At 71.9% G+C, this 56,752-nt stretch carries 51 protein-coding genes (1 of these 51 cut by a window edge); 39 read left to right on the top strand and 12 right to left on the bottom strand.

The genetic code is table 11. The features are described 5' to 3' along the window. Nucleotides 1–643, bottom strand: the beginning of a protein-coding gene (locus ACQFYA_RS00255; RefSeq protein ID WP_499120413.1) for a carboxypeptidase regulatory-like domain-containing protein. 3,476 nt of this gene lie to the left of the window's left edge; 643 of the gene's 4,119 nt are visible here — the first part of the coding sequence; the start codon lies at nucleotides 641–643; its stop codon lies beyond the left edge, outside the window. Nucleotides 644–901: 258 nt separating this feature from the next. On the opposite strand from ACQFYA_RS00255, the gene ACQFYA_RS00250 reads away from it, so the two are divergent. Next, a complete protein-coding gene (locus ACQFYA_RS00250) occupies nucleotides 902–1,582 on the top strand; it encodes a winged helix-turn-helix domain-containing protein (RefSeq protein ID WP_499120411.1) in 681 nt (226 codons plus the stop codon). A 42-nt stretch (nucleotides 1,583–1,624) separates the two neighbouring features. On the opposite strand, the gene ACQFYA_RS00245 is transcribed toward ACQFYA_RS00250, so the two are convergent. Beyond that, nucleotides 1,625–2,929: an MATE family efflux transporter gene (locus ACQFYA_RS00245; protein WP_499127378.1), complete on the bottom strand. Its 1,305-nt coding sequence runs from the start codon at nucleotides 2,927–2,929 to the stop codon at nucleotides 1,625–1,627. A 460-nt stretch (nucleotides 2,930–3,389) separates the two neighbouring features. Here ACQFYA_RS00245 and ACQFYA_RS00240 point away from each other — a divergent pair, with 460 nt between their 5' ends. From ACQFYA_RS00240 to ACQFYA_RS00225, 4 genes are all read left to right on the top strand, one after another. Next, entirely contained in the window at nucleotides 3,390–6,461 is a 3,072-nt protein-coding gene (locus ACQFYA_RS00240; protein ID WP_499127377.1) for a replicative DNA helicase, read from the top strand. Nucleotides 6,462–6,859: 398 nt separating this feature from the next. After that, on the top strand, nucleotides 6,860–8,536 hold the full coding sequence (locus ACQFYA_RS00235) for an HsdM family class I SAM-dependent methyltransferase (protein ID WP_499120409.1): 1,677 nt from the start codon (nucleotides 6,860–6,862) through the stop codon (nucleotides 8,534–8,536). After that, the gene (locus ACQFYA_RS00230) at nucleotides 8,526–9,560 is read left to right on the top strand and encodes a hypothetical protein (RefSeq protein ID WP_499120407.1); all 1,035 of its coding nucleotides are present in this window, start codon (nucleotides 8,526–8,528) and stop codon (nucleotides 9,558–9,560) included. Before ACQFYA_RS00235 ends, ACQFYA_RS00230 begins: the two co-directional genes overlap by 11 nt. Before the next feature lie 99 nt (nucleotides 9,561–9,659). Then, nucleotides 9,660–11,096 carry a Shedu anti-phage system protein SduA domain-containing protein gene (locus ACQFYA_RS00225; protein WP_499120406.1) on the top strand — a complete coding sequence of 479 codons (1,437 nt, stop codon included), beginning with the start codon at nucleotides 9,660–9,662 and terminating at the stop codon, nucleotides 11,094–11,096. A gap of 31 nt (nucleotides 11,097–11,127) precedes the next feature. On the opposite strand, the gene ACQFYA_RS00220 is transcribed toward ACQFYA_RS00225, so the two are convergent. Then, the gene (locus ACQFYA_RS00220) at nucleotides 11,128–11,709 is read right to left on the bottom strand and encodes a hypothetical protein (RefSeq protein ID WP_499120404.1); all 582 of its coding nucleotides are present in this window, start codon (nucleotides 11,707–11,709) and stop codon (nucleotides 11,128–11,130) included. 68 nt (nucleotides 11,710–11,777) lie between these two features. On the opposite strand from ACQFYA_RS00220, the gene ACQFYA_RS00215 reads away from it, so the two are divergent. Continuing rightward, the gene (locus tag ACQFYA_RS00215) at nucleotides 11,778–13,025 is read left to right on the top strand and encodes a BaiN/RdsA family NAD(P)/FAD-dependent oxidoreductase (RefSeq protein ID WP_499120402.1); all 1,248 of its coding nucleotides are present in this window, start codon (nucleotides 11,778–11,780) and stop codon (nucleotides 13,023–13,025) included. Then, entirely contained in the window at nucleotides 13,022–13,849 is an 828-nt protein-coding gene (locus tag ACQFYA_RS00210) for an alpha/beta fold hydrolase (protein ID WP_499120400.1), read from the top strand. Before ACQFYA_RS00215 ends, ACQFYA_RS00210 begins: the two co-directional genes overlap by 4 nt. Here the strand turns inward: ACQFYA_RS00210 and ACQFYA_RS00205 are convergent, their stop codons facing one another. Then, complete coding sequence (locus tag ACQFYA_RS00205) at nucleotides 13,850–14,521, bottom strand: esterase/lipase family protein (protein WP_499120398.1); 672 nt, start codon at nucleotides 14,519–14,521, stop codon at nucleotides 13,850–13,852. Between the two features lie 424 nt (nucleotides 14,522–14,945). Here ACQFYA_RS00205 and ACQFYA_RS00200 point away from each other — a divergent pair, with 424 nt between their 5' ends. Genes ACQFYA_RS00200 through ACQFYA_RS00185 form a run of 4 tightly spaced genes read left to right on the top strand, consistent with a single transcriptional unit; the run spans nucleotide 14,946 to nucleotide 18,212 of the window. Then, nucleotides 14,946–15,863, top strand: coding sequence for an ABC transporter ATP-binding protein (locus ACQFYA_RS00200; protein WP_499120396.1), 918 nt, complete (start codon nucleotides 14,946–14,948; stop codon nucleotides 15,861–15,863). Further along, complete coding sequence (locus ACQFYA_RS00195) at nucleotides 15,860–16,678, top strand: ABC transporter permease (protein WP_499120394.1); 819 nt, start codon at nucleotides 15,860–15,862, stop codon at nucleotides 16,676–16,678. The genes ACQFYA_RS00200 and ACQFYA_RS00195 overlap by 4 nt, the downstream gene beginning before the upstream one ends. A gap of 26 nt (nucleotides 16,679–16,704) precedes the next feature. Continuing rightward, nucleotides 16,705–17,430, top strand: coding sequence for an AAA family ATPase (locus tag ACQFYA_RS00190; protein ID WP_499120392.1), 726 nt, complete (start codon nucleotides 16,705–16,707; stop codon nucleotides 17,428–17,430). Nucleotides 17,431–17,486: 56 nt separating this feature from the next. Further along, complete coding sequence (locus ACQFYA_RS00185) at nucleotides 17,487–18,212, top strand: hypothetical protein (protein WP_499120391.1); 726 nt, start codon at nucleotides 17,487–17,489, stop codon at nucleotides 18,210–18,212. Nucleotides 18,213–18,323: 111 nt separating this feature from the next. On the opposite strand, the gene ACQFYA_RS00180 is transcribed toward ACQFYA_RS00185, so the two are convergent. Further along, nucleotides 18,324–18,674 carry a hypothetical protein gene (locus ACQFYA_RS00180; protein ID WP_499120390.1) on the bottom strand — a complete coding sequence of 117 codons (351 nt, stop codon included), beginning with the start codon at nucleotides 18,672–18,674 and terminating at the stop codon, nucleotides 18,324–18,326. Nucleotides 18,675–18,921: 247 nt separating this feature from the next. Between ACQFYA_RS00180 and ACQFYA_RS00175 the strand changes: the two genes are divergently transcribed. Both ACQFYA_RS00175 and ACQFYA_RS00170 read left to right on the top strand, forming a co-directional pair. Beyond that, nucleotides 18,922–19,659 (top strand): dienelactone hydrolase family protein, encoded by a 738-nt coding sequence (locus ACQFYA_RS00175; RefSeq protein WP_499120388.1) that lies wholly within the window; start codon nucleotides 18,922–18,924, stop codon nucleotides 19,657–19,659. Between the two features lie 63 nt (nucleotides 19,660–19,722). After that, nucleotides 19,723–20,469 (top strand): sulfite exporter TauE/SafE family protein, encoded by a 747-nt coding sequence (locus ACQFYA_RS00170; RefSeq protein ID WP_499120387.1) that lies wholly within the window; start codon nucleotides 19,723–19,725, stop codon nucleotides 20,467–20,469. Between the two features lie 30 nt (nucleotides 20,470–20,499). On the opposite strand, the gene ACQFYA_RS00165 is transcribed toward ACQFYA_RS00170, so the two are convergent. After that, a complete protein-coding gene (locus tag ACQFYA_RS00165) occupies nucleotides 20,500–21,846 on the bottom strand; it encodes a threonine/serine exporter family protein (protein ID WP_499120385.1) in 1,347 nt (448 codons plus the stop codon). Nucleotides 21,847–22,015: 169 nt separating this feature from the next. On the opposite strand from ACQFYA_RS00165, the gene ACQFYA_RS00160 reads away from it, so the two are divergent. Genes ACQFYA_RS00160 through ACQFYA_RS00145 form a run of 4 tightly spaced genes read left to right on the top strand, consistent with a single transcriptional unit; the run spans nucleotide 22,016 to nucleotide 27,597 of the window. After that, nucleotides 22,016–23,314: an ABC transporter substrate-binding protein gene (locus tag ACQFYA_RS00160; RefSeq protein ID WP_499120383.1), complete on the top strand. Its 1,299-nt coding sequence runs from the start codon at nucleotides 22,016–22,018 to the stop codon at nucleotides 23,312–23,314. Beyond that, complete coding sequence (locus ACQFYA_RS00155) at nucleotides 23,311–24,240, top strand: carbohydrate ABC transporter permease (RefSeq protein ID WP_499120381.1); 930 nt, start codon at nucleotides 23,311–23,313, stop codon at nucleotides 24,238–24,240. The genes ACQFYA_RS00160 and ACQFYA_RS00155 overlap by 4 nt, the downstream gene beginning before the upstream one ends. Further along, complete coding sequence (locus ACQFYA_RS00150) at nucleotides 24,237–25,136, top strand: carbohydrate ABC transporter permease (protein WP_499120379.1); 900 nt, start codon at nucleotides 24,237–24,239, stop codon at nucleotides 25,134–25,136. The genes ACQFYA_RS00155 and ACQFYA_RS00150 overlap by 4 nt, the downstream gene beginning before the upstream one ends. A gap of 58 nt (nucleotides 25,137–25,194) precedes the next feature. Continuing rightward, the gene (locus ACQFYA_RS00145) at nucleotides 25,195–27,597 is read left to right on the top strand and encodes a glycoside hydrolase family 31 protein (protein ID WP_499120378.1); all 2,403 of its coding nucleotides are present in this window, start codon (nucleotides 25,195–25,197) and stop codon (nucleotides 27,595–27,597) included. Nucleotides 27,598–27,644: 47 nt separating this feature from the next. Here ACQFYA_RS00145 and ACQFYA_RS00140 read toward each other — a convergent pair whose 3' ends face one another. Further along, a complete protein-coding gene (locus tag ACQFYA_RS00140) occupies nucleotides 27,645–28,673 on the bottom strand; it encodes a LacI family DNA-binding transcriptional regulator (protein WP_499120376.1) in 1,029 nt (342 codons plus the stop codon). A 54-nt stretch (nucleotides 28,674–28,727) separates the two neighbouring features. Between ACQFYA_RS00140 and ACQFYA_RS00135 the strand changes: the two genes are divergently transcribed. The 3 genes from ACQFYA_RS00135 (at nucleotide 28,728) to ACQFYA_RS00125 (ending at nucleotide 32,703) form a co-directional block, all read left to right on the top strand. Then, on the top strand, nucleotides 28,728–30,623 hold the full coding sequence (locus ACQFYA_RS00135; protein WP_499120374.1) for a glycoside hydrolase family 2 protein: 1,896 nt from the start codon (nucleotides 28,728–28,730) through the stop codon (nucleotides 30,621–30,623). Beyond that, nucleotides 30,623–31,789, top strand: coding sequence for a trans-sulfuration enzyme family protein (locus ACQFYA_RS00130; protein ID WP_499120372.1), 1,167 nt, complete (start codon nucleotides 30,623–30,625; stop codon nucleotides 31,787–31,789). Before ACQFYA_RS00135 ends, ACQFYA_RS00130 begins: the two co-directional genes overlap by 1 nt. A gap of 134 nt (nucleotides 31,790–31,923) precedes the next feature. Beyond that, a complete protein-coding gene (locus ACQFYA_RS00125) occupies nucleotides 31,924–32,703 on the top strand; it encodes a hypothetical protein (RefSeq protein ID WP_499120371.1) in 780 nt (259 codons plus the stop codon). An 85-nt stretch (nucleotides 32,704–32,788) separates the two neighbouring features. Here the strand turns inward: ACQFYA_RS00125 and ACQFYA_RS00120 are convergent, their stop codons facing one another. Together ACQFYA_RS00120 and ACQFYA_RS00115 are read right to left on the bottom strand one after the other, a co-directional pair. Continuing rightward, complete coding sequence (locus ACQFYA_RS00120) at nucleotides 32,789–33,529, bottom strand: M15 family metallopeptidase (RefSeq protein WP_499120369.1); 741 nt, start codon at nucleotides 33,527–33,529, stop codon at nucleotides 32,789–32,791. Next, the gene (locus ACQFYA_RS00115; RefSeq protein WP_499120367.1) at nucleotides 33,520–33,774 is read right to left on the bottom strand and encodes a hypothetical protein; all 255 of its coding nucleotides are present in this window, start codon (nucleotides 33,772–33,774) and stop codon (nucleotides 33,520–33,522) included. The genes ACQFYA_RS00120 and ACQFYA_RS00115 overlap by 10 nt, the downstream gene beginning before the upstream one ends. A gap of 228 nt (nucleotides 33,775–34,002) precedes the next feature. On the opposite strand from ACQFYA_RS00115, the gene ACQFYA_RS00110 reads away from it, so the two are divergent. After that, entirely contained in the window at nucleotides 34,003–34,320 is a 318-nt protein-coding gene (locus tag ACQFYA_RS00110; protein WP_499120365.1) for a DUF4235 domain-containing protein, read from the top strand. 33 nt (nucleotides 34,321–34,353) lie between these two features. Further along, nucleotides 34,354–35,277, top strand: coding sequence for a hypothetical protein (locus ACQFYA_RS00105; protein ID WP_499120363.1), 924 nt, complete (start codon nucleotides 34,354–34,356; stop codon nucleotides 35,275–35,277). A gap of 28 nt (nucleotides 35,278–35,305) precedes the next feature. On the opposite strand, the gene ACQFYA_RS00100 is transcribed toward ACQFYA_RS00105, so the two are convergent. Both ACQFYA_RS00100 and ACQFYA_RS00095 read right to left on the bottom strand, forming a co-directional pair. Beyond that, nucleotides 35,306–35,599, bottom strand: coding sequence for a DUF4287 domain-containing protein (locus tag ACQFYA_RS00100; RefSeq protein WP_499120362.1), 294 nt, complete (start codon nucleotides 35,597–35,599; stop codon nucleotides 35,306–35,308). Then, on the bottom strand, nucleotides 35,599–35,982 hold the full coding sequence (locus tag ACQFYA_RS00095; RefSeq protein ID WP_499120360.1) for a cupin domain-containing protein: 384 nt from the start codon (nucleotides 35,980–35,982) through the stop codon (nucleotides 35,599–35,601). Before ACQFYA_RS00095 ends, ACQFYA_RS00100 begins: the two co-directional genes overlap by 1 nt. A 166-nt stretch (nucleotides 35,983–36,148) precedes the next feature. Between ACQFYA_RS00095 and ACQFYA_RS00090 the strand changes: the two genes are divergently transcribed. The 6 genes from ACQFYA_RS00090 to ACQFYA_RS00065 all read left to right on the top strand — a co-directional run bounded on the left by ACQFYA_RS00090 (nucleotide 36,149) and on the right by ACQFYA_RS00065 (nucleotide 42,984). Continuing rightward, on the top strand, nucleotides 36,149–37,324 hold the full coding sequence (locus ACQFYA_RS00090) for an ROK family protein (protein ID WP_499120359.1): 1,176 nt from the start codon (nucleotides 36,149–36,151) through the stop codon (nucleotides 37,322–37,324). Then, nucleotides 37,321–38,628 (top strand): Gfo/Idh/MocA family protein, encoded by a 1,308-nt coding sequence (locus tag ACQFYA_RS00085; RefSeq protein WP_499120357.1) that lies wholly within the window; start codon nucleotides 37,321–37,323, stop codon nucleotides 38,626–38,628. Before ACQFYA_RS00090 ends, ACQFYA_RS00085 begins: the two co-directional genes overlap by 4 nt. 78 nt (nucleotides 38,629–38,706) lie before the next feature. After that, complete coding sequence (locus tag ACQFYA_RS00080) at nucleotides 38,707–39,612, top strand: carbohydrate ABC transporter permease (protein WP_499120355.1); 906 nt, start codon at nucleotides 38,707–38,709, stop codon at nucleotides 39,610–39,612. Between the two features lie 11 nt (nucleotides 39,613–39,623). After that, complete coding sequence (locus ACQFYA_RS00075; RefSeq protein ID WP_499120353.1) at nucleotides 39,624–40,601, top strand: carbohydrate ABC transporter permease; 978 nt, start codon at nucleotides 39,624–39,626, stop codon at nucleotides 40,599–40,601. 11 nt (nucleotides 40,602–40,612) lie between these two features. Then, a complete protein-coding gene (locus ACQFYA_RS00070; protein WP_499120351.1) occupies nucleotides 40,613–41,962 on the top strand; it encodes an ABC transporter substrate-binding protein in 1,350 nt (449 codons plus the stop codon). A 29-nt stretch (nucleotides 41,963–41,991) separates the two neighbouring features. Beyond that, nucleotides 41,992–42,984 (top strand): DUF5937 family protein, encoded by a 993-nt coding sequence (locus ACQFYA_RS00065; protein WP_499120349.1) that lies wholly within the window; start codon nucleotides 41,992–41,994, stop codon nucleotides 42,982–42,984. A gap of 6 nt (nucleotides 42,985–42,990) precedes the next feature. On the opposite strand, the gene ACQFYA_RS00060 is transcribed toward ACQFYA_RS00065, so the two are convergent. Then, nucleotides 42,991–44,049 carry a LacI family DNA-binding transcriptional regulator gene (locus ACQFYA_RS00060; protein ID WP_499120347.1) on the bottom strand — a complete coding sequence of 353 codons (1,059 nt, stop codon included), beginning with the start codon at nucleotides 44,047–44,049 and terminating at the stop codon, nucleotides 42,991–42,993. 232 nt (nucleotides 44,050–44,281) lie between these two features. Between ACQFYA_RS00060 and ACQFYA_RS00055 the strand changes: the two genes are divergently transcribed. The 11 genes from ACQFYA_RS00055 to ACQFYA_RS00005 all read left to right on the top strand — a co-directional run bounded on the left by ACQFYA_RS00055 (nucleotide 44,282) and on the right by ACQFYA_RS00005 (nucleotide 56,476). Next, a complete protein-coding gene (locus tag ACQFYA_RS00055; protein WP_499127375.1) occupies nucleotides 44,282–45,121 on the top strand; it encodes a carbohydrate ABC transporter permease in 840 nt (279 codons plus the stop codon). 3 nt (nucleotides 45,122–45,124) lie between these two features. Then, nucleotides 45,125–46,048 (top strand): carbohydrate ABC transporter permease, encoded by a 924-nt coding sequence (locus ACQFYA_RS00050; RefSeq protein WP_499120345.1) that lies wholly within the window; start codon nucleotides 45,125–45,127, stop codon nucleotides 46,046–46,048. A 95-nt stretch (nucleotides 46,049–46,143) separates the two neighbouring features. Then, on the top strand, nucleotides 46,144–47,490 hold the full coding sequence (locus ACQFYA_RS00045) for an ABC transporter substrate-binding protein (protein WP_499120343.1): 1,347 nt from the start codon (nucleotides 46,144–46,146) through the stop codon (nucleotides 47,488–47,490). Nucleotides 47,491–47,596: 106 nt separating this feature from the next. Further along, nucleotides 47,597–49,375, top strand: a complete 1,779-nt coding sequence (locus ACQFYA_RS00040) for a glycoside hydrolase family 35 protein (RefSeq protein ID WP_499120342.1) — start codon at nucleotides 47,597–47,599, stop codon at nucleotides 49,373–49,375. Nucleotides 49,376–49,476: 101 nt separating this feature from the next. Continuing rightward, nucleotides 49,477–50,673, top strand: coding sequence for an MFS transporter (locus ACQFYA_RS00035; protein ID WP_499120340.1), 1,197 nt, complete (start codon nucleotides 49,477–49,479; stop codon nucleotides 50,671–50,673). Nucleotides 50,674–50,739: 66 nt separating this feature from the next. Next, nucleotides 50,740–51,108, top strand: coding sequence for a DUF5808 domain-containing protein (locus ACQFYA_RS00030; protein ID WP_499120338.1), 369 nt, complete (start codon nucleotides 50,740–50,742; stop codon nucleotides 51,106–51,108). 59 nt (nucleotides 51,109–51,167) lie between these two features. Continuing rightward, on the top strand, nucleotides 51,168–52,088 hold the full coding sequence (locus tag ACQFYA_RS00025) for a MurR/RpiR family transcriptional regulator (RefSeq protein WP_499120336.1): 921 nt from the start codon (nucleotides 51,168–51,170) through the stop codon (nucleotides 52,086–52,088). Nucleotides 52,089–52,191: 103 nt separating this feature from the next. Next, nucleotides 52,192–53,340 (top strand): ABC transporter ATP-binding protein, encoded by a 1,149-nt coding sequence (locus ACQFYA_RS00020; RefSeq protein WP_499120335.1) that lies wholly within the window; start codon nucleotides 52,192–52,194, stop codon nucleotides 53,338–53,340. A gap of 34 nt (nucleotides 53,341–53,374) precedes the next feature. Beyond that, nucleotides 53,375–54,736 (top strand): extracellular solute-binding protein, encoded by a 1,362-nt coding sequence (locus ACQFYA_RS00015; protein WP_499120333.1) that lies wholly within the window; start codon nucleotides 53,375–53,377, stop codon nucleotides 54,734–54,736. An 8-nt stretch (nucleotides 54,737–54,744) separates the two neighbouring features. Then, nucleotides 54,745–55,512 carry a tyrosine-protein phosphatase gene (locus tag ACQFYA_RS00010; RefSeq protein ID WP_499120332.1) on the top strand — a complete coding sequence of 256 codons (768 nt, stop codon included), beginning with the start codon at nucleotides 54,745–54,747 and terminating at the stop codon, nucleotides 55,510–55,512. Nucleotides 55,513–55,561: 49 nt separating this feature from the next. Continuing rightward, a complete protein-coding gene (locus ACQFYA_RS00005; protein WP_499120330.1) occupies nucleotides 55,562–56,476 on the top strand; it encodes a phosphodiesterase in 915 nt (304 codons plus the stop codon). Nucleotides 56,477–56,752: the final 276 nt, after the last annotated feature.

Here is a 56,752-nt window from a genome sequence, read left to right as displayed (position 1 = left end):
CGCCCTGCACGCCCGAGTCGATGTTGGCCACCGTGACGCCCTGGCCGGTGTAGCCGAGGCCCCAGGCGTCGTCGGCGTTGATCGCCTGCAGGCCCCACTCGACCGCCTGCGTGCCGCGGGCGCCGGACTTGTCGCGCTCGACCGGCTCGACGAGGTCGTAGCGGGTGGGTGCGCTGATGCGCGTGACCTCGGGGGACGCGGCGAGGGAGGTCGCGAGGGCGTCGGTGCCCGAGCGGACCAGGATGCGGTTGGAGATCCAGAACGTCTCGTAGTCGGCGCCGGCGGCGGAGAGCTCCTTGACGAGGCCGGACTGCGACGCGTCGGCGACGGCGGTGAGGGTGTCGTAGACGTACTGGCCGCGGTCGTCCCAGTCGGCGATGTCCTTCGCCGCGTCGAGGTCGGCGGCGTCGGTGAGCTCGAGCCAGAAGTCCGCAGGGCCGGCGGCGAGGTCCTTCTCGACGGCGGCGCTCAGCTTGTCCTCGGGGTCGGGCACGTCGCCGGACGGGGCGAGCGGGGGACCGGCGGTGGCGGCGAACGCCGGCGCCACCCCGGCCGCGGACGTGGCGAGGAGGGCGACGGCCGCGCTCGTCGCGACCCACCCCCTCCTCGTCCGGGTCGAACTCGTGCGGATCGGTGAGTGCACGCTTCCTCCTGGTGAGGGTGTCCCCCGAGGGTTTGCGGGGGCGTCGTGACGGGCGCCCGGTCGGGGCCCGCCCCTCAGCCCATCCGGCGGGCCGACGGCGGACAAGGGCGGTACGGGGCCAGTTCCCGGTCAACCCGAGGGCAGGTCGGGGACGCCGGGGACGTCCCGTCGGCGGGCGGTGCCGTCTGAACTCTGATAGGCACCTGGGTAAACGATGTCCGCGGCCTACATCGAGCGCGTTTCGGACGGAGAACGGCGATGCCCCACGAGGATCTGGTCGAGCCGGTCGGCGGTTACGTGCTGTGCATCGGCCTGCCGCTGCAACGGGTGGGCGAGGTGGCCCGCCTGCTGCGCGGGAGGGCGGCCGTGATCGCGACGGCCGACACCGACGGCGCGCGGACCCTGCTCGGCCCGCCCGCCGCGCCGGTGGCGTCCGACCCGGGCCCCGCGCTGGAGGTGCACGCCCGCGCCGTCCCGTCGGCGGAGGAGCGCATCGCGCCCCACGTCGTCGCCGTCGCGCCGCAGCCCGCGGCCGACGACGTGGTGGCCGGCGTCCTCCCGGCCGAGGACGCCCCCGCGACCGACGTCGCGCCTCCCGAGGCGCCGGCCGCCGACGCGGCCCGGGTGCGCCGGATCGTGCTGGGGGTGCTCGAGGTCGACCTGGCGGCGCGGGAGGTCACGGTGTGCGGCACCCCCGTGCACCTGTCGATGCGCGAGTTCGACCTGCTGGTGACGCTGGCGTCCGCGCCCGAGCGGGTGTGGTCGTTCGCGGAGCTCACCCGCACGGTGTGGCGCACCGGCTACCTGGGCGACCCCGACCCCGTGACCTCCGCCGTCAAGCGCCTGCGCAAGCGCCTGCGCGTGGTGCCGGAGCTGCGCGTCGCGTCCGTGCGCGGCATCGGCTACCGGCTGCGGGTGCCGGTGCGAGACCCGGCGTGACCGCGCGCCGTCACACGCCGTTCACCGGGCGGCCCGTCGGCGTCACGCGCCCGTGACCATCCACCGGTCGCCGCGGGCGCGCAGGCCGGTCGTGAGGGCGCGGGCGAGCATGAACACGCCGGCGAACGCGCCCCACAGCCACGCGAGCCCGATCGCGCCGTCGGGCGCCCACGCGCGCACCGCGAGGGCGAAGGGCACGTAGACGACGAGGGTGAGCATGCCCGCCCACGCGAGGTACCGGCCGTCGCCGGCGCCGATGAGGACGCCGTCGAGCACGAACACCCAGCCCGCCATCGGCATGAGCACGCCCGCGACCACGAGGCCGGCCGTGATCGCGGCGCGCACCTCCGGGTCCGCGGTGAACAGGGGCGCGATCCACCATCCCGACACTGCGAAGACGACCCCGATCACGACGCCCGCGCCCACGCCCCACTGCAGGGAGCGGCGCAGCACCGCGCGGACCCGGCCGACGTCGCCCGCGCCGAGGCCGAAGCCCACCAGCGCCTGGCCGGCGATGGCGAGGGCGTCGAGCGCGAACGCCGCGAGGCCCCACAGGCTGTTCACCACCTGGTAGCCGGCGAGGGCGGTGGCGCCGAGGCTCGTCGCCACCGCGACCGTCAGCAGGATCGCCAGCCGCAGCGACGCCGTCCGCACGAACAGGGGCGCGCCCGCGCGGGCGTTCGCCCAGATGCCCGCGTGGTGCGGGCGCAGCGACGCGTGGTGGCGGCGGGCCCCGCGCACCACCACGACGGTGAGGACGGCGGCCATGCCGAGCTGCGTCGCGGCCGTGCCGATCGCCGACCCCGCGATGCCGAGGCCCGCGCCGTACACCAGCACCACCGACAGGACCGCGTTGACCACCGCTCCCGTCGACGCCACCCACAGCGGGGTGCGCGTGTCCTGCAGGCCGCGCAGCACACCCGTCGACGCGAGAACCACGAGCATCCCCGGCAGGCCGATCACCGACCAGCGCAGGTAGGTCGCCGCGTACCCCGCGACGCCCGGGTCGGCGCCCATCGCGCCGACGGCCCACGGGGCGCTCGCGGCCAGCACGGCGGCGAGGAGGACGCCGAGGCCGAGGGCGAGCCACATGCCGTCGATGCCGGACTGCAGCGCGTCGCGGGTGCGGCCGGCGCCCACGAGCCGGGCGACGGCCGCCGTGGTCGCGTAGGCGAGGAACACGCACAGCCCGACGAGTGTGACGAGCAGCGTCGAGGCGACGGACAGGCCGGCGAGCTGCGCGGTGCCCAGGTGCCCGACGACGGCGCTGTCGACGAGCACGAACAGCGGCTCGGCGACGAGGGCGCCCAGCGCGGGCAGCGCGAGGGCGAGGATGTCGCGGTCGATGCGGCGTCGGTCGCCCCGGCCGTCCCTGCTGGCATTGTCGCCCCTGTGGACAACCCTGTGGTCGGTCCCGTCGGGCGCGTGACCGTCCGGCGGCGTCGGTGAAGGAGGGGTGGCGTCGGGATGTCCGTCGCCTGGATCCGGGGTGCGGTGCACCTCACCCAACTTTCTTCTCCTCCACAGCCTGAGGGTAACGTCGTCGCAGGTCACAAGCCTGCAGGAAGTTGTACACAGCCAATATCCCCAGTTGTGCACATGCCTGTCCACCGCCCGTGCACAGCCTGAGGCGCATATCCACAGGCTCGTCCACATCTGTGTCCACACCGTCGATTGCGCACGGTCGCAGGCGCGCCTAGCGTCGTCCGCGGTGTCAGTGGCCCACGGTAGAACGTGGACCTGACAGCGGGGAGTCGGAGTCCGGTGACGGACCGGACGCCGGCGACGGCGGGGGAGCGGGGTGAGCATGTCGATCGAGGAGCTCGAAGCGGGCTATCAGGGGGCGCAGGGCGCCACCTTCGACCGCACACCTCCTCAGGACGTCGCTGCCGAGATGAGCGTGCTCGGCGGCATGCTGCTCTCCAAGGACGCCATCGCCGACGTCGTCGAGCAGATCCGCGGCAACGACTTCTACCGCCCCGCGCACGAGGCGATCTACGACGCCATCATCGACCTGTACGGCCGCGGCGAGCCCGCCGACGCCATCACCGTGGTCGCCGAGCTCACCAAGCGCGGCGAGCTCGTCCGCGTCGGCGGCGCCCCGTACATCCACGACCTCATGGCGGGCGTCCCGACCGCCGCGAACGCCGGCTACTACGCGCGCATCGTGCAGGAGCGCGCCGTGCTGCGCCGCCTCGTCGAGGCCGGCACCAAGATCGTGCAGCTCGGGTACGCCACCGACGGCGGCGACGTCGAGGGCATCGTCAACACCGCGCAGGCCGAGATCTACGCCGTCACCGAGCGCAAGACCTCCGAGGACTACCTGCCGCTCGCCGAGATCATCGGCGGCACCATGGACGAGATCGAGGCCGCCGGGAACCGTGGCGAGGGCATGGTGGGCGTGCCCACCGGGTTCGCCGACCTCGACCGCCTCACCAACGGTCTGCACCCCGGGCAGATGATCGTCATCGCCGCCCGACCTGCCATGGGCAAGGCCCTGGCGCTCGATACGCCGCTGCCCACGCCGACCGGGTGGACCACGATGGGCGACGTCGCCGTCGGGGACGAGCTGATCGCCGTCGACGGCACGCCGACCCGTGTCGTGCGCGCCACCGAGGTCATGGCGGGCCGGCCCTGCTACGAGGTCGTCTTCGACGACGGCACGACGATCGTCGCGGACGCCCAGCACGAGTGGTCGACCAGCACGTCGGGAGACCCGGCCGATGCGGCGATCCGTACGACAGAGGCCATCGTCGCCTCGATGCGTGACGGCGCTGCGCACTCGGTGTCCCGGGCGGGAGCGGCCTGGAAGATCGTCGATGTGCGCGGTATGAAGTCCGTGCCGGTGCGTTGTGTCGAGATCGAGCACCCGTCGCACCTGTACCTGGCGAGCCGGGCGAGGATCCCGACGCACAACTCGACGCTGGCTATTGATATCGCCCGGGCTGCGTCCGTCCGGAACCAGCAGACCTCCGTCGTCTTCTCCCTGGAGATGAGCCGCAACGAGATCACGATGCGTCTGCTCTCCGCCGAGGCGCGCGTGCACCTGCAGAAGTTGCGCAACGGCTCCATGGGCGAGGACGACTGGCAGAAGCTCGCCAAGGTGATGGGCAAGATCTCCGAGGCGCCGCTGTTCATCGACGACTCGCCGAACATGTCGCTCACCGAGATCCGCGCCAAGTGCCGGCGGCTCAAGCAGAAGCACGACCTCAAGCTCGTCGTCATCGACTACCTGCAGCTCATGACCTCCGGCAAGAAGGTCGAGTCCCGCCAGCAGGAGGTCTCCGAGTTCTCCCGAGCCCTCAAGCTCCTGGCGAAGGAGATCGGCGTCCCCGTCATCGCGCTTTCGCAGCTGAACCGAGGTCCCGAGCAGCGGCAGGACAAGAAGCCGGCGATGTCGGATCTTCGCGAGTCGGGTTGCCTCACCGAGGACACGCGCATCCTGCGCGCCGACACGGGTGCCGAGACGACGATGGGCGAGCTGTTCGCGCTCAACGCCAAGGACGTCCCCGTGTGGGCGCTGAACGACCGGCTCCAGTACGTGCGCCGCCACCTGACGCACGTGTTCCCCACCGGTGTGAAGCCGGTGTACCGCCTGCGGCTGTCGTCGGGCAAGGAGATCGAGGCGACGGCGAACCACCCGTTCCTCACGTACGAGGGGTGGACGCCGCTCGACAAGCTTGAGGTCGGATCGCGCGTCGGCGTGTCACGCCACGTCCCCGGACCGGAGCAGAACGCGGAGTGGGACGACCGCAAGGTCGTGATGCTGGCGCATCTCCTCGGCGACGGCTCCTTCGTGAAGCGCCAGCCGATCCGGTACGCATCGATCGACGAGCACAATCTCACCGCCGTGACGGACGCAGCAGGAGCCTTCGGTATCACGCCGGTTCGCGACGAGTACGCGGCGGCGCGGGTCACCTCGCTACGGCTGCCTGCGCCGTACCGCCTGGCTCGTGGCAAGCGGAACCCGATCGCTGAGTGGCTTGACGACATGGGACTCTTCGGCGCGCGCAGCCACGAGAAGTTCGTCCCGACGAGCGTCTTCCACCTGCCCAAGCAACAGATCGCGCTCTTCGTCCGACACATCTGGGCGACCGACGGGTCCGTGACGGTCAACAAGAACGGGCGGGGCGGTCGGATCTACTACGCGTCCACCTCGCGCCCGCTCGTCGACGGCCTGTCCCGCCTGCTGCTCCGGTTCGGCATCTCGACGCGGGTGCGGCGGGCGACCCCGAAGGGCAACTACCGACCGGGCTACACCCTCGACGTGTCCGGCGTCGACGACCAGCGTCGCTTCCTCCAGGAGATCGGGGTCCATGGGGACCGCGGTGAGAACGCGGAGCGGCTGCTGCAGATCATCCGCGACACCCAGGCGAACACGAACGTCGACACCGTCCCACGCCAGGTCTGGGACGACGTGCGCGACCTTCTCGTGGAGCGGGGCATGACCCACCGCCAGTTCGCGGAGGCGATCGGCACGCAGTTCTGCGGTAGCACCTTGTGGAAGCACAGCCCGTCCCGCCAGCGGCTCGGCAAGATCGCCCAGGTCCTCGAGAGCGAAGCGCTCGAGATCATGGCCGTCAACGACCTGCTCTGGGACGAGGTCGTCGCGATCGAGCCGGTGGGGGAGAAGCAGGTGTTCGACGCGACCGTGCTCGACACTCACAACTTCATCGCCAACGGCATCGCCGTCCACAACAGCATCGAGCAGGATGCCGACATGGTGATCCTTCTGCATCGCGAAGACGCTTACGAGAAGGAATCGCCCCGTGCAGGCGAGGCGGACCTGATCGTCGCCAAGCACCGAAACGGTCCCACTGACACCATCACCGTCGCGTTCCAGGGGCACTACTCGCGGTTTGTCGATATGCAGTCCTGATGAGATTTGTTGTCGACGTGCGGCATACATGGCATCGCCGGTGTGACTGACCGCACGATGACCAGCAGGTGGTCGAAGCCGGGTGGCCGACGCCCTGTGTGGATGATGCGCAACGTCTTCTCAGGCTTGGCTGCGGGTGTTGCGGACCGTCGCCTCGGCATCAGGGGCTCAACGTCGCCTTGGCCTGCAGGGTAGGCGCCAATCCGCGGCTGAACGAGGATCTCCCGCTGCGGTACATCGTCGACGAGCGCGCCGATAAGGTACTCGGTGCTGCGGTTGCCTTCGTCAAAGACATCAGGTGCCGTGAGTCTCTCGACAGGACCTGAAGCCATCTCCGTTTCCCCCTCATCCTGCGGGTCGTTCGGGGTCCGTCGGTCCCATGCGCCATGATGGCGTCCGTGGTGTCCCCTCCGCTCGCCCAGGCTTTGGCTCCTGATGACACGCCCGTCTTGCGCAAGGCGCGAGGGGCGTTCTTTACACCGGACGAGATCACCTCGTTCATCGCCGAGTGGGCGATCAGTTCGGCCGACGATCGAGTGTTGGAGCCGTCCGCCGGAGACGCCGCGTTCCTCACGGCAGCGGTCGAGCGGCTGCGCAAGCTCTCGTCAGACCCGGACGCCGTGCCCGAGGTCGACGGCGTCGAGATCCACGACTACTCGGCGCGCGTTGGCCGTGAGCGCGTACGCGACGCAGGTGGTCGAGCACACGTTCGCGTACGTGACTTCTTCGACGTCGTCCCGAAGCCCACCTACGCTGCCGTGATCGGCAACCCGCCGTACGTGCGGTACCAGGGCTGGACTGGAGAGGCCCGTACGAAATCACGGGAAGCCGCACTGCGGGCCGGCGTTGCGCTGACCGGCCTGGCGTCGTCGTGGGCCGCGTTCACCGTGCATAGCGCACAGTTCTTAAAGGACGGCGGCCGGCTGGGTCTGGTTCTTCCCGCGGAGCTGCTCAGCGTGAACTACGCGGCCCCCGTGCGCAGCTTCCTGTTCGAGCACTTCGCCACGGTGGAGCTCGTCCTCTTCGACGAGCAGGTCTTCCCCGAGGCCGAGGCCGACGTCGTGCTCCTCCTCGCGTCAGGCTACCGACAAGGACCGACCGATCACGCCGTGATCCGACGGGCCCGCAACGGCGCGGACCTGTCGAATCTCGCCGCGGGACAGCCGTGGGCCCCGCTGGACCCGGCCGGGAAGTGGACCGGCTCGCTGGTCGCCCCCGAGGCCACCGCGCCGCTGCGTGCGCTACTCAACTCGGGTGCGTTCACGAACCTGCAGACCTGGGGCGAGACGACCCTAGGTATCGTGACGGGCGGCAACCACTACTTCACGCTCTCCCCTGCAAGGGTCGCCGAGCTCGGTCTGTCCCGCAAGGAGCTGCTGCGGCTCTCGCCGCCTGGCAGTTCTCACCTGCGTGGACTCGTGCTGTCGTCGCAGATGCTCACGAGCCTCGGTAGTCAGGGCAAGGCGACGTACCTGTTCTACCCAGGCGAGCACCCCTCGCCGGAGGCTCTGGCGTACATCCAGGCCGGTGAGAAGACTGGGGTCAACGAGGCATACAAGTGTCGGGTCCGAAAGCCATGGCACAAGGTGCCGCTGGTGAAGCCCGCCGACCTGCTGTTGACGTGCATGAACGCTGACACTCCGCGTCTGACGACCAACCAAGCGCACGCGTACCACCTGAACTCAGTTCATGGCGTCTACTTCGCGGACGAGCACCGCGAGCTAGGGCGGGAACTGCTTCCGCTCGCGAGCTTGAACTCCCTCACGCTGCTCAACGCAGAGATGGTCGGCCGGGCGTACGGCGGCGGCATCCTCAAGATCGAGCCGCGAGAGGCTGACGTGTGGGCGATGCCCTCGCCCGCGCTGGTAGCTGCGCGCGCTGACTCACTGCGCGCGGTGCGCGACCAGGTAGCTCGGAAACTGCAGGCAGGCCGACTGCTCGAAGCCGTTGCCGTGGTCGACGAAGCGCTTCTTGTTGACCCTGGCCGGGTGAACCTCGAACAGCTTGCCGACGCACGCGACGCACGGGCCGAGATGGCTCGCAGACGAATGGTTAGATCCCAGAGTGGCCGTTGAGAAGAAGCCCAAGAAGCCGTCGGCCAAGGCACTCGCGTGGCCTCTGTTCGACCGGATCGTCGCCGACGGTCTGAGCGAGTGGAACACGTACTCCAATCCCTGGGTACGTGAGAGCGACAGGACTCTGCGGTACCGGCCCGACTACGCGACGCTGCAGCGGCTCCTCGGCGTCCCCTTGCACCTCAAGGCAGAGACGACGACGGGTGTGCCCGCGCTGGCGCTGGATGTTTGGCTTGCGTACGAGCTGCGCCGCGCCGGTTTCGAGCCTGACTCGGTCTGGCCTCGCGCCACGCACCCGCGGATCATGCCCGCCACGATCACCGCGCTGCTCGACGCTCTGCCCAAGAGGCAGGCCGCTGAACTTCGTGAGCGGCTGGCCAAGGACGGCAACGTTCGAGGCGTCACGCAGTCTAGCGCCAGCATCCTCGGCAAGAACTACAGCAAGCAGGTCGACGTCATCATGGCCGACTGGTCAACCGGACCCGAGCTGATGATCTCAACCAAGCGCATGGACTCCTCCTACGGGAAGAACGCACCGAACCGCATCGAGGAGTCGTACGGCGACGCGAAGAACCTGCGCCTGCGGCACCCGCTCTCCGCACTGGGGTTCGCGTTCGGCCTGCGCAATGATGTGTTCGACAAGGAACCGCTCACAGCCGAGTGGCTACTTGACCTCCTCGGCAAGCTCGGTCGCGAGGACGACGCGTACCACGCGACCTGCGTCATCCTCATGGAGTACGGCAAGGACGTCCTCCCGCTGCCCGACGATGGCGGCGACGACGAGGACCGCTCGGCCGCTGCTGGCCTTGAGACTGCTCCGCTCGACGAGGATGAGCCCGTCGAGCTGACAGAGTCGGAGATCGACCGCACGCTGGCGCAACTTCCATGGGTTCGCATCGACCACACTCGGACACCAGCCCACCTCTCGCCTGCGACGTTCCTAGCGACAATGGTGAACCACGTCCTCGAGACGACGCCGGTCAACATGCATGTCGAGTCAAGACGGCTACGCCACGACGCGTAGCAGGCCCGGAGGTGGAAAGAGGATTGCGCGTCGCGGCTCTCGGGCCGCTTGGACTCGGGATCGATACAGCGGGGTTTGATCGGGTCAACGGAGGCGCGAGTGAGCATCTGGGACTTCAACGACGATGGGGCCCTTGACGAAGACAAAGTGGGAGATTTCGACGTCGAAGACCGGCTCGGTGCGATCGAGCCGCGCATCGACGGAGACGAGTTAATTCTTACGAGGAAGTCGCTGGGTAGCATACGCGCTGCGAGAGAGATGCTTCGCTTCGTCCGTAGTCAAAGGCTCTTGCGGATATTCCCTACGATGCTAAGAGGGGGCGACTGGACGGATCAGTTCGATCGGATCCGGGAGCTTCAGATTGAGAGTCCCTCGTGGGATGTAGCTGACCACTCGTTCGAGGGCGAGCGCTATGGATTGCTCTGCGTGAAAGGGCTGCCGAAGGGGTTCGGCGCCACCTATGAGTACGGGCTGGGAATAAAGCGCGACTATCGCGGACTGGTTGACGAAATCGAGACCCGCACCGCCTGCACAACGGTCAGGTTTGTGCTGTCAGGCGACGAAGGAGTCAGCGACGATGGCGTGGCATTCCGCGTCTCTCTCGATCGCTTCGACAAGTTCCGTGCAGCCGTGGACCGTAATCGGTCACGAGCCCAAACCGCAGTGAGGAGAGTAAATGACGCTGAGCGCCATAATGCAGTCGCGGACCTGTTCGGCAAAGGGCGGATCGAGCCGCGATACGGGAGAAACGAGGTCATCCGCGCGATCACCGAGGAAGCGTTCACGGGTCACGTCGTGGACGCTGGCGACCGGGCTGCGCTGGTCGAGCACGCCACGCGAGCAGCGCCGGCCGCAGCGCACGAGAACCCAGAACGCTTCGGCCGCTTGCGAGAGAGTGTCGAACTGGTATCGCTGGAGGTCCTCATCGAGCAGTTCGAGCAGGGCATGAAGGGGCGGGACTCGGGAAATGAGTCCCACTGGCAGGGCTTCTTCGGCACGAACCAGTTCGCCCTACAGCAGATCCTCTCGATGCCGATCGTTGTCGCACGCGACCAGGCATATGTGAAGTCGCCGGACGTCGACGGTCGAGGGGCGCGGATCGCCGACTTCTTGTGCGTCAACACGGTGACCCGCACCGTGTTTGTTGTAGAGATCAAGACGCCGAAGACCGAACTGATGGACATTCGTGAGTATCGCGGCAAGGGCACGGCGGCGGTCTACGCGCCACATCGAGACCTGAGCGGCGCAGTCAGCCAACTGCAGTCCCAGTTAGCGTCCGTGCCGAGGGACCTCGCCGGGCGACTCGGGGAGACGCCAGGCCTCGATCTGGACCCATGGAATGAGGTCCGCGGAGCAGTGATTGTCGGCCAGGTTTCGCGGCTCTCGCCTGAGAAGCGCGAGTCGTTCCTGCGCTACCGGGCGGGCCTGTCGTCCGTCAGCATTCTGGGCTACGACGAGGTCCTGGCGCGTCTTCGGACGCTGCGAGACGTGCTAAAAGCGCCATCGTCCGATCCGCCAAGATTGGCAGAGCATTGAGCATTATTGACGAACACCTGTTCACGGCGATTCAATCGTGGACCCTCGCATATCGCATCCAGTCGTAGGTTACGGCCACCTTGCCGTACTGAGTCATCCACCGGTGTGATTTGCGCAGGCTTCGCTCACTGCCGAGGAACGCTCGGAGCCCGGCAAGGTCAGTCGTGACGGCCGGCAAATGCCAAGGATTGTCAAGTAGCCAGTCTCTGCCCTTGGCGCCCACCAAATCGACGACCGTTCGGTCGGAGTCGAGGGTCTTGGACGCCAGGAAGCCATTGATCTTGTCGACACGCCTGCGGATCTGGTCAGGGATCTCGGAGCTTTCGCAGAGGGTGCCGTCGGCATTCATGGCTCCGATCGCGCGGAGATATTTGAAGCAGGGCACATACCACGCTAGCTGAAACACGTCGGGGATCACGGTCGCGACCATCTGATCGGCCGGCAGCGCGCGGTCGGGCGTGCCAAGGATGCCATCCACGACGTCCCAGCGCGAGAGGCCAACCAGCCCGCGACCCCGTCCAGCGACGGCCTCAGGATGCTCGGCAGCTGGGCCGTCACGGTCGCGAACCGGGACGCGGCCGGGCCCGTCGGGAAGAGCCTCGATCAGTGCCACGGCGGCCCGGCTGCCTGATACGTTCGTCCGATGCTGAGGTGGGCCGTCACGCCCCGGGACCGCGCCCGATGAGTACGGTGACGGTCGTCGGAGGCGGTCCGGCAGGGCTGATCGCGGCCGAGGTGCTCGCCCGGGAGGGCGTGACCGTGACGGTGTACGACCGGATGCCCTCTGTCCCGCGCAAGTTCCTCCTGGCCGGCCACGGCGGTATGAACATCACGCACAGCGAGGACCGCGCCCGGCTCCTGAGCCGGTACGGCCGCTCGGCGGACGTGCTGGCGCCGATGCTCGACGTGTTCGGCCCGGCAGACCTGCGCGCTTGGTGCGAAGGGCTGGGCGAGCCGACGTTCGTCGGGAGCAGCGGGCGGGTGTTCCCGCGGTCGTTCCGCGCGAACCCGCTGGTCCGGGCCTGGCTGGCGCGGTTGAGCGAGCTCGGCGTGCGGCTCGAGCGGCGGCATCGTTGGACGGGCTGGGCGCCGGACGGGGGGCTGCGTCTCGTCGACGCCGACGGCGCAGAGAGCACCGCGACCGCCGACGCCGTCGTCTTCGCGCTCGGGGGAGTCTCGTGGCGGCACCTCGGCTCGGACGGCGGCTGGGTGGCCCCGTTCGCCGAACGCGGTGTCACGGTGGAGCCGATGCAGGCGGCGAACGTCGGCGTCCGCGTGGGGTGGACCGAGATCTTCACGGAGCGGTTCGCCGGCGCACCCCTGAAGAACGTCGGGCTGACCGTCCGCGGGGCGGCCGTGGCGGCGGCCCGCGGTGACCTGATGGTGACTCGGACGGGGCTCGAGGGCGGCCCGGTGTACGCGGTCGGCGCGGCGATCAGGGACGCGCTCGCAGGCGGCCGGTGCGTCGTCGAGATCGACCTGCGGCCCGCGCTGAGCGTCGACCAGCTCATCGAGCGGCTGCGGCGCCGGCGGCCGAAGGACTCGGTCTCCAGCTGGCTGCGACACTCGGTCGGGCTGGACCCGGTCGCGATCGCGCTGCTGCGCGAGGTGGGCGCCCCGCCGGGCGAGCCCGGGCCGATGGCCGAGCTCGTCAAGGCGGTGCCCGTCCTGGTCGACGCGACCATGCCCGTCGATCGGGCGATCTCCACCGCGGGGGGCGTCGCGTGGTCGGAGGTCGACGAGACGCTCATGCTCCGCCGGCTCCCCGGCACCTTCCTCGCGGGCGAGATGCTCGACTGGGAGGCGCCGACGGGCGGCTACCTGCTGCAGGCGTCGTTCAGCACGGGCGTCGTCGCGGCGAAGGGTGTGCTGACCTGGCTGGATCCCTTGTCGCGTCACGACCGCAGCTCTGTCACGATCGGCGGGTGAGGAGCCTCGAGCCAGGCTGGACCGAGTCGTACCTGACGCTCGGTGGGCGCTCGGTGTTCTACCGGCACACCCCTGACGTCGGGGGAGCGGTCCCGATCGTGCACGTGCACGGGTTCGGGATCTCGGGGACGTACCTCATGCCGACGGCACGGCTGTTGACGGGACGCGCCGCGAACGTCGTCCCGGACCTGCCCGGGTACGGGCGCAGCGCGGACCCTCCGCGGACCCTGGGCATCCCGGCGCTGGCGCACACGCTCGTCGAGGTGCTCGACGCGTTGGAGCTGGAGAAGGCGATCCTGGTCGGCAACTCGATGGGCTGCCCGATCAGCCTCGAGGTCGCGCGCATCGTGCCGGAGCGCGTCGCCGGGGTGGTGCTCGTCTCGCCCGCGGGCGGGATCGCCAACCAGCCCATGGCTCGAGCGCTCAAGCAGATGGCCGTCGACGCGGTGCGCGAGAGCCCGTGGATGGCTCGCATCGCGGTCCCCGACTATGTGCGGTTCGGGCTCGTCAACAGCCTGAACCTGCTGGGCGAGCTGACCCGGTTCCCGTCGCTCGACCGGCTCGTGTCGGTGCCCGTCCCGGCCCTCGCCGTGATCGGCTCGAGGGACCCGCTCATGCCACCGCCGCGGCGTGTGCGGGAGGTGAGCCAGAGCGCGCCGGACGGCGTGACGGTCGTGCTGATCGAGGGCGCGGCGCACGCGATCAACTTCAGCCATCCGGGGGAGCTGGCCCACGTCATCACGTCGTGGCTGGACGGCGTCGAGATCATCGACAACCCGGATCACCCGGGCCTGACGCGTGTCCTCCAGCTCCCGCGGGGCTGATCAGCGCGCCAGCCGTTCCAGCAGGAGCGCCTGCAGCCTGGGGTCGGCCAGCGGACGGAAGTGCCCGGGCGTCGGGAGGACGACCTCCTCGGCTCCGTCGAGGGAGCTGCCGGCAGGGATGTGCGGGTCCCAGAAGGAGTGCACCGACGTGATCCGCGAGTTCACCTCGACCTCGGCGGTGAGCGCGACGAGCGTCGCGTCGGAGGGGACGAAGGCACGGAGGGAGCGAACGGGCAACCAGCGCGCGTAGACCGACCCGGAGAAGGGTGTGTTGACGGCGATCATCGACGCGATCCGGCCCTCGGGGTCGTGTTGCAGCATCGCGAGCTTGCCGATCAGGCCGCCCTTGCTGTGTGCGACCAGGACGACGTCGCGCAGGTCGCGCTCGACGAGGATCCTGCCGAGGGTCCGCGCACCCTCCACGACGGGACCGCTGTTGTACCCGAGCTCCGGGACCGTGTGCACGGCGACGCCATGGGCGAGCAGGAGCTCGGCGAGCGGCCGCAGGAACGACCACGGCTCCCACACGCCGGGAACGAGGACGACGGTCGTCCCGACGGGTTCGGGCGGTCGCTCGTAGGACCGGTGTCGCGTGGGCAGGGCTGCCTGCCGCCGTACGGCCGTCGCGTAGTCGCGGACGCGCCACCAGAGGCGTCGACCGAGCCGGCTCACGACCCGACCGCGGCGACGATGTGGTGCAGGGCGGCCTCGGGGATCGCGGCCTCGACGTCGGCGTGCTCGCCCGCCAGGATCTGCGCGACCACGCGGTCCGTCATAGGTCCACCGAGTCGTGCAGCTCGCGGAACAGGTCCGCGACGCTGGCCACGGCCACGGCTTCGTGGATCGTCATGAGCCGACGCTACCTCCCGAACCCGTGGCGAACGTGTGCGCGTGCACGAGAGCGGCTGCGTCGAGTAGAGGCTCAAAGACGCCTTCTTCACCAGGCTGCAGGTCTCGATGGACCGTGCGGTCCCCGGCCGGCCTGGTGGCGGGGCCGTGCGCATGCGGACCTCTCGCGTGCGTGTCGCGCGTGGTGAGCCGTCGGAGGATGCTTGAGTCGCCTCATGCCGAACACGCCGAGCGGCGAGCGCCTCCGATGATCGAGGTCGAGCGCCTCACCAAGACGTACGGGGACACCCTGGCCGTCGACGATCTGAGCTTCGTCGTGCGCACGGGGCGCGTCACCGGCCTCCTGGGTCCGAACGGCGCGGGCAAGTCGACGACGATGCGCATGATCCTCGGCCTGCACCGTCCGACGAGCGGGACCGTGCGGATCGACGGGAAGCCGTTCGTCGACGATCCCGCGCCGCTCACGGCCGTCGGCGCCATGCTCGACGCCCACGCGGTGCACCCCGGCCGCACGGCGCGGACCCACCTCCGGTCGGTCGCGCTGACTCACCGGCTGCCCGCTGCCCGCGTGGACGAGGTGCTGGAGTCGACGGGCCTCGCCGCGGTGGCGGGGCGTCGCATCGGCACGTACTCGCTCGGCATGGGGCAGCGCCTCGGCATCGCCGCCGCACTGCTGGGGCGCCCGCGCACCCTCGTGCTCGACGAGCCGGTCAACGGGCTCGACCCGGACGGCGTGCACTGGGTCCGTGAGCTGGTGCGCGGCCTCGCCGCGCAGGGCACGACCGTGCTCGTGTCGAGCCACCTGATGAGCGAGATGTCGATGACGGCGGACGACGTCGTCGTCCTGGGACGGGGACGGCTCGTCGCCAGCGGGACCGTCGAGGAGATCGTCGCCGCCGCGACGGGCGGCAGCGTCCGGGTCCGGACCACGGAGGCGGCCGACGCGCTGGCCGCCGAGGTCCGTGCGTCCGGCGGCGCCGTCGCGTCCACGGAGGAGCGGGTGCTCACGGTGACCGGGCTGTCGAGCGACGAGGTCGGCGCGCTCGCGATGCGGACCGGCACGACGCTCGCGGAGCTCGTCCCGCAGCACGTCTCCTTGGAGGACGCGTTCTTCGAGCTGACGAAGGACGCCGTGGAGTACTCGACGGACGGGGCCTCACGATGACCGCACCAGCAGCCCGGGCGGCCACAGCGCCGGTGTCCGACCGAGCCCCACGGCTGGCGTTCGGGGGCCTGGTCGCGTCGGAGTCGCTCAAGGCGCGGGGCCTGCGGTCGACGTGGTGGCTCCTCTCGCTCGCCCTGCTCGTGCCGATCGTCGTCGCGCTCGTCACCGCGCTCACCCGGCGCGACGGCGCGGCCGGCGCCGACGCCGCGCTCGCCGAGGCGGTCGGCGCGGTCACGGACACGAGCTACCTCCCGCTCCTGCTCGTCGTCGTCCTCGGGACGCTCGTCGGGACCGCCGAGTACGAGCGCGGTGCCGTTCTCGCCACGTTCGCCGTCGTGCCGCGCCGGGTCCCGGTCGTCCTCGCGAAGGTGGTCGTGGTGGCGGTGGCGGTGGCCGTCGTCTCCCTCGTGTCGGCCGTGGTGTCCTTCCTCGGCGCGGCCACCGTGCTCGGCCAGGGGGCGGTCGGCGGGATCACCGACCCGGTCGTGCTGCGGGTGCTCGCCGGCACGGCCTTCTACCAAGCCGCCGTCGCGGTGATCGCCCTGGCCTTCGGACTCGTCATCCGGTCGAGCGCCGGAGGCATCGCCTCGACGCTCGGCTTCCTCTACGTCGTGCCCGCGCTGCTGCAGGCGATCCCGGTCGACGCCGTCGACCGTTTCGCCCGCACGCTCCCGGGCCCGGAGGGCACGGTGCTCGAGCTCCCGGACGGACCCGCCGGCGGTGCGACCCTCGCGTGGAGCGTCCTCGCGGTCCTGGTCTGGACGGCGGTCATGGTGGCGGTGGCCTGCGCGGTCGTCCGTCGCCGGGACGTCTGACCGGGTGTCCGGGGGATGATGCCCATGTGGAGTTCTCGCAGCCGCCCGTGGTCCGGGTCGCGCCGGACGCGGAGCGACCGCTGCCCGCAGGTGTGTGGCCGCGCACCATCCCCGCCGTCGAGCAGGTACTGAGCGACGGGCTCGAGCTCGCGCCAGGCGTCACGTTCCTGGTCGGGGAGAACGGCAGCGGCAAGTCGACGCTCGTGGAGGCCGTGGCGGTGGCCTACGGCCTGTCGCCCGAGGGCGGCACCGCGCACGGGCGGCACACGACGCGCGACACCGAGTCCCCGCTGCACCGCGCCGTCCGGCTGCAGCGCGGCGTCGGGTCGGGGCGGTGGGGCTTCTTCCTGCGCGCCGAGACGATGCACGGCTGGTACACGTTCCTCGAGGAGCACCCCGGACCGAGGGACCCGGTGTTCCACGAGATGAGCCACGGCGAGTCCTTCCTCGCCGTCCTCGAGTCCCGGTTCGACGGGTCCGGCCTGTACTGCCTCGACGAGCCCGAGGCGGCGCTGAGCTTCTCCTCGACCCTGAGCCTCATGAGCGTGCTCGCGGACCTGGCCGGCCGCGGCGGGCAGGTGCTGTGCGCCACGCACTCGCCGGTGCTGGCGGCACTGCCGGGCGCGACGATCCTGGAGGTCGGGCCGTGGGGCCTGCGCCCGACGGCGTGGGAGGACCTCGAGCTCGTGCAGCACTGGCGCGCGTTCCTCGACGCGCCCGGGCGCTACCTGCGCCATCTGCTGGGTGAGTGAGTGGTTCTCCGCCCGATCGGTGTCGACGGGAAGAGGTTGCCTTGCGTGAGTGTGAGATGAAGTTCCCGCTCGATGACGCGTCGAGCGCGCTCGACCTCATGGAGGGGCTGCTCGACCTCGACGGGTCCGTGTACGTCGGCTCCCGAACCGAGCTCGACTGCGTCGTCGACACGGAGAACTACGCGATGCGCGCTGCTGGCCTGCTCCTGCGACACCGAGTCGTGCGACGCAAGGACACCGTGGGCGAGCTGATCACGCTGAAGGTCGCCCGTGCGGACGCGACCGGCGGGCATCCTCGGTTTCAGGACAACGAGGAGATCGAGTACGAGGCGGACGGGTCCGAGAAGGCGCGTCGCGTGTCCGCCTTCGTCGGCGACGAGCTCGATCGATTGGCCGGAGTGCAGATCGAGGCACCGCCTTCGACCGCTGTCGGCACCCTGTCGTGGCTGACGGCCCTTCGTGCGCAGCTCGGGCCTCTCCGCGTCCGGGCTCTGATCGAGAAGCGCCGTTCCGTCTTTCGGGGAGACGGTTGGGAGGTGTGCCTGGACCGGTTCCCCTCGCCCCTGGGTGCGTTCGCGGAGATCGAGACGACCGATCCGGCTGCGCTCGTCCGGATCGCGGATCTGCTTCACCTCGAGACAGACCAGAGCGAGTCGCGGACGTACGGAAGGATCCTCGGCGATCTGAACGCACACCAGCCCGACCCTCTGTCGAGAGTCGCCCTGTTCGACGACAGCCGGGCCGACCTGGCGGGTGTCCTGGACTTCCCCGCACGAAGGTGAGGGGCTGACTCCCGGGCTCGCGGCACGGTCCCGGCGGGCTCATGGGTGTGGCACCCACCCGGGTCGGGTGGGTGCCACACCGGCACTGCGGAGAACGACCGCAAAGGGCCGTCAGTTCAGGAGACCGCCCAGCAGGCCGTCGCCGTCCTGCGACGACGAGGTGTCGCTGTCCACGTCGGAGCTCGACTCGTTGCCGCTCAGGACACCGTTCAGGATGTCCGCCACGTCGACGTCGACCCCGTTCAGCACGTTGTTGCCGCTGACGAGGTCGTCCACGTCGACGGTGCCGTCGAGGAGGTCGTCCAGCGACACGTCGCTGACGTCGTCGACCCGCGTGTCGGTGTGCTCGGAGCTCCGCTCCGAGTGGTCCCCGGTGTCGGCGCTCGCCATCCCGGCACCGCCGAGGACGAGCGCACCGCCGGTGACGGTGACGACAGCAGCCTTGGTCCAGATCTTGCGCATGATGATCCCTCCATCGTGTTCGTGATCTTGATCGGGCGTCGTGGGTTCGGAGTCCTCCGGAGAGCGGATGGGTATGGATCTGAGCGCGCGCAGGATCCCGCTGCTAGCCTGCCGGAGGCCGTGCGAGAGACCGAGGAGGTGGTACCCGTGAACGCAGTATCGACATGGGTGCTCCCCTGCGGGGTCACGGTCGGGCGATAGGTCGTCCGGGAGCGCCGATCCAGGAGCACTCCCGAAAGGCACGACCATGCACATCACCTCTGAACGACGCCTCGACGACGGCGTCCTCGAACGCGAGCTCACCCTCGACGACATCCCCGGCGTCCTGTGGACGCCCGCCTCCGCGTCCGCGTCCGCCCCGGCGCCGCTGATCCTGCTCGGCCACCCCGGGGGGCTCGGCAGGATGCACCCCCGGCTCACCGGGCGGGCCCGCGACGCCGCGGCGCACGGCTTCGCCGCGGCCACCATCGAGCTCCCCGGGGGCGGTGACCGCCCCCCTCTGCCCGACGTCGACCAGGCCCGCGCCGACCTCCGCCGGGCGCTCGAGGCCGGCGACCCGGTGGACGACGAGATCGTCGACCGGCTCGTCCTCCCGCTCGTCGACCGGGCGGTCCCGGAATGGCGGACCACCCTGGACGCCCTCCTGGCCCTGCCCGAGATCGGCGGCCCGGTCGGGTTCTCGGGCGGGGTGATCGCCGTCGGCGTCCGGCTCGCGGCGGTCGAGCCGCGCATCGTGGCCGCCGGCCTCTTCGCCGGGAGCTACGTGCCCCGCGCCATCCTCGACGAGGCCCGTCGGGTCACGATCCCGGTGCACGTCCTGCTGCAGTGGGACGACCAGTGGAACGACCGGCGGATGGCGCTGGACCTGTTCGACGCCTTCGGCTCCGCCGAGAAGACGCTGCAGGCCAACCTGGGCGGGCACACCGGCGTCCCGTCGTTCGCGGGGGAGGACGCGGCCCGGTTCTTCGCCCGGCACCTGAGGTGAGACCGGTCCTCTGCATGCCGGACGCCGGGCACGGCCCGGGGCGGAGAGGGCTACGCTTCCCGGGTGCTCGAGCCCGCCCCCCTGATCGCCGGGCTCCCGTGGACCGGGTGGGCCGTCGCCGCCCTGGTCGCGCTGCTCGTCGGCTTCTCGAAGACGGCGCTGGGCGGCCTGGGCATGATCGCCGCGGCGCTCATGGCCCTCGTCATCCCGGCCAAGGACTCGACGGGCGCCGTCCTCCTGCTGCTGGTGACCGGCGACCTCGTCGCGATCTGGGCCTACCGCAAGCACGCCGACTTCCGGGTCATCGGTCGCCTGCTCGCGCCCGTGCTGGTCGGCGTGGGCCTCGGCGCGGTCTTCCTCACGATGGTGAGCGACGACGTCATGCGGCGCACGATCGGCGCGATTCTGCTCGCCCTGCTGGTGCTCAACCTCTGGCGCGACCACCTGCGCACCGACACCCGCCTGGCCACCGTCGGCTACGGCGGCCTGGCCGGCTTCACCACGATGGTGGCGAACGCCGGCGGCCCGCCGATGAGCCTCTACCTGCTCGCCGCCCGGTACGAGAAGTGGCGGTTCCTCGGGACGACGGCGTGGTTCTTCTTCACGGTCAACGTGATCAAGCTGCCGGTCGCCGTGGGCGTGGGGATCGTGCGCACCGAGACGGTCGCGCTGTGGGCCGTGCTCGCGCCGGTCGTGCTGGTCGGCACGTGGATCGGGCGCAAGGTCATCGGCCACGTGGACCAGCGCCTGTTCGAGCGCCTGGTCACCGTGCTCGTGGCGCTCGCGGCGCTGAACCTGCTGCTGCTCTGACCTGCCGGAGGGCGGTCCCGGAGCGGCCGGTCACGTGGGGCGCAGGCGCCACCGGGCGGGCGCCATCGTGTAGATCTGCCGGTACAGCGCCGTCCCGACGAGGACGCCGAGGGCGATGGAGACGATCGACCCGGCGATCGTCGGCAGGCTGGCGGAGGCGACGGCGGCCCCGCTGGCCGACTGGGTGAGGCCGATCAGCCCGGTCGCCCCGGGCACGAGCAGCCAGAACGCGGGGAGGAAGCAGACGACGGCGGGCGGCGCGCCCCGGACCGTCTGCACGAGGTAGGCGCACAGGGTCAGCGCGGCCGCGCCGAGGAAGCCGCTGTAGACGCCGTTCGTGACCGCCGCGCCGGCCAGCTGCCCGCCGTAGGCGACCAGCAGGACGACGGTGAGGAAGAAGAGCGAGCGTGGCGGCCCGCAGTGGTACAGGAAGATGCCGACCGAGAAGAGCAGGACGCCGATCCAGGGCTGGAACGCGCCGAGCGTCGTGGGGGAGGAGGCGAGGGCGGCCGAGCTCGGCACGTCGGTGATCGCCAGGGCCGCGAGGATCCCGAAGGCGAGGAACAGCAGCTGCGCCATGCCGGACACGAGGCGGCTGGACCCCGCCACCATGTCGCCGGCGGCCAGCTCCTGGACCCCCGTCGTGAGCGCGGCGCCGGGCAGCAGCGTGACCAGCGGCGGCACCAGCACCTGCAACGGCTCGCTCACGACGGTGGTGTCGGCGAGCCCGAAGACCAGCAGCGCCAGCACGAAGGCGGTCACGACGGGCAGCAGGGTGGCGGCGTACGTCCCGGGCCGCACGGTGAGCTTGACCGCCCCGACGAGGACGCCGAGGACGAACGCGTACAGCAGGCTCACGGGGTTGCCGCCGAGCAGGACCAGCCCGAGCCCCGCCGCGGCCAGCCCGTGCCCGGCCGTGCGGACCCACCCCGGGAAGCGCGGGTGCGCGTCCGCGACCGCCCGCAGCCGGTCGACTCCCTCGGACGCGTCGATCCGGCCCGCGACCGCATGGTCCACGACGGCGTAGACCTGGGCGGCGCGGTCGAACCGGACCTCGCCGCCCGCGGACGCCGCGACGTCGAACCTCGTCTCCGTGTCGCCCGGCATCCGGATGAGGATCAGGGTCGGGAACACGAACAGGGACGTCTGCGGCGAGCCGAGCGCGACGGCGACGCGCTTGAGCGTGTGCTGGATGTCGGTGGCCGCCGTGCCGACCGTGAGCAGCGCGCCCCCGAGCGCCACTAGGAACTCCTGCAGCCGCTCGGACGCGGCGTCCACCACCGGCTCGGCCTCGAGCGACCGGCGCCGCAGCGAGAACCTCGGGAGGCGCACCCGCAGGAGGCGACGCCGGGCGCTCGCGTGGTCGCTCTCGGTCACCGTCCGCCGCCCTCCGCCGGGTGCACGCCGTGGAACGCTCGCCAGGCTAGGCCCGCGGCCCCGGGACGGCGACCGTGACCGGCGACCTTGACCCTCAATTTACAGCGCTGTATGTTCACTGCGGCCCGTCGACGAAGGCGGTGCCGATCGTGGTCGAAGGAGACGTCGCGTGAGATCGAAGACGATGGCCGGTCCGCCGAGAACGGTGAGCCGGCGCTCGTTCCTTGCGGGGGCAGCCGGTGTGCTGGCGGCCGTCCCGCTGTCGGCGTGCGCCCCGCCGAGCGGTGCCGGTGGTCGCACCCAGATCACCTTCTACGAGCAGAAGCAGGAGGTCATCGCCTACTTCGACGACCTGCTGCGGCGCTTCGAGAAGAAGAACCCGCACATCCGCGTCGTGCACGACTCGACGACGGCGATCGCGCCCCAGTTCGTGCGGAACGAGCCCGGCGACGTCGGCTGCTTCAACGACAACCTGGAGCTGGCCCGCTACGTCTCCCGGGGGCAGATGGGCGACCTGTCGACCCTGCCGTCGGCGGCGACCGTGCGGACCGACATCAGCGAGCTCACGGACCAGTACGCGACCTACGCGGGCCGCACGAGCGTGCTGCCGTACTCGCTGGCGGCCGCCGGGGTCATCTACAACAAGGCGATCTTCGCCGAGCACGACCTGCCCGTCCCGACCACCTGGACCGAGTTCGTCGACGTCTGCACGGAGCTGCAGAAGGCCGGCGTCACGCCGATCTACGCGACCGACCGGGACACCTGGACGCTGTGGCAGGGGCTGTTCGACTACTCCGTCGGCAGCCTCGTCGACCCGGGCGAGTTCTTCGGCCGGATGAAGGAGCTCGGGACCGACGTCGGGCCCGACTCCGACGTCTCGTTCGCGAAGACGCTGGCGCTCCCGATGGAGCGGGCCAAGACGATCTCGTCGTTCTTCAACCCGGACCACGCCGTGCGCGGCTACGCCGACGGCAACCTGGCGTTCGGTCAGGGCAAGGCGGCGATGTACCTGCAGGGCCCCTGGGCGCTGAGCCAGATCGCCCTCGTCGACAAGGACCTCGAGGTCGGGACGTTCGCCCTGCCGGTGAGCGAGGACCCCGACGAGCGCCAGGCGCGCGTCAACATCGACCTCTGCCTCTACATCCCCGTCGACACCCCGCACCGCGCGGAGGCGGAAGAGCTCGTGGAGTTCCTCATGCGCCCCGAGATCCTCAACGCGTACAACGCCGACAACCTGGCGTACTCGACGCTGAAGGACGGGCCGCCGCAGCAGGACGAGCGGCTCGCCGGCCTGCAGCAGTACGTCGACTCCGCCGCGTTCTACCAGGGCGCCGGCACCTTCGTCCCGACCTCCATCCCGCTGGGCAACTACCTGCAGGAGGCGATCCGCTCGGGCGACTTCGAGACGATGCTCGACCAGCTCGACGCCGACTGGCGCCGGCTCGCGGGCCGGGAGGCGACGGTATGACCCAGACCATGACCCCGTCGACGCGTACCGCCGCGCCGAGCACCGCGACGGGCCGACGCCGGCGGCACGGTCGCCCGGAGGCGATCGCCTACCTGTTCCTCGTCCCCGCCCTGGTGGTGTTCACCGCGTTCGTGGTGATCCCCGCGCTGGTGGGCATCTTCTACAGCTTCACCGACTACGTCGGGTTCGGGGGCTGGAGCTTCCTGGGCCTGCGGAACTACACGGCCCTGCTCGGCGACCCCGGCATCCGCGAGGCCTACGGGTTCACCCTCGGGTTCGCCGTCGTCACGGTGATCGTGGCGCAGGTGATCGCCCTGGTCCTCGCCATCGGCCTGTCCAAGCGCATCCGCTTCGCCGCGGGGCTGCGGGCGATCTTCGTGATCCCGATGGTCGTGTCGGGGATCGTCGTCGCCTACGTCTTCAACTACCTGTTCTCGAACACGCTGCCGGCGTTCGCCACGTCGGTCGGATTCGACCCGCTCAGCCAGAGCATCCTCGGCAACCCCGACCTCGCCTGGCTCGCCATCGTCGTCGTGTCGGCCTGGCAGACCATCCCGGGCGCCCTGCTCGTCTACACGGCCGGCCTCACGTCCATCCCGGGCGACCTCTACGAGGCGAGCTCGCTGGACGGCGCCGGGCCCTGGCGGCAGTTCCGCTCCATCACGCTGCCGCTCATCGCCGGCTTCGTGCTCATCAACACGATCCTGGGCATCAAGGGGTACCTCGGCGTCTACGACGTCATCGTCGGCCTCACCGGCGGTGGGCCCGGCAACGCCACGAGCAGCGTCGCGATGACGATCTTCGGCGGCTTCACGGGCGGCGACTACGCCTACCAGATGGCCAACGCGACCGTCTTCTTCGTGATCACGGTGGTCATCTCCGTGCTGCAGCTCGTCGTCTCCCGTGGAAGGAACATCCGCCTGTGACCGCCATCGCCACCGCGGCCCCGCGCGACGGGCGCGCCCCGGCGCCGGTCCGCGACCGTCGCCGCCCCGCACGCACGCACCGCAGGAGCTGGCCGCTGACCGTCGCGCTCGCCCTGTGCTCGCTCACCGTGCTCGCCCCCCTCTACGTCACGGTCATGATGGGGTTCAAGACCAGCGAGCAGTCCGTGGCGGGCAATGCCTTCGCCCTGCCGGCGCCGTTCAACCCGGAGAGCTTCGCCGAGGCCTGGCGGCTGACCCGGTTCCCCGTGTCGTTCAGCATCTCCGTGGGCGTCGCGGCGCTCACCGTCGCCCTCACGCTGCTGCTGAGCTCGCTCGCGTCGTACGCGATCGTGCGGTACTGGTCGCACCGGTTCTTCCGCTGGTCGTTCGTGTACCTGCTCGCGTCGATGTTCCTGCCGTTCCCCGTGATCGCGCTGACGGAGATCAAGCTCACCGCCCTCACGGGCCTCGACAACCCGCTGGGCGTCGCCATCCTGCACGCGATGTTCCAGCTCGCGTTCAGCGTGCTGCTGTTCTCGGCGTACCTCCGGTCGATCCCGGTCGAGCTGGAGGAGAGCGCCCGCATCGACGGCGCGACGACGTGGCAGGTCTTCTGGCGCATCATCCTGCCGCTGCTGGGGCCGATGATCGCGACGGTCGGCATCTTCGCGTTCCTCGCGTCGTGGAACGACTTCATGCTGCCGTCGATGATCGTGTCCGACCCGACGTTGCAGGTGCTGCCCGTGGTGCAGAACATCTTCCAGAGCCAGTTCGGCACCAACTACAACGTCGCGTTCGCCTCGTACCTCATGGCGATGGCGCCGACCATCGTCGTGTACCTGTTCGCGCAGCGCTGGGTCATCAGCGGCATCACCCAGGGCGCGGTCAAGAGCTGAGCCCGCCCGCGGCCCGCCGCGGACACCGACCACCGTGCACCACCCCGGAGGAGTACCCGTGACCGACGTCGTCGACACCCGACGCCCGCTGCCCGTCGTCCGCCCGCTGCCCGGCGCGGCCCCGCAGGACCGTGCCGAGCAGGAGGTCCGCGGCGCCCGCTGGCGCGTCACCGTCCTGACCGACTGCCTGTTCCGGGTCGAGTGGTCGCCCGACGGCGGGTTCGAGGACCGCGCGTCGACGTTCGCCGTCCGGCGCGACCTCGGCGCGGCCGAGTTCACCGCGCAGCCCTTCGGCGACGGCGTCGAGATCACGACGCCGCACGCCCGCCTGCGGTACGACGGCCACGAGCCGACCGCGCAGGGGCTCGTGGTCGAGCTGCGCGGCCGGGACTCCGGCCGGTGGCGCTACGGCGAGCCGACGCACGACCTGGGCGGCACGGCCCGGACCCTCGACGACGCGGACGGGCGCATCGACCTCGAGCCCGGCGTCGTGTCCCCGGACGGTATCGGGGTGGTCGACGACACCGAGTCGTTCCTGTTCGCCGACGACGGGTGGATCGGCACGCGGGCGGAGGGGCGCCGCGACCTCTACGTCTTCGCGCACGGGCGCGACTACGCCCGCGCGGTCCGCGAGCTCTACGCCGTCTCCGGGGCGCCGATGCGCCTGCCGCGCTGGGCGCTGGGCAACTGGTGGAGCCGGTACCACCCGTACTCCGACGAGTCCTACATCGAGCTGATGGACCGCTTCGACGAGGAGGGCGTCCCGCTCTCCGTCGCCGTGATCGACATGGACTGGCACCGCGTCGGGTCCGTGCCGCCGCAGTACGGCAACGGCTGGACCGGGTACTCCTGGGAGCGCACCCTGTTCCCCGACCCGGCGGCGTTCCTGGGCGCGCTGCACGAGCGGGGCATGCGCACCACCCTCAACCTGCACCCCGCCGACGGCGTGCGCGCCTTCGAGGACGCCTACCCGCAGATGGCCGAGGCGGTCGGGATCGACCCTGCCACCGAGACCCCCGTGTCGTTCGACCCCGCCGACCCGGCGTTCCTGCGCGCCTACTTCGAGCTGCTGCACCACCCGCTCGAGGAGCAGGGCGTGGACTTCTGGTGGATCGACTGGCAGCAGGGGCGCACCTCGGGCCTGCGCGGCGTCGACCCGCTGTGGCTGCTCAACCACTTCCACCACCTCGACGCCGCGCGGCACGGCGGGCCGGGCATGACCTTCTCCCGGTACGCGGGGCCGGGCAGCCACCGGTACGCGGTCGGCTTCTCCGGCGACGCGGTGGTCTCGTGGGAGTCGCTCGCGTTCCAGCCGGAGTTCACGGCGACCGCGTCGAACGTCGGGTACTGCTGGTGGAGCCACGACATCGGCGGGCACACGCGCGGCGTCCGGGACGACGAGCTGGCCACCCGGTGGGTGCAGTTCGGCGTCCTCTCGCCGATCATGCGCCTGCACTCGGCCAACAACCCGTTCATCCGCAAGGAGCCGTGGCTCTTCCCCGCCGAGCACCGGCAGGCGATGGGCGACGCGCTGCGGTTCCGGCACCGCCTCGTGCCGTACCTGCACTCGATGAACCACCTGGCCGCCGCCGGCACGCCCCTGGTGCGGCCGATGTACCACCTGGAGCCGTACCGCGGCGAGGCCTACTCGGTGCCGAACGAGTACGCCTTCGGCACCGAGTTGGTCGTGGCCCCCGTGGTGACGCCGCGCAGCCGGGTGTCGCTGCTGAGCAGCACGCGGGCGTGGCTGCCCGCGGGCCGCTGGACCGACGTCTTCACGGGCGCGGTGTACCCGGGGGACCGGCACGTCGAGCTGCACCGCCCGATCGAGTCGGTGCCCGTGCTCCTGCGCGAGGGCGGCGTCCTGCCGCTCGCGGCCGACTCCGAGCGGGACGCGACCCGCAACCCGGCGGCCCTCGAGGTGCTCGTCGTGCCGGGGGCGCCCGGACGGTTCGACCTGGCCGAGGACGCCGAGGACGACCGCGAGGCGACCGCGGGGCCGGCGGCGACGACGCCCCTGGTCTGGGACCAGGAGCGCCGGGAGCTGCGGGTCGGGGCGGTCGAGGGCCGCGCCGACGTCGTGCCCGCGCACCGCGAGTGGACGGTCACGTTCCTCGCGCGGCGGCCCGGCGGCGAGGTGACCGTCGACGGACGGCCCGTGCCGGTGTCCGGCCAGGACGGCCGGTGGAGCGTGTCGTTCACCGCCGCGTCGGGGGCGGGCGCCGTGGTGCGCGTCGGCGGGGCCCCGCTGCGCGTGGGCGTCGACCCGGCCGAGGCCGTGCGGACGGTGCTGGAGCGTGCCCAGGCGGGCAACCCGGAGAAGCTCGCGGCGTGGGAGGTCGTGACCAGCGGGCGCGGGACCGTCGAGCGGCTGGCCGAGCTGGAGACCGTGGGCCTGCCGGACGACGTCCGTGGCGCCGTCGTCGAGCTGCTCGCGACGGTCGTGGACGCCCCGGCCTGACCCCGTCGCGCCCGGCCCGCGACGCCCCACCCCCTCGGGGCGTCACCTCACCGCGGGTCGGGCGCAGCCGGTTCCGGGGCGCTCTCGCGGACGAGCAGGCCGTGCCCGACCGTCACGTGCCTGCCCGGCGCGTCGAGCCCGTCGATCCGCTCCAGGAGCAGGTCGAGCGCGCGGGAGGCGAGGGCGTGGGTGTCGGGGGCGACGCTGGTGATCGTCGGCACGGTGCTCGCCGTGAGGACCGTCGCGTCCCAGCCGACGATCGCGACGTCGCCCGGCACGTCGACGCCGCGCACCCGCAGGGCGCGCAGCGCGCCGATCGCCGCGAGGTCGTCGCGGCACAGGAGCCCGTCGACCTCCAGCCCGGCGTCCAGGGCCTCGCCCAGCGCCGCCTCGGCCCCGAGGGCGTCGCCCTCGCCGCGGGCGACGAGCAGCGACTCGTCGAACGGGAGCCCGGCGTCGTCCAGCCCCTGGCGGTACCCGTCCAGCCGCAGCGCGGACGTGAACGACCAGGGCCCGGTCTCGTGCCCGAGGAAGCCGATCCGGCGCCGCCCGAGCGCGACCAGGTGCGCGACCGCCTCCGCGGCCGCGGCGACGTTGTCGATGGCGACCTGGTCCGTCCCGGACGGCTGCGGGTCCTCGCCGAGGAAGACGATCGGGGTGTCGCGACGGAGCGCGTCCAGGTCGCCGGCCCGCAGGGCCTGCGGGTGCACGACGACCCCGTCGACGATGCCGGCCTCGCGGTCCCGGAGCACGGTCCGCTCGCCCTCCGCGGTGCCGCCGGTCTCCTCGAGCAGCAGGCGGTAGCCGCGGGCGGCGCTCACCCGCGCGAAGACGTGCGCGAGCTCGGCGAAGTACGGCCGGCGCAGGTCGGGGAAGGCGAGCGCCACCATGCTCGACCGGCCCGTGGCGAGGCTGCGGCCGCGCAGGTCGGGCCGGTAGCCGAGCTCGTCGATGGCGGCCTGCACGCGCTCGCGCATCGCCGCGCTGACGTGCTGGTAGTCCCGGACCACGTTCGACACGGTCTTCATCGACACGCCCGCGTGCGTCGCGACGTCCTGGAGCGTGACTCTCTTCACGGGGATCACCGTAGCGTCTGTACCACCCCGTTTACAGCGCTGTATAGTCGCGCCGTGACCACGACGACCCACGCCGCCGCCGCCGTCGGCGCCGCCGCAGACCGCCTTCCCCTCGCCACCCGTCAGGACGGCACATACCCCCGGCCGCAGCTGCTGCGGGAGCGGTGGGCCACGCTCGACGGGCCGTGGGCCTTCCGCCACGACGACGAGGACGCCGGCCTCGCCGCGGGCTGGGCGGCCGGCTGGTCGACCGACGCCGACGGCGCCCGCGAGATCACCGTGCCGTTCCCGCCCGAGTCGGTGGCCTCCGGGATCGCGGAGCCCGGGTTCCACCCCGTCGTCTGGTACGCGCGGACCATCCGTCCGGCCGACCTCGCGGCCGCGGGCCGGTCCGACGCCGCGCCCCGGGTCCTGCTGCACCTCGGAGCCGTGGACTACCGCGCCTCCGTGTGGATCGACGGCGCGCTGGTGGGCGAGCACGAGGGCGGCCACACGCCCTTCACCCTGGACGTCACGGCGCACGTCGCCGACTGTGCCGACAGCGCCGACGGTGCCGAGCACCTGCTCGTCGTGCGCGCCGAGGACGACCCGCACGACCTCACCCAGCCCCGCGGCAAGCAGGACTGGCACGAGGACGCGCACGCCATCTGGTACCGCCGGACCACGGGGATCTGGCAGACCGTGTGGCTCGAGGCCGTGCCCGGCACGAGCATCGACCACCTCCGCTGGCTCCCCGCCGGCCCGGCCGCGGTGGACCTCACCGTCCGGTTCCGGGGCCCGGTGCCGCCCGGCTCGCGGGTGCGCGTCGCCCTGCGGTTCGACGAGCGCGACGAGGACCTCGGCACCGTCGAGGTCACCACCGTCCGCCCGACGCCCACGGTGGACCTGACCGTGCCGGTCGCCCGGCAGCGCAACGGGCAGGCCGAGGACGAGCTGACCTGGTCCCCGGAGAAGCCGCGGCTCGTGGACGCCGTCGTGTCGCTGCTCGACGCCGACGGCGCGGTGCTCGACGCGGTCTCCTCCTACCTCGGGGTGCGGAGCGTCGGCGTCGCCCGCGGGGCGTTCCTGCTCAACGGGTACCCGTACGACGTGCGGTCCGTGCTCAACCAGGGGTACTGGCCCGACAGCCACCTCACGGCACCGTCGGCGGACGCGCTGCGCCGCGAGGCGGAGCTCGTCAAGGAGCTCGGGTTCAACGCGTGCCGCATCCACCAGAAGATCGAGGACCCGCGCTTCCTGTTCTGGGCGGACCGCCTCGGCGTCCTCGTCTGGGGCGAGACGCCCGGCGCGTACGAGTTCTCGCCCACCGCGGTGCAGCGCCTGACCCGGGAGTGGATGGAGGCGGTCGACCGCGACGTCTCGCACCCGTCGATCGTCACCTGGGTCCCGTTCAACGAGTCCTGGGGCATCCAGCACGTGGCCGACGACCCGGCCCAGCAGGCCTACTCCCGCGCCCTCACCGACCTCACGCGCGCCCTCGACCCGTCCCGGCCCGTGATCTCGAACGACGGGTGGGAGCAGCAGAACACCGACATCGTCACCGTGCACGACTACGAGGGGGACGGCGCGGCCCTCGCGCGCACCTACGCGGACGACGCGGCGCGCGAGCGCATCGTCACCCGGATGGCCCCGTCGGGCCGCCGCCAGCTCGTCGGCGGGTGGGCCGACGCCGGGCAGCCGGTCATGCTCACCGAGTTCGGGGGAGTGAACTACCAGCCGGGTGCGGCCCGCGCCGACGGCTGGGGGTACACCAGCGCGGAGGACGGCGACGACTGGGTCGCGCGGATCACGGGGCTGTACGACGCCGTCCGCGCGAGCGACTTCCTCGCCGGGTCGTGCTGGACCCAGCTCACCGACACGATGCAGGAGACCAACGGGCTGCTCACCGCGGACCGGGAGCCCAAGGTGCCGGTCGAGCAGATCCGCCGCGCCGTCACCGGGGACCGCTGATGGCGGTGGACGACCGCGACCGGGAGATCTGCGCGGGGCCCTGGGACGGGCCGGGGAGCGGGCCGGGCGCGATCGCGCCGCCGGTCTTCCAGACGAGCCTCTTCGCGAAGGCGACGTTCGCCGAGTTCGCCCGCCAGCAGGCCGCGGAGCACGAGAACTACGTCTACAGCCGGGGCACCAACCCGACCGTCGCGTTCCTGGAACGGCAGCTCGCGCTGCTCGAGCGCGGCGAGGCCGCCAAGTGCTTCGGCTCCGGCATGGGGGCGATCGGGGCCGTCCTCGGCGGGCTGCTGCGCGGCGGCGACCACGTCCTCTTCGTGAACAACGTCTACGGCCCCACGCTGGAGCTCGCGCGGCACCTGGAGCGGTTCGGCGTCGAGCACACGGTCCTGACCGACCCGGGCGCCGATGTCGAGGACCACCTCCGCGACAACACCGCGCTCGTGTACGTGGAGAGCCCCGGCACGATGCTCATGCGCCTCGTCGACCTGCGCGCCCTCACCGCGGTCACCCGCCGCCGGGGCATCCTCACCGCCATCGACAACACCTGGTCCACGCCGCTGTTCCAGAAGCCGCTGGAGCTCGGCGTCGACCTCGTCATCCACTCGCTCACGAAGTACGTCGGCGGGCACAGCGACGTCACCGGCGGCGCCGTCGTCGGGTCGGCCGAGCTGGTGCGCGAGATCTTCTACCGGGGCCACCAGCTCTTCGGTGCGGTCATGTCCGCGATGGAGGCCTCCCTCGTGCTGCGCGGGCTCCGGACCCTCCCGGTCCGGATGGAGCAGCACCAGGAGAACGCGGAGCGGGTGATCGACCACCTGCTGGCCCACCCCGCGGTGGCGGCGGTGCACCACCCGTACGCGGCGCCCGGACCGGACGGTGACCTCGTGCGGGCCCAGCTCACGGGCTGGTCCGGGCTGCTGAGCCTCGAGCTCGCGGACGGCACGTTCCCGGCCGTGTCCCGGTTCGTCGACGGCCTGCGGGTGTTCCGGATCGGCGTCAGCTGGGGCGGCTACGAGAGCCTCGTGAGCTCGCCCGTCCGGGCCGACAACGCCGACCGGCTGGCGGCCGACGGCATCCCGCCGGGCCTCGTCCGGCTGTCGGTCGGGCTCGAGGGCGCGCGGAACCAGATCGACGACCTCGACCGGGCGCTCGCGGCGGTCTGACGCCGGCCCGGGCGCCGCGCGCCGAGGGCGCGGAGCGGGTGAAATCCCTCGTCAGGACCGATTTCGACGGGCACAGGTACCGCCTGTCTGAATACGATCCGCGCGGTTCACCCTTCCATCCCGAAAGGTTCCTCATGCGCCTTCTGTCCAAGCTCGCGGTCACCACGGTGGCGGCCGCGTCGCTGCTGCTCGGCACGGCGGTCGTGCCGGCGTCGGCCGCGACCGCCCCGCCGATCAACGTGACCTCCGTCAAGGTCACGCCGTCCTACGGCGGCAAGGCGATCGGCGCCACGACCAAGGGCTACTACGTCACGACGAAGGTCAGCCTCGGGGACCTGCGCGCCTGGGGCCCCGTCTGGTGGGCGGACGTCTACGCCGACGTCTACCTGGGCAGCAAGCGCGTCAACAGCAAGCGGGTGCAGATCGGCTACCTGTCCTCCAGCGGCAAGGGGGGCCTCAGCAGCTACCCCGTCACCGCGCGGTCGTGGTGGGGCCGCGGCGACTTCAAGATCAAGAACGTCCGCGCCGTGGTCGACACCTACGGCACCACGTCGTCGGACGTCGTCGTCAAGGACGGCTCGTACTCCGGCGGCGCGTTCACGATGCGGTCGGCCATCGACGGCAAGCTCAAGTACCACAACGCGATCCGGGTCACGTCGAGCGGCAGCCACAAGACCGTGAAGGTCGGGATCCGCAAGTACACGCCGAAGGGCTGGAGCCCCTACGCGTCCGCCAAGGTCAAGATCCAGTACAAGACCTCCAGCGGCTGGAAGACCCGCAAGACCGTCACGCTGAACCGCGACGGCCTCAAGACGTACAAGTTCACGACGTCGCACAAGTACAAGTACCGCCTGTCGATCGCGCCGACCACCAAGGTCGTCGGCGGGACGACCACCTCCAGCACGCGCATCTGACGCGTCCCGACGCGACAGCGCAAGGGCCCTCGGCCCGAGGACGTCCGACGTCCTCGGGCCGAGGGCCCCTGCTGTCCCTGCGGGGTCAGCTCATCTGCGCGACGGCGGCGGTCCACTCCCAGTGCCAGGGCTCGTACTTCGTCCCGCCGGGCCGGGCCCAGTCGGGGTTGTCCCACCCGTAGGTCGGGGCGTTCGCGGCGAGCCAGTCCCACCGGGCGCCCGCGTAGGACTCGGCGCAGATGTCGACGGCGAGGCCCCAGCCGTGGTTGGACGTGCCCGGCACGGCCGCGAGGTACCCCTTGGCGGCCTTCGTCGCGATCTGCTGGGAGTAGCTGCGGAACCCGTCCGTGATGCACATCGGCTCGCCCCACGCGGCCTGGTACGCCTCGTTGAGCTTCGCCAGGGCGACGGCCGCGTCCGCGCGGACCTGAGTGTGCCCGTCCCACAGGGTGCAGAGCTCGTCCGAGGGGATCTGCCCGTTGCTGCCCAGGCCGGCGGCCACGCCGTCGCAGCCGGGCAGCACGGGCGGCGGGGGAGCCTCGATCTCGCCCGCGTCCAGCGTCTCCACCGACAGCTTCGCCTTGTCGGAGACGGTGACCTGCGCACCGCCCGCGACGGCGGTCTTCACGGCACCGGCCTGCACGGCTCCGGCGCGCGCCCCGCTGCGGGACGCGGCGGCGTCCCGGTCGCCGACGGCGGCGGCCGCGGCGGTGGTGAGCGTGTCCAGGGTGCCGGTGGTGGGGCGGTCGTCGGCCTCGGGCGCGGAGGCGTCGGGCGCGATGGCGGCGAGCGTGGTCGTGGTCGCGACGGCGACGGTCAGGCCCACGCCGAGGCTCGCCCAGCGGCCGGGCGCGCAAGCCGGTCCGCAAGGGCCGCGCGGACCGGCTCGGGGCGGACCGGCGCGGCGGTGCGGACCGGCTCGGGGCGGACCGGCTCGAGCGTCCGGACGGGCGTCGAGACGTGCGGCGCGGCGGCGGTGGTGCGGCTGCGGCCGCCGCGGCCGGGGTCGCGCCGGCTCGGGTAGGTGCGCGCGGGCTGCGCCGGGGCGGGTGCGGGCTGCGTGGTGGTCATCGCGCGGCCCGCGCGTGCGCGAGGGGGAGACCGGGGGTACCGCGCCACGCGGCGCCCCGAAGAACGTGGGTTGTCATGCGACCTCTCTTGCTGCCTGAACCGCCGGGGAGGAACGTACCTCACCGACCGCGCGAATGTCACGAAACGATCACGACGAGGTATGGCGCAGGACGTGGGCCCGTGGCGCCGCGACCTGCGGGACGGGTCGTCGCGGCCTAGCGTCGAGGCATGAGCGAGGACAACCACGCCGTCCGCACGGAGAAGGACGGCAGCAAGGCCGCGAAGATCCTGTACCGCCCGGTGGGGATCGTGAGCTCGATCATCGGCGGGATCGTGGCGGGGCAGGTGTTCAAGCAGGTCTACAAGCGTGTCGCGCCGGGCCACCCCGACGACGCGCCCACGCCGCTGCAGTCCGAGTACCGGATGCGGGAGATCCTGCTGGCGTCGCTGCTCCAGGGCGCGATCTTCTCCGTCGTGAAGGCGGCCATCGACCGCGGCGGGGCCCGGGCGTTCGAGCGGTGGACGGGGGAGTGGCCCGGCGACTGACCGCGACCCGCACGCGCGTGCTTCGATGGCCGGATGACCGCCGAGGACAGACCGCGCCGGCCCGCCGACCGGGTGTGGCGGCGGCTGCCCGCCGGGGCGCGGCCGCTCCTCGAGGGCGCCCTGCCGGCGTCGGACCTGCGCACGCTCCTGCTCGACGTCGCGGACGCGCGCGCGAGGGCGACCCGGCCGGCGGACGTCCTCGCGCAGTGGCGCCGCGACCGCACGGTGCGGCCCGCCGCCGCCGACCCCCGCCGGCTCTGGCCGCTGGAGGCGCGTCTCTGGGACGAGCTGCCCGCCGAGTTCGACGCCGTCGAGCCCTCGCCGGTCGCCCCGCTCGCGGCCGCGTCGGCGCTCGGACCCGTCAGCCAGCAGCGGGTCGTGGCGACGACCCGGCTCACCGAGGTGGTGAGCGACTCGACCAACGTGCTCGCCCTGGAGGCCGCGGACCGCCGGTCGGCCGGCACGTGCGGCGAGCCCGTGCACCTCGCGGCGATCCAGCGTCAGCTCCGCGCGCAGGTCTTCGGGCCCGGAGCCGGCGCGCACTTCCGCCTCCTCGTGCTGGTGTCCAGCGCCCGCGACGCGGGCTCCGGGCGCACCGAGGCGGCGCTCCTGGTGGCCCATCTGCGCGCGTGGCAGCGGCTGCTCGGCGCCACGGCCGCGGACCGCCGCCCGCGGATCGAGCTCACCGTGTGGGACGACGGCGCGGTGGCGGAGCGGGTCGCGGACACCGTGCTGCCCGCGGTGCGCGACGACGTCGTGCCGGTGGTCGAGGAGCCGGCGCGCGAACGTGCCCGCGGCTACTACGCAGGCGTCGCGCTCCGCATCGTGGTGGACGACGCGGCCGAGGTCGGGGACGGCGGCCTCACGACCTGGACCGCGCAGCTCCTCGGCGACCGCAAGGAGCGATGCCTCGTGTCGTGCGTCGCGACGGAGGGGCTCCTCCCGCCGGGCGGCTGACGAGGGCGCCCGGCGCGAGGGCCCGCGGTCACCAGTCCGCGGGTCGGGAGTCCTTGCCGTCGAGCCACAGCCGGTCGCTCGCGTCGCTGTGCGATCCGCCGGAGCCCACGTGCTTGGAGCTGATCCGGTCGCCCTTGACGATCACGTACGCCACGGCCTGGGCGTGCCCGTGGCCGATGCCGTACGTCTCCTTGAGCCACGCCACGACGGGCGTGGTCTTGCTGTCGGGGCCGAAGCCCTGCTCCGCCGCGGCGGCGACGAGCTGTCGGGGCGTGAGCCCGGTCTGGGTCTCGACGTTGTCGAGGTAGGCCTGGAAGGACATCAGCGGCTCTCCTGGTTCTCGTGCGGCTCGTTCGGCTCGACCGGCCGTGCCTTGTCCTGCTGGATCATCGTGGCGGACGCGTGGATGCACATGATGCGCAGCACGCCGGTGCCGGTGCTGGTGAACCCGTGCCAGACGTCGGGCCCGACGACGGCGGTGTCGCCCGCGCGGGCGACGACGGTCTCGGCGCCGATGCGGATCGTGGCCTCGCCCTCCAGCACCGACCACGTCTCGGTGTAGGGGTGGCGGTGCAGGTCCGGGCCGCGACCCGGGTCGGTGGTGACGAGGAAGAACGACACGCCCGACCCGTGGTCGCGACCCTCGAAGCGCAGCGTGCGCGAGCCGGGGATGCGGATCGTGTCGGCGGGGACGACGGCGGCCATGGTGGCTCCTTCGCGGTTCCGGTGGTCGTCGTGGGCCGGTGCCTGCGACGTTCCCAGCCTGGTTGCGGGCCGGCACGGCGCACGAGGCTTTCGACGCTGGTCGAAAGGTCTCCCGGGCTCCGATCTTTACTTGACACGGTGAAGGAATGGGGTCGAGGGTAGTGCCGTGCAGCGCCGCGCAGATGTTCCCACCCTCGGCTCGCTCGGGCCGTCCGCCCGAGCGGTGGTCCGTGCCCTGCTGCTGGCCGGTCCGCTGTCCAGGGCGGAGCTCGCGCGGCGCCTGGAGCGCTCGCCGGCGAGCCTCACCAAGGTCACTCAGCCGCTGCTGGCCTCCGGCCTGGTCCGGGAGGAATCGGCGACGCTCTCGGAGAGCCGCGGCCGCCCGGGCGCGCCCCTCGTGCTCCAGGCCTCGCGTCATCGGTTCGTCGGCGTCAAGGTCACCGCGGACGAGCTGTACGCGGTCCGGGCCGACGCCTCCGGGCGCGTGGAGGAAAGCCGGCACCGCGCCCTGCCCGACGTGGGCCAGGCGACGGTCGTGGCCGAGATTGTTGAACTGGTGAAAGAACTGGGGGACCCGGCGTCGATCCAGGCGCTCGGCATCGGGCTGGCCGGCCAGATGTCCCGCTTCGACCGCACCGTGCGCGCGAACGCCTACCTCGGCTGGGACCAGGTGCCGCTGGCGCGGCTGCTGGAGGAGGCCACCGGCATCCCCACGGTCCTCAGCGAGGACGCCCGCGCGCTGACCGCCGGGGTGCAGTGGTCCGGACCGGGCCGGGGGATGAGCGACTTCGCCGTGCTGACCGTCGGGGTCGGCGTGGGGCTGGGCGTCGTCCTCGAGGACCGGGTGCTCGCCGGGCCGACGGGCAAGGTGGGCAGGATCGGGCACACCCGCGTCTCCGACTCCGGCCCCCTGTGCCAGCTCGGCCACCGCGGCTGCGCCTCCGCCTTCCTCACCACGCGGGCCGTCACCCAGGGCATCGGCGTGCCGCTCGGCCGCACCGACGTGGACCTCGACGAGGCGTATGCGCTCGCGGCGGCAGGCGACGGCGTCGCGCTGCGGGTCTTCGCCGACGCCGGCCACGCGCTCGGCGTGCTGATCGCGCAGCTCGTGAACGTCCTCGGCCTGCCCGCCGTGATCCTGGCCGGCGACGGGCTGGGCATGCTCGCCCACGCCCGGCCCGGGATGGAGGCCGCGCTCGCCGAGCACCTCGACCCGAACGCCACCGCGCCGGAGGTGGTGGCCTTCACCTCCGGCTTCGACGAGTGGGCCCGCGGCGCGGCCGTCGTGGCCTGTCAGTGGATGCTCGTCGACCCGCCCACGCGACACCCCGACCCGGCATGACCCACGACCTCGGCACCACCCACGACCCCGGCACCACCCACCACCAGGAGGAACCGTTGTCCGCACTGCCTCTCGACCCCACCGCCCCGCTCGCGGCCGACGCCGGCTCGATCAGCATCGGCATCGTCGGCGCCGGCCAGTTCTCGCGGAGCTTCGCGACGCTCTGGGACCTGCACCCGAACGTCGACCGGCTCACGATCACCGACCTGGTGCCGGAGCGGGCCAAGACGCTGGCGGACCGTTACGAGCGCGCCACCGTCGTCGACAGCTTCGAGGAGATGCTCGACTCGGACGTCGACGCCGTCGCGATCTTCACGCAGCGCTGGACGCACGCGCCGCTGGTGCTGGCCGCGCTCGAGGCCGGCAAGCACGTCTACTCGGCGGTGCCGATGGCGACCGAGCTCACCGACATCGAGGCGATCATCGCCGCCGTCGAGCGCACCGGCCTCACCTACATGATGGGCGAGACGAGCTACTACAACCCCGCCACCGTCTTCATCCGGGAGAAGGTCCGGGAGGGCGCGCTCGGCCAGGTCTTCTACGCCGAGGGCGACTACGTCCACGACATGGACCTCGGCTTCTACGCCGCCTACCAGTACAGCGGCGGGGAGGACTGGAAGGCCACCGCGAGCTACCCGCCGATGCTCTACCCGACGCACGCGATCGGCGGCGTCCTCGGCGCGCTGCCGACCCGCGCCGTGAGCGTGAGCTGCATCGGCGTGGAGGACCGGCGCGGGGACGGCGTGTTCGACCGTGAGGTCAGCCAGTTCGGGAACAGCTTCTCGAACGCCACGGCGCTGTTCGAGCTGTCCGACGGCGGGGCCATGCGCACCAACGAGATGCGCCGGGTGGGCTACCCCTCCCACATCCGGGAGTCGCGGTTCCGCTTCTTCGGCACCGAGGCCAGCTTCGAGCAGCTCGCCCACCAGAGCGTCTGGAACACCAAGGAGGCCTCGACCGACGTCTCCGCCGACTTCGTCCCGGTCCGCAGCGCGGTCGACGAGGCGGACCTCGCGGACGTCGACCCGGCGCTGCGGGAGGCGTTCACCTCCGGGTCCACCCCGGTCCACGACCGCTCCCGGCTGCCCGCCGAGTACGCCGAGGCGCCGAACGGGCACGAGGGCTCGCACCACTTCCTCGCCGACGACTTCGTGCGCGGCGTGGTCAGCGGTGAGCACCCGCCGGTGGACGCCTGGCGGTCCGCCCTGTTCACGGCCCCGGGCATCGTGGCGCACGCCTCCGCGCTCGCGGGCGGTCAGCGGATGCCCATCCCCGACTTCGGGAGCCGCCCCGAGCGCGGCTGAGCACCCCACCCGGCCCGGCGTCATCGACGACGCCGGGCCGGTTCGAGCACCGCCTGCAACGACGCAAGGAGGTACCTCATGTCAGCACCGTCCGTCCCCAGGGCTCGGACCGGGCGCCGCCGGGACGACACCCGGCTCGCCCTGGCGTTCATCCTGCCGGCCACCATCGGCCTGGTGGTCTTCTACTTCTGGCCGCTGGTCCGCGGCATCTGGCTGAGCTTCACCTCGTGGGACCTGCTCAGCCCGGCCGAGTTCACCGGCCTCGAGAACTACCGGACGATGGTCTCCGACCCGGTGTTCTGGAACGCCGTGCGGGTCACCCTGCTCTACGTCGTGATCAACATCGTGCTGCAGACGGCCCTGGCCCTGCTGATCGCGGTGCTGATGCAACGGCTCAGCCAGTCCACGCTGCTGCGGTCGATCGTGCTGGCCCCGTACCTGGTCTCCAACGTGGTCGCCGCCCTGGTGTTCCTGTGGATCCTCGACTTCCAGCTCGGCATCGGCAACCAGGTGCTGACCTGGATCGGGCTGGACCGGATCGGGTTCTTCACCTCCGACGCGTGGGCGATCCCGACCATCGCCGTGGTGAACGTCTGGCGGCACATGGGCTACACCGCCCTGCTGATCTTCGCCGGCCTGCAGACCATCCCGCCCACGATGTACGAGGCGGCCAAGGTGGACGGTGCGTCCGAGACGCGGATGTTCTTCGGCATCACCGTGCCGCTGCTGCGGCCGATCCTCGGGCTGGTCCTGATCATCTCCGTGATCGGCTCGTTCCAGGTGTTCGACACCGTCGCGGTCACCACCAACGGCGGGCCCGTGGACGCCAGCCGGGTGCTGCAGCTCTACATCTACGACAAGGCGTTCGGGCAGTTCGACTTCGGCTACGCGTCCGCGCTGAGCGTGGCCATGCTGCTGATCCTGGTGGTCGTCACCTTCTTCCAGTACCGCGTGACGCGGGCCGGCCAGACGGACCTGAACTAGGAGGCGGCGACATGACCGACACGACGACCGGCACGACGACCGCCCAGGTCGAGCACACACCCGTCGGGCCGCCCGCCCCGCACCCGGAGGCGGCCCGGCGCCGCCGCCGGCGCCGCCCGCCCAGCGTCGGGCGGGTGGTGGCGTGGGTGGTGATGATCCTGCTGGTGCTCATCACGCTGTTCCCGTTCTACTGGATGCTGCGCACGGCGCTGTCCAGCAACGGGGCCCTCTACTCCAGCTCCACCTCCCTGCTGCCGGTCGACTTCAGCTGGGGCGGGTTCGAGCGGGTCTTCGGCCTGCAGACCACCGAGGAGGCCATCGCGCAGGGCGGCTCGGGGGCCTCCATCGACTTCTGGCTCTACCTGCGCAACTCGGTGGTGGTGGCGACCGTCGTCACCGCCTGCCAGGTGTTCTTCTCCGCGATGGCGGCCTACGCGTTCTCGCGGCTGCACTGGAGGGGGCGCGACGCCGTGTTCGGCGTCTTCCTGCTCTCCCTGATGGTGCCGGTGATCTTCACCCTGCTGCCGAACTTCCTCCTGATCAAGGAGCTGGGGCTGGTCGACACGCTGCTCGGCATCATGCTGCCGGGCCTGTTCATGACCCCGTTCGCGATCTTCTTCCTGCGCCAGTTCTTCATGAACGTCTCGACCGAGGTCGAGGAGGCCGCGCTCATCGACGGGGCCAGCAAGGTCAGGGTGTTCTTCGCGCTCATCATCCCGATGTCCGTGGGGCCGATCGCGACCATCGCGATCCTGACCTACATCGGGTCGTGGAACGACTACTTCTGGCCGCTGATGGTGTCGTACACCGACGAGTCCCGGGTGCTCACCGTGGCCCTCGGGAACTTCAAGGCGCAGACCCCGCAGACCGGACCGGACTGGGCCGGCCTGATGGCCGCGACCCTCGTGGCCGCGCTGCCGATGATCCTGCTCTTCGTCGTGTTCGCGAAGCGGATCGTCAACTCCATCGGCTTCAGCGGGATCAAGTGAGGCGGCAGATCGTGCAGACCACCCATCGCAAGGCCGCGGCCCTGGCCGCGGGACTGACCGCCGGCGCCCTCGCCCTGGCCGGGTGCGCGGGGCCCACCTCCGCGGGGGACTCCGCCGTCGTGGACTACTGGCTCTGGGACGCCAACCAGCTGCCCGCCTACCAGAGGTGCGCGGACGCGTTCGAGGAGCAGAACCCGGACCTGCAGGTGCGGATCAGCCAGTACGGCTACGACGACTACTGGCGCAAGCTCACCGCGGGCTTCGTGGCGGGCGCCGGGCCGGACGTGTTCACCGACCACCTCACCCAGTACCCCGGCTTCGCCGATCGGGGCCTGCTGGTGGACCTGAGCACCCTGGAGGCGACGAAGGACGTCGACTACGGCGGGTTCCAGGAGGGGCTCGCGGACCTGTGGGTGGGCCAGGACGGCGCGCAGTACGGCATGCCCAAGGACTTCGACACCGTCGCGCTGTTCTACGACCAGCAGGTGATCAGCGAGGCCGGGCTCGCCCCGGAGGACCTCGAGGGCCTCGACTGGAACCCCGAGGACGGCGGGAGCTTCGAGAAGGTGCTCGCGCACCTCAGCGTGGACGAGAACGGGGTGCGCGGCGACGAGGAGGGCTTCGACCCGGACCGCGTCGCCGTCTACGGCCTGGCGTCGAACGGGTCGGGCGGCACCGCCGGGCAGACGACCTGGTCCTGGCTGGCAGGAGCGACCGGCTGGTCGTTCACGGACGCCGACGTGTGGGGGACGGAGTACCACTTCGACGACCCGCGGGTGCAGGACTCCCTGAAGTGGCTGTTCGGCCTGGTGGAGAAGGGGTACATGGCGCCGTACGAGGAGGTCGGCACGGAGCCCAACCCGCAGCAGGCCCTCGGGTCGGGCCGGGCCGCGATCTCGGCGAACGGCTCCTGGATGCTCGGCACCTACGCCAACCTCGAGGGAGTGGACCTGGGCATCGCGTCCCTGCCGAGCGGCCCGGTGGGCCACCCGGTGTCGATGTACAACGGCCTCGCCGACTCGATCAGCGCGCAGTCCCCGCACCCCGAGCAGGCCGCGCGCTGGGTGGAGTTCCTCGGGTCGGACGCGTGCCAGCGGATCGTGGGGGAGGCCGGCGTGGTCTTCCCGGCCCGGCCCGCCGGGACCGAGGCGGCGATCGCCGCCTTCCGCGACCGCGGCCTGGACGTCTCGGCGTTCACCGACCTGGTGGACAAGAAGCAGACGGTCTACTTCCCGGTGACGAAGGAGTTCGGCGCGATCGACTCGGTGATGACGCCGGTCATGGACGAGATCTACATCGGCGACCGGGACGTCTCCTCGCTCACGGAGGTGAACGAGCGGATCAACGCACTGCTGAAGTGACGACGCCCCGGCCCGGCTACCGTGTCGCCGTGCCCCGCAGCAGCCGTGACCGCACCGTGGAGTTCCGCCTCGCCCCCGACGACGTCTCCGCGATCCGGTTCGGCGTCTCGCCCGGCCACGAGCTCGCGCACGCGGTCCGGGTGCTGGCGCAGCCGCCGTACCACCCGCTGCAGTGGGGATGGCTGCGCCAGGCGCGGGGCCGGGCCCCGGCTCGCGCGCTGGACCTGCTGTCGCTGCTCGTCGCCGCCGACGGGTACATGCCGGACTTCCTCACCTCCACCCCCGGCTGGGACCTGGGGCCGGACGACGAGCTGGAGCGGCTGCGGGAGGCGGAGCTCGGGCCGCTGCGGGTCGACCTCCTCAAGCGCGTGGACCGCACGAGCGGGGCGGACCAGCGGCTGCTGCGGGCGCTCGCCGACGACCCCGAGCACGCCCGCGCACTTGCCGCCGACGCCTGGCGGCAGGTGTGGGACGCGGTGCTCGCGCCCGTCTGGCCGCAGCTCGAGCGGCTGCTGCGCGCCGACATCGGCTCCCGCTCCCGCCGCGTCACGACGCACGGGATCGGCGCCATGGTGGACACCCTGCACGAGGCCGTGACCTGGGCGCCCGACGCCGTGCGCGTGCGCCTGCGGATGCACGGCGAGGAGCTCGACTGCGCGGGCAGCGGGCTGGTGCTCGTCCCGTCGGTGATGGCGCCGCGGTGCTCGGTCGTCACCGAGCCGCCGGCGCAGCCGACCCTCTTCTACCCGGCCCTAGGGATCTCCGAGCGCTGGGCCGACGACGTCCCCGACCCGTCCGGGGCGCTCGCGGGCCTGCTCGGCGCCGGCCGCGCCGGCGTGCTGCTGGCCCTCCGCGCCCCGCTGTCCACGAGCGAGGTCGCCGCGGCCGAGGGGCTCGCCGTCTCGACGGCGTCGCACCACCTGGCGCTGCTGCGCGGCGCCCGCCTGGTCGACTCGCGCCGCGAGGGACCGCGCGTGCTGCACGTGCGCACCCCGCTGGGGGAGGCGCTGGTCGGCGGGTGACGCCGCTCAGGACGTCGGCGCCGGTCCCGTGCTCTGCCGCACGGTGAGGCGCACCGGCACCGTCTGGTGCGCGCCGCTGAGGTCGAGGCCGTCGCGCACCTGCCGCAGCAGGAGGTCGACGAGGCTGCTGCCGATCCGCGCGAAGTCCTGCTCCACGGTGGTCAGCGGCGGCCACAGGTGCTCCGCGAGGGTGATGCCGTCGAACCCGACGACCGACACGTCCTGCGGCACCCGCCGGCCCGCCTCGTGCAGGGCGTGCAGCACGCCGGCGGCGGTCTCGTCGTTGGCGCAGAAGACGGCGGTGACGTCGGGGTCGGCGGCGAGCTCGCGGCCGGCGACGTAGCCGGTGCGGGCGGTCCAGTCCCCGTGCAGCGGCTCGGGGACGGGGCGGCCGGCCTGCTGCAGCGTCGCGCGCCAGGCGTCGATGCGGCTCTGCGCGGGCAGGGAGTCGTCCGGGCCGGCGACGTGGTGCACGGTGCGGTGGCCCAGGTCGAGCAGGTGCTGCACCGCGAGCCGCGTGCCCTCCGCCTGGTCGGCGCGCACGGCGGGGTGGGTGCCGACGAACCGCGAGTCCGACACGACCACCGGGAGCTGCGCGGGCAGGGCCAGGGTGTCGGGCGTGGCGGACTCGGCGCGCACGATGACGAGCCCGTCGATCGCCTGGTGGGAGAGCCGGGCGACGGCCGCGGAGACGTCGTCGGGGGAGGGGCTCTCGACGTCGACGATGGTCACGGTGTAGCCCTCGGCGCGGGCCGCCTCGACCACGGCCTCGACGGTGCGGGACTCGCCGGTGCGCGCCAGGCGGTGGGCGATCACGCCGATGGTGCCGAAGGCGCCGTAGCGCAGCGCGCGGGCGGCGGTGTTGGGGGCGTACCCGAGCTCCGTCATGGCGGCCTGGACGCGCTCGCGGGTCGCGGGCCGCACGTTGTCGAGGCCCATCGAGACCCGCGAGACCGTCTGCGAGGAGACGCCGGCGAGCGCCGCGACCTCGGCCATCGACGGCGCCGTCCGGGGGCGTCCACGGCCCCGGGTCCGCGCGTCCGCCGCGCCGTTCGTCTCGACCATCCCCGCCCTCTCCCGTGTCGTCGCGCGCGCCGCTGCGGCGGCTCGTGCGACCTTGCGCGTGCCCGCAGGGCTTGACATCCCTGCTGCCTCGCGACACTCTAATGCGGCCAGGATGTTTACGTAAACATTCGGCCCGTCCCCTGGGAGTCGCTTCGTGATCGCACACGCTCCGGCATCGTCGCCGCCCGTCGTGACCGACCTGCGCCGCAGTCGTCGGCGCTGGACGGGGTGGATGTTCGTGGGCCCGTTCATGCTGGTGTTCGCGCTGGTGTTCCTGGCCCCGATCGTCTACTCGCTGTACCTGTCGGTGTTCCGCACGCAGATGGTCGGCGGCACCACGTTCGTGGGCCTCGACAACTACGCGCAGGCGCTGCAGGACCCGCAGTTCTGGGAGGGGCTGGGCCGCGTCGCCCTCTTCCTCGTGGTGCAGGTGCCGATCATGCTCGGCATCGCCCTGCTCGTGGCGCTCGCCATCGACAGCGGCCGCCTGTACGGCCGGAACTTCTTCCGGATCTCGATCTTCATGCCCTACGCGGTCCCGGCCGTCGTCGCGTCGCTCATGTGGGGCTTCATGTACGGCACCCGGTTCGGGCTCATCGGCAACATCAACGACGCGTTCGGCGTCAGCCTGCCGAACCCGCTGTCGCCCGACCTCGTGCTGGCGTCGATCGGCAACATCGTCACCTGGGAGTTCGTCGGCTACAACATGCTGATCTTCTACTCCGCGCTCCGGGTGATCCCGCACTCGCTGTACGAGGCGGCGGAGATCGACGGGGCCGGCCAGTGGCGGGTCATCGGGTCCATCAAGCTGCCCGCCATCCGCGGGGCGCTCGTCATCGCCACGATCTTCTCGATCATCGGGAGCTTCCAGCTCTTCAACGAGCCCAGCATCCTGCAGTCGCTCGCCCCGAACGCCATCACGACGTCGTACACGCCCAACCTGTACGCCTACTCGCTGTCGTTCTCCGGCCAGCAGTACAACTACTCCGCGACCGTGGCCATCATCATGGGCCTGATCACCATGGTGATCGCCTACGTGGTGCAGCTGCGCGGCATGCGCAAGGAGCCGTGACCCGTGCCGACGCTGCCCGCCACCCCCGCCCGTCCCGCCCGCCCCGCCGCACGGCTGCGCACCCCGCGCCACCACTCCGTGGCCCGCCCGCGGCGCAGCACCCTGCTCACGGTGCTTACCGCCGTCGTGCTGGTGTACTCGCTGGTGCCGCTGGTCTGGCTGCTGATCAACGCCACCAAGACGCAGGAGGACCTGTTCTCCTCGTTCGGCCTCTGGTTCGGCGACTCGTTCTCCCTGTGGGACAACATCACCACGACGCTCACCTACGACGACGGCGTCTTCGTGCGGTGGTTCCTCAACACCGTCCTCTACGTGGTGGTGGGCGCCGGCGGCGCGACGTTCCTCGCGGTCCTCGGCGGCTACGCCCTCGCGAAGTTCGACTTCCCCGGCAAGCGCGGCGTCTTCGCCGTCGTCATCGGCGCCGTGGCCGTGCCGGGCACCGCGCTCGCCGTCCCGACGTTCCTCATGTTCAGCCAGATAGGCCTGACGAACACCCCCTGGGCCGTGATCATCCCGTCGCTGATCTCGCCGTTCGGGCTCTACCTCATGTGGACGTTCGCCGCCGAGGCGATCCCCGGCGAGCTGCTCGAGGCCGCGCGGATCGACGGGGCGGGCGAGTTCCGCACCTTCTTCCGCGTCAGCCTGCCGCTGCTCGCCCCGGGCATCGTCACCGTGCTGCTGTTCACGATGGTCGCCACCTGGAACAACTACTTCCTGCCGCTGATCATGCTGCGGGACACGTCCTGGTACCCGCTGACGCTCGGCCTCAACTCCTGGAACGCGCAGGCCGCCACCGCCGGCGGCGAGGCGATCTTCAACCTGGTCATCACCGGCGCGCTGCTGACGATCCTGCCGCTCGTCGTCGCCTTCCTGCTGCTGCAGCGCTACTGGCAGTCCGGCCTGGCCGCCGGCTCGGTCAAGGAATGAGCTCCCCCGTCGGTCGAGCCCCGTCGAGACCACACCAGAGGTGTCGACAGGCTCAACCACCGACGTCCACGTCTGACGATGAAGTGAGGACTCCCATGAACGCACGATCCCGCCACCTGGTGCGCGGCACCGCCCTCGCCGGCGTGCTGGCCCTCGGCCTCGCCGCCTGCGGCTCCGGCGAGGACGCCGGCTCCGGCGGCTCCGGCGACGCCGCGGCCGTCGACACCGCCGCCGTCCTGGAGAAGGGCGGCGAGCTCACGGTGTGGGCGTGGGAGCCCACCCTCGAGCAGGTCGTGAAGGACGTCGAGAAGAAGTACCCGAACGTCACGATCGACCTCCAGAACGTCGGCACCGCCAACGACGAGTACACCGCGCTGCAGAACGCGATCGCCGCCGGCGACGGCGTGCCCGACGTCGCGCAGATCGAGTACTACGCCGTGCCGCAGTTCGCCATCTCCGAGGCGCTCACCGACCTGGGCCCGCTCGGCGCGTCCGGGCTGGAGGGCACGTTCACGCCCGGCCCCTGGGGCTCGGTGCACAGCGGCGACGGCATCTACGGCATGCCCATGGACTCCGGCCCGATGGCGCTCTTCTACAACAAGGCGGTCTTCGACAAGTACGGCGTCGACGTCCCCACCACGTGGGACGAGTACCTCGACGCCGCGCGGAAGATCCACCAGGCCGACCCGAAGGCGTACATCGCCAACGACACGGGCGACGCCGGGTTCGCGACCTCGATGATCTGGCAGGCCGGCGGGCACCCGTACCAGGTGGACGGCACCGACGTGTCGATCGACTTCGCGGGCGACGAGGGCACCGCGAAGTTCACCAAGGTCTGGCAGCAGCTCATCGACGGGGACCTGCTCGCGCCGGTCTCGTCGTGGAGCGACGAGTGGTACCAGGGCCTCGGCAACGGCACGATCGCGTCGCTGACCATCGGCGCCTGGATGCCCGCCAACCTCGAGTCCGGCGTGCCGAAGGGCTCCGGCAAGTGGCGCGTCGCCGAGATGCCGCAGTGGGAGGCCGGCGCGCACGCGACGTCCGAGAACGGCGGCTCCTCGCTGACCGTGCCCGCGGCGAGCGAGAGCTCCGACCTGGCGTACGCCTTCCTCGACTACGCGACGAACGGCGACGGCGTGCAGACCCGCATCGACGGCGGCGCGTTCCCCGCCACCACGGCCGACCTCGAGTCGGAGGAGTTCCGCGGCACCGAGTCCGAGTACTTCGGCGGCCAGAAGATCAACGACGTGCTCGCCGACTCGGCCGAGAACGTCGTCGAGGGCTGGCAGTACCTGCCGTTCCAGGTCTACGCGAACTCGATCTTCAACGACTCGGTGGGCCAGGCGTACGTCTCCGGCACCACGCTGACGGACGGCCTCGCGACGTGGCAGGAGCAGTCCGCCACGTACGGCAACAGCCAGGGCTTCACCGTCAACAAGTAGCCGTCGCCCGCGACCGTCCCTGCGGGGCGGGGTCCTGCCCGGACCCTGACCCGCAGGGCGTTCGCCCGCCCTCGCCCGCCCCTTGACCCGAGAGGTTGCCCGCCCCATGCCCACGTTCGAGATCGGCGAGCGGGACTACCTGCTCGACGGCCGCCCCTTCCAGGTGATCAGCGGGGCGCTGCACTACTTCCGGGTGCACCCCGACCAGTGGGCCGACCGGATCCGCAAGGCCCGGCTCATGGGGCTGAACACGATCGAGACGTACGTGGCGTGGAACTTCCACGCGCCCGAGCCGGACGGGTTCGACCTCACCGGCCGGCGCGACCTCGGCCGCTTCCTCGACCTGGTGGCGGCCGAGGGACTGCACGCCATCGTGCGTCCCGGCCCGTACATCTGCGCCGAGTGGGACGGCGGCGGGCTGCCGGCGTGGCTCTTCGCCGACGGAGCCGGCGTGCGCCGGCACGACCCGGCGTTCCTCGCGGCCATCGGCACGTACTACGCGCACCTGCTGCCCGTGGTGGCCGAGCGCCAGGTGACGCGCGGCGGTCCCGTGCTCATGGTGCAGGTGGAGAACGAGTACGGCGCGTACCCGGGCGTGCCGCAGGACGAGCGGGCCCGCTACCTGCGCGCCCTCGTCGACCTCACCCGCGCGCAGGGCATCGACGTGCCCCTGTTCACCTGCGACCAGGCCGACGACGAGCACCTGTCGCTCGGCGGCCTGCCCGAGCTGCACAAGACGGCGAACTTCGGCTCGCGGTCGCTGGAGCGGCTCGCGGTGCTGCGCCGCCACCAGCCCACCGGCCCGCTCATGTGCACGGAGTTCTGGGACGGCTGGTTCGACTCGTGGGGGCTGGAGCACCACGTCACCGCGCCGGAGACCACCGCGCAGGACCTCGACGACCTGCTCGGCGTCGGCGCGTCGGTCAACCTGTACATGTTCCACGGCGGCACCAACCTGGGCCTCACCAACGGGGCCAACGACAAGGGCACCTACCTGCCCATCACCACGTCGTACGACTACGACGCCCCGCTGTCCGAGCACGGCGCGGCCACCGCGAAGTTCCACGCCCTGCGGGCGGTGATCGCCAAGCACGCCCCCGTGCCCGACGAGCTGCCGGCCGACCCGGGGCCGGCGCCGGAACTCGACGTCGTCCTCGACCGCCGGGTGCCGCTCGACGGCGTCCTGGACCTCGTGTCCGGCCGGAGGTCGCGGACGTCGTCCGCGGTGCCCCCGGCGATGGACGACCTGCGCCAGTGGTCCGGGTTCGCGCTGTACGGCACGCGGGTCGAGGCCGACGACGCCGTCCTCGTGGTCGAGGAGGTCCGCGACCGTGCGCTCGTGGCGCTCGACGGCGACCCCGTCGGCGTGCTCGACCGCACCACGCACGCCTGGTCGCTGCCGCTGCCGCGCCGGTCGGGCACGCTCACCCTGCTCGTCGAGGACCGGGGCCGCGTCAACTACGGCGCCCGGATCGGCGAGCCCAAGGGCCTCGTCGGGCCGGTGCGCACCGCGACCCGCGAGCTCACCGACTGGGAGGCCGTGCCGCTGCGGCTCGACGCGGCGCCGGGGCTCCTGGCCGACGACGTCTGGCAGGGGGCGGACGACGCACCCCTCGCGGGGCCGTCGTTCCACCGGGGCACGTTCGACTCCGTGGCGGGCGCCGACCACTTCCTCCGCCTCGACGGCTGGACCCGCGGCCTCGTCTGGGTCAACGGCGAGCTGCTCGGCAGGTACTCCGGCCAGGGCCCCACCGGCACCTCCTACGTGCCGGGCCCGCTGGTCCGCGCGGAGGGCAACGAGCTGGTGCTCCTCGAGCTGCACGGCGCCGCCGCGCCGCGCGCGCGGTTCGTCGCGGCCCCCGACCTCGGACCGACGGAGGCCTGACCCCGTCGTTGTGGGTACGCAAAGGGCGAGAATTCGGCCTCGAATTCTCGCCCTTTGCGTACCCACAACGACTCTCCCCTGGGCCACGGTAGGTTCGCCCGATGCGCCGTCCCGCCCCTCAGCCGTCGTCCGTCGCCCGCGTGCCGGGGTTCCGGCCGCTGCTGGCGATGTCGGCGCTGGGGTTCTCGGGGTACGCGCTGCTGCTGCCGGCCGCGCCGCTGTGGGCGGTGCGCGGCGGCGCGAGCGAGGGCGGCGCGGGCCTCGTCAACGCCGTCCTCATGCTGGCCACGGTGCTCACGCAGACCACCGTGCCGTGGCTCCTGCGGCGCGTGGGGTGGCGGCTCACGATGACGGTGGGCGTCGTGCTGCTCGGCGTCCCGTCGCTGCTGTTCATGGCGACCGACCAGCTCCCGTGGCTGCTCGCGCTCTCGGCCGTGCGCGGCACGGGGTTCGCGGTGCTGACCGTGTGCGGGTCGAGCGCCGTCGCTGCGCTCGTGGACGGGCCCCGGCACGGCCGCGCGATCGGGCTGTACGGGCTGTCGATCGCGTTCCCGCAGCTCGTGCTCGTGCCCAGCGCCGCGTGGGTCGCCGAGGCCCTCGACTTCCGCGTCGTCTTCGCCCTCGGCGCGCTGCCGGCGCTCGCGGTGCCGTTCGCGGCGGTGCTCGGGCGCCGGCTCGACGGGCTGGAGCGGCGCGACGACGACGCGGAGGGCGCGGCTCCCGCGGCGGACGGCGCGGGCCGCGGCCGCACGCTGCTCGCCCTCGTCATGCCGTCGCTCGTGCTGCTCGCGGTGACGACGCCCGGCGGGGCCCTGCTGACGTTCGCCCCGCAGTTCGCCGGGGGTGCGGGTGCGGCCGTGGCCGGCCTGCTCGGCTTCACGGCCGCGACGGCCCTGTCGCGCTGGGGCGTCGGCGGCCTCGCCGACCGCTTCGGGCCGCGGGTGTTCCTCGCGCCGCTGCTGGTCGTGTGCGCGGGCGGGCTGGTGCTGTGCGCGACGGCGATCGCGCAAGGCGGCGCGCGGCCGGCGCTGCTGGTGCTGGGGATGACGGTGGTGGGCGTCTCCTACGGCAGCCTGCAGAACCTCACGCTCGTGGCCGCGTTCGCCGCCGTTCCCGCGCGGCAGCACAGCACGGCGAGCGCGGTGTGGAACATCGGCTTCGACGCCGGCACGGGCCTCGGGTCGCTCGTCGTGGGGTTCATCGCCGCGGGGACCAGCTTCTCCGTCGGGCTGCTCACGACGGCCGTCGTGTGCGTCGTGGCGGCCGCCGCCGTCCTTCTCACCCGACCGCGGCGCTGAACCGCTGAGCTGTCGGGTGCACGATGGGTGGTGACGACCCGGCGAGGACGACGAGCGGAGGCCGAGATGGGCACGCAGCACGGTAAGCAGCACACGAAGTCGCAGGGCAAGCACGAGGGGAAGCACGGCGGGAAGCGGAAGGGGCCGAGCCTGTTCCAGCTGGTGATGCTGGCGCTGGTGGTCGCGGCCGTCACCAAGGAGCTGCAGAAGGACAAGGAGGACCGCACCTGGCACGGCACCGTCGCCGGGTTCGTCCCCTACGAGTTCCGCGTCCCGACCGTCGAGCGGTTCCGCGAGCGCGTGTGGGACCCGGAGGGCGAGCACCTGCTCAGCCCGCACGTCTTCGGCGTCGGGTGGACGCTCAACATCGGCCGCGTGGTGGAGCTGGTGAAGCGCCGGGTCGAGGACGCGCGCGAGGACGGCGCCCCGGCCTGACCCCGGCTGGTCATCTGCTCGCCGTCTCGGCGACGGGCGTGCGTGGTATATCTCGGGCGATGAACGCTCCTTCCCTCCACGTGCCCCCGGGCGGAACGATCGACCACATCCTCGCGACGCTCTCGTCGCTGGTCCCGAGCGAGCGCCGAGTCGCGCAGGAGTGCGCGGATCACCCTGAGGACGTCGTGGAGATGTCGGGCGCGGATCTCGCCGCCCGGACCGGTACCTCGCCGGCGACCGTGAGCCGTGCCTGCCAGAACCTGGGATTCCGGGGGTTCCAGCACCTGCGCATCCTCCTGGTCAGCGACCTCGCGGTCCGAGCCCGTGCCGACGAGCCGCCGGCCGACGGGGCGGCCGGGCACCTGCGCTCCTACTTCCAGGGTGCTGCCCGGATGATCGAGGGCGCGGTGACGACCGTCGACCCCGCGGCGTTCGACGCGGCGGCCCAGGCCGTCGCGGGAGACGGTCGACTGCTCGTCGTGGCCACGGGTGGCTCGGCTCCGGCGGCGCAGGCGGTCGCCCTCAGGCTCCTCATGGGCGGTCGGCCGTGCGAGGCGCCACCGGACGCGGTGGTGCAGGAGCTCACCGCGAGCGTGCTCAAGCCCGGCGACGTGTGCCTGGCCGTGAGCGAGAGCGGCGCGAACTCGGTGACGATGAAGGCGGTCGTCGCTGCTGCCGACGCCGGTGCGACCGTCGTCGCGGTCACGGGCTTCGCCAAGTCGCCGTTGACGGCGGTCGCCGACGTCAGCCTCGTCGCGGGCGCGCGCTTCCAGGCGTGGGACCGGGCCTCGGTGGGCGGGAACCTCGTCCAGATGCTGCTCCTGTCGGCACTCCAGGACGCGGTCGCGGCGCGGATGGCGGGCAGCGAGCGGGCCCGAGCCGCCGTGCAGGACGAGCTGGTCGAGATCGTCTCGCGCGACGAGGAGGCCGTGGAGCGGCACGCTCCACGGAATGTTCCCGATGAGCCCGCCGGGCATTGACCTGCGGGTCGTCCGCCGTTCACCTGTCCCGTAGACGATCCTTCCCGGAACGACATTCCGCAGGAAGTACCTGATCCGGAAGAGCGTTCCCGGAAGGCGTCTCATGGGAACGATCCAGCTGTCCGGCATCGGCCGGAAGTTCAAGAGCACCACGGCCGTCCGTGACATCGACCTCACGATCGACGACGGCGACTTCCTCGTCCTGCTCGGCCCGAGCGGGTGCGGCAAGACCACGCTGCTGCGCATGATCGCGGGGCTGCTCGAGCCCACCAGCGGCCGCATCGAGCTCGACGGGAAGGACATCACCGGGACCCCGTCCAAGAAGCGGGACCTCGCCATGGTGTTCCAGAGCTACGCGCTCTACCCGCACCTGAGCGTCCGGAAGAACCTCGCGTTCCCCCTGCGCGTCCAGAAGCTCGGCAGGGCCGAGACCGAGGCGAAGGTGCGGGCGGTGGCCGACTCCCTCGAGATCGGTCACCTGCTCGACCGCCGCCCGAAGGAGCTGTCCGGCGGCCAGCGTCAGCGTGTCGCGGTCGGCCGCGCCCTGGTGCGCGACCCCAAGGCGTTCCTCATGGACGAGCCGCTGTCGAACCTCGACGCGAAGCTGCGCACCGCCACCCGCCAGGAGCTCACCGCGCTGCACCGGCGACTGCGCGCCACGTTCGTGTACGTCACGCACGACCAGGTCGAGGCGATGACGATGGCGACCAAGATCGCCGTCCTGGACGGAGGCCGGATCGAGCAGCTCGGCACCCCCGAGGAGGTCTACGACCGGCCGGCATCGGTCTTCGTCGCGAGCTTTGTCGGCAGCCCTCCGATGAACCTCCTCGACGCCCGGGTGCTGACCGCGGGGGGACAGGTGACGGTCAGCGCCGAGGGCCTGGCCGGCGGCCTGTGGGCAGGCACCACCCCCGAGGCGGACATCGTGCTGGGCGTACGGCCCGAGCACCTCCACGTCGTCGACCCTGCCGCCGACCCTGCCTGCGCCGGCCCCGGAGTCACGCTCGCCGCGACGGTCGAGCTGGTCGAGAACCTCGGCAGCGAGCGCATCGTGACCTGCTCGGTCGGGCCGCAGCGGCTGAACCTGCGCACGGCGCGCGCGACCCGCCCGGATCCCGGCGACCAGCTGACGCTCGCCGCCGCCGTCGGCGACGTCCATGTGTTCGACCGGGAGACCGGGCGGCGCCTCGAGTGGGTGCCCGACGAGCAGACGGCCCGCGACGAGCTGGCCCCCGCCCTCTCCGGCGCATGACCCACCTTCGCCCCCCTACAGGAACGGATCTGCCATGAGACTCCCCGCCCGCATCACCGGGCTCGTCGCGACGCTCGCGGCCGGCGCGGCTCTCGCCGGCTGCGCCGCCTCCGCCGGCGCCCCCGCGGTGGACGCCGCGGCGCCCGGCGGTTCGCTCCCCGAGCTCGCCGACGACCAGAAGGTCGAGATCGTCTTCGAGTCGTACAACCTCTCGAACGCCGGCATCTGGTCGGACACCATCACCAAGCTCCTCGACGAGTTCGAGGAGCAGCACCCCAACATCACCGTGAAGGCGCAGCCGGTCGACTCGGCCAGCACGGGCGCGAGCGTGCAGAAGCAGGTGCTGGCGGGCGACCCGCCCGACGTCGCGCAGCTGACGTTCAACGAGCTCGATTTCGCCGCGTCGGAGCTCGGCGCACAGAACCTCACCGCGCTGGTGGGGCAGGACGCGCTCGACGAGCAGTTCGGCGGCGAGTACCCGTACCACGAGCGCGCCAAGGTGCTCGCCGACCAGGAGGGGGCGACGTACGGGCTGCCGTACGTGTTCTCGACTCCGGTGCTGTGGATCAACGCGTCGATGTTCGAGGACGCCGGGCTCGACCCGGCGACGGTCGACCTGTCGACCTGGGACGCCGTGCAGAAGGCCGCGGACCAGATCACGGAGCACACGGGCAGCCCGTCGGTGAGCATCACGTGCCTGGTCAACGGTGGCAGCTGGTGCATGCAGGGGCTGTTCCGCTCGAACGGTGCCCAGGTCCTGAGCGACGACCGTTCCGCGATCGACTTCGGCTCGGACGCCGCTGTCGACACCGTCGGGGTCTTCCGCGACATGTTCGCCTCCGGGGTGATGACGAACGAGGACTCGGCGGCGCAGTACGAGTCGTTCATCCAGGGCAAGACGGCGATCCACGTCAACACCTCTGCCCTGCAGGGCGCGTTCATGGACGGCGCGAAGTCCGGCGACTGGACTTTGGAGGCGCGCACGCTCCCGGCGTTCGGCGACCACCCCGTGGTGCCCACCAACTCCGGGTCGATGCTCAACATGTTCGCGACGGACCCGGCGAAGCAGGCGGCGTCCTGGGAGCTCATGCAGTGGCTCACGAGCCCGGAGGCCTACCAGACCATCTCCACGGAGATCGGCTACCTGCCCCTGCGATCCACGATGACGCAGGGCGACGGTCCGCTCGCGCAGTGGGTGCAGAAGAACCCGTTGGTGCAGCCGAACCTCGACCAGCTCGACACGCTCGAGCCGTGGGTCTCCTACCCGGGTGACAGCTACCTGCAGGTCGACCAGATCCTCGCCACGGCGATCGAGGACTCGATCTTCTACGACGCCGACGTGCAGGACACCATGAGCGACGCCGCCCAGCGCGCGCAGAAGCTGATCGAGGACTGAGGCCACCCATGACCGACACCACCGCACTCCCGGTCCGCCTCGTCGAGGTCGCCGGCCTGCACAACCTGCGCGACACCGGTGGGTACCGCGCGTCCGGCGGCACGAGCCGCTGGGGCAAGCTGTTCCGCTCCGACGCGCCGCACCGCCTCGACGACGAAGGGGTCGCCCGTGTCGCCGGGCTCCGCATCGAGCACGTCGTCGACCTGCGCGGTGACGACGAGCGGCGCGCCGCACCGAGCCGCCTGGACGGCATCCCCGCGCGGCTCCACCACCTCCCGGTGCTCGACGCCGCCGCCCCGGCCGTGCAGGCAGGCGCCGCCCTCGGGCTGGTCCCCGTCTACGACCACATGACGGACGACCGGGGAGCCAGCCTCGCCGAGGCGATCCGCGTGATCGTCGAGGCGGGCGACGACGAGGCGGTGCTCGTGCACTGCACCGCGGGCAAGGACCGCACCGGCCTCGTGGTGGCGCTCGCGCTGCTCGCCGCGGGGGTCGACCGGGCGGAGGTCGTCGCCGACTACGCCGCGAGCGCCGAGCACCTCAGCGGCGAGTGGGCCGACGGCATGCTCGCCGCCGTCCGCGAGGCGGGCCACGAGCCCACCGCCGAGGTGGTGGAGCTGATGACCGCGAGCCCCGCAGCCGTCCTGGAGCAGCTGCTCGACCGTCTCGAGCGCGAGCACGGCTCGGTGCGGGAGTACCTGCGGGCCCAGGGCCTCACGGAGGCCGAGCTCGACCGGCTCGCCGCCGTGCTCGTCACCCCGCCGGTCGACGCCTGAGACCGCCCGGCCCACCCGAAGAACCAGAGACCACCCGAAGGGAACCGTCATGACCGACACCACCGCCCCCGCCCCCCAGTACCCGCGCGCCGACCACCTGGTGCTGCACGTGTCCGACACCCACTTCGTCGGCGACGGCGAGCTGCTCCACGAGAAGATCGACTCGGACCAGAACCTCGCCGCGCTGTTCGAGGGCTTCGCCCGGTCCGACGCCACGCCGGAGGCGATCATCTTCACCGGTGACCTCGCGGACGCGGGCGACCCCGCGGCCTACCGCCGCCTGCGCGAGCTCGTCGAGCCGGCGGCCGCGAGGATCGGCGCCCAGGTGATCTGGGTGATGGGCAACCACGACGAGCGCGGCGCCTTCCGGGCCGGTCTGCTCGACGAGGACGCTACCGACCTCGCCCCGATCGACCGCGTCTTCGACGTGAACGGCCTGCGCATCATCGCGATCGACACGACGGTGCCGGGACAGCACTACGGCGAGATCTCCGACGAGCAGCTCGCCTGGCTGGCCCGCGAGCTCGAGACCCCGGCGCCCGACGGGACGCTGGTCGCCCTGCACCACCCGCCCGTCCCCAGCCCGCTCGGGCTCATCGCCCTCGTCGAGCTGCGGGACCAGGACCGGCTCGCGGAGGTGCTGAGGGGCACCGACGTGCGCGGCGTGCTCGGCGGACACCTGCACTACTCGACCCACAGCACGTTCGCGGGGATCCCCGTGTCCGTCGCGTCGGCGACCTGCTACACGCAGGACCTCAACGTCGTGCACCCCGGGGCCCGGGGCCAGGACGGCGGGCAGTCGTTCAACCTCGTGCACGTGTACGGCGACCGCGTGCTGCACTCGGTCGTCCCGATCGGCCAGTACCCGACCGTGTACGAGATGACGCCGGAGAGCCTCGCCGCGTTCATGGCGCAGACGCCGGACGAGCAGCTCGCCGCGGTGAACGCCTCGGTCGGGGAGTGACGGGCGTGTTCGTCGCCGTCGCACCGCCCGCCGAGCCGGCGCCCGCCTCCGTGGCGGGCGCCCGCCGGCGGGGGCGCCCCCCCCGGCGCCGGGGGGGCACCCGCCCCCGCCCCGCGGCGGGGGCGAAACAGGGGGGGGGGGGCCCGCCCCCCCCCGGGCGCGGCCGACCCGCCGCCCCCCGGCCGGGGCCGGGGCCGGGGCGGCGCGGGGGCGGGGGCGGGGAGCCGGCTGGGGGCGGACGGAGGGCGAGGGGTGGCGGCGGTTGGCAGGCGGAAA

The sequence above is a fragment of the Promicromonospora sp. Marseille-Q5078 genome (assembly GCF_050315395.1).
GTDB lineage: Bacteria > Actinomycetota > Actinomycetes > Actinomycetales > Cellulomonadaceae > Isoptericola.
Note: the sequence above shows the minus strand (reverse complement) of the source record. Positions and strands in the feature narration are given on the sequence as shown.

What these genes read in the sequence shown, in the direction of transcription:
- ACQFYA_RS00250 (WP_499120411.1), top strand. Translation starts at nt 902, where the DNA reads ATGCCCCACGAGGATCTGGTCGAGCCGGTCGGCGGTTACGTGCTGTGC.
- ACQFYA_RS00240 (WP_499127377.1), top strand. Translation starts at nt 3,390, where the DNA reads ATGTCGATCGAGGAGCTCGAAGCGGGCTATCAGGGGGCGCAGGGCGCC.
- ACQFYA_RS00215 (WP_499120402.1), top strand. Translation starts at nt 11,778, where the DNA reads ATGAGTACGGTGACGGTCGTCGGAGGCGGTCCGGCAGGGCTGATCGCG.
- ACQFYA_RS00200 (WP_499120396.1), top strand. Translation starts at nt 14,946, where the DNA reads ATGATCGAGGTCGAGCGCCTCACCAAGACGTACGGGGACACCCTGGCC.
- ACQFYA_RS00195 (WP_499120394.1), top strand. Translation starts at nt 15,860, where the DNA reads ATGACCGCACCAGCAGCCCGGGCGGCCACAGCGCCGGTGTCCGACCGA.
- ACQFYA_RS00185 (WP_499120391.1), top strand. Translation starts at nt 17,487, where the DNA reads ATGAAGTTCCCGCTCGATGACGCGTCGAGCGCGCTCGACCTCATGGAG.
- ACQFYA_RS00180 (WP_499120390.1), bottom strand. Translation starts at nt 18,674, where the DNA reads ATGCGCAAGATCTGGACCAAGGCTGCTGTCGTCACCGTCACCGGCGGT.
- ACQFYA_RS00175 (WP_499120388.1), top strand. Translation starts at nt 18,922, where the DNA reads ATGCACATCACCTCTGAACGACGCCTCGACGACGGCGTCCTCGAACGC.
- ACQFYA_RS00155 (WP_499120381.1), top strand. Translation starts at nt 23,311, where the DNA reads ATGACCCAGACCATGACCCCGTCGACGCGTACCGCCGCGCCGAGCACC.
- ACQFYA_RS00130 (WP_499120372.1), top strand. Translation starts at nt 30,623, where the DNA reads ATGGCGGTGGACGACCGCGACCGGGAGATCTGCGCGGGGCCCTGGGAC.
- ACQFYA_RS00125 (WP_499120371.1), top strand. Translation starts at nt 31,924, where the DNA reads ATGCGCCTTCTGTCCAAGCTCGCGGTCACCACGGTGGCGGCCGCGTCG.
- ACQFYA_RS00115 (WP_499120367.1), bottom strand. Translation starts at nt 33,774, where the DNA reads ATGACCACCACGCAGCCCGCACCCGCCCCGGCGCAGCCCGCGCGCACC.
- ACQFYA_RS00110 (WP_499120365.1), top strand. Translation starts at nt 34,003, where the DNA reads ATGAGCGAGGACAACCACGCCGTCCGCACGGAGAAGGACGGCAGCAAG.
- ACQFYA_RS00105 (WP_499120363.1), top strand. Translation starts at nt 34,354, where the DNA reads ATGACCGCCGAGGACAGACCGCGCCGGCCCGCCGACCGGGTGTGGCGG.
- ACQFYA_RS00100 (WP_499120362.1), bottom strand. Translation starts at nt 35,599, where the DNA reads ATGTCCTTCCAGGCCTACCTCGACAACGTCGAGACCCAGACCGGGCTC.
- ACQFYA_RS00095 (WP_499120360.1), bottom strand. Translation starts at nt 35,982, where the DNA reads ATGGCCGCCGTCGTCCCCGCCGACACGATCCGCATCCCCGGCTCGCGC.
- ACQFYA_RS00085 (WP_499120357.1), top strand. Translation starts at nt 37,321, where the DNA reads ATGACCCACGACCTCGGCACCACCCACGACCCCGGCACCACCCACCAC.
- ACQFYA_RS00080 (WP_499120355.1), top strand. Translation starts at nt 38,707, where the DNA reads ATGTCAGCACCGTCCGTCCCCAGGGCTCGGACCGGGCGCCGCCGGGAC.
- ACQFYA_RS00075 (WP_499120353.1), top strand. Translation starts at nt 39,624, where the DNA reads ATGACCGACACGACGACCGGCACGACGACCGCCCAGGTCGAGCACACA.
- ACQFYA_RS00060 (WP_499120347.1), bottom strand. Translation starts at nt 44,049, where the DNA reads ATGGTCGAGACGAACGGCGCGGCGGACGCGCGGACCCGGGGCCGTGGA.
- ACQFYA_RS00055 (WP_499127375.1), top strand. Translation starts at nt 44,282, where the DNA reads ATGTTCGTGGGCCCGTTCATGCTGGTGTTCGCGCTGGTGTTCCTGGCC.
- ACQFYA_RS00045 (WP_499120343.1), top strand. Translation starts at nt 46,144, where the DNA reads ATGAACGCACGATCCCGCCACCTGGTGCGCGGCACCGCCCTCGCCGGC.
- ACQFYA_RS00040 (WP_499120342.1), top strand. Translation starts at nt 47,597, where the DNA reads ATGCCCACGTTCGAGATCGGCGAGCGGGACTACCTGCTCGACGGCCGC.
- ACQFYA_RS00035 (WP_499120340.1), top strand. Translation starts at nt 49,477, where the DNA reads ATGCGCCGTCCCGCCCCTCAGCCGTCGTCCGTCGCCCGCGTGCCGGGG.
- ACQFYA_RS00030 (WP_499120338.1), top strand. Translation starts at nt 50,740, where the DNA reads ATGGGCACGCAGCACGGTAAGCAGCACACGAAGTCGCAGGGCAAGCAC.
- ACQFYA_RS00025 (WP_499120336.1), top strand. Translation starts at nt 51,168, where the DNA reads ATGAACGCTCCTTCCCTCCACGTGCCCCCGGGCGGAACGATCGACCAC.
- ACQFYA_RS00020 (WP_499120335.1), top strand. Translation starts at nt 52,192, where the DNA reads ATGGGAACGATCCAGCTGTCCGGCATCGGCCGGAAGTTCAAGAGCACC.
- ACQFYA_RS00015 (WP_499120333.1), top strand. Translation starts at nt 53,375, where the DNA reads ATGAGACTCCCCGCCCGCATCACCGGGCTCGTCGCGACGCTCGCGGCC.
- ACQFYA_RS00010 (WP_499120332.1), top strand. Translation starts at nt 54,745, where the DNA reads ATGACCGACACCACCGCACTCCCGGTCCGCCTCGTCGAGGTCGCCGGC.
- ACQFYA_RS00005 (WP_499120330.1), top strand. Translation starts at nt 55,562, where the DNA reads ATGACCGACACCACCGCCCCCGCCCCCCAGTACCCGCGCGCCGACCAC.